The organism is Pinisolibacter sp. DMC100 (assembly GCF_056313705.1).
This window is the reverse complement of record NZ_JBQUZT010000010.1, coordinates 1-56,219: the sequence shown is the minus strand read 5'-3', so window position 1 is coordinate 56,219 and position 56,219 is coordinate 1. Positions and strand designations below refer to the sequence as shown.

50 protein-coding genes (1 of these 50 running past the window's edge) are annotated in these 56,219 nt (G+C 70.1%); 20 read left to right on the top strand and 30 right to left on the bottom strand.

The features are described 5' to 3' along the window. The 8 genes from ACT541_RS19705 to ACT541_RS19670 all read right to left on the bottom strand — a co-directional run. Positions 1-966 carry the 5' portion of a TolC family protein gene (locus ACT541_RS19705; RefSeq protein ID WP_476138944.1) on the bottom strand. The gene continues 393 nt to the left of window position 1, outside the view, so 966 of the gene's 1,359 nt are visible here — the first part of the coding sequence; the start codon lies at positions 964-966; its stop codon lies beyond the left edge, outside the window. A gap of 160 nt (positions 967-1,126) precedes the next feature. Further along, the gene (locus ACT541_RS19700; protein ID WP_476138942.1) at positions 1,127-1,810 is read right to left on the bottom strand and encodes a Crp/Fnr family transcriptional regulator; all 684 of its coding nucleotides are present in this window, start codon (positions 1,808-1,810) and stop codon (positions 1,127-1,129) included. 252 nt (positions 1,811-2,062) lie between these two features. Then, positions 2,063-2,512, bottom strand: coding sequence for a hypothetical protein (locus ACT541_RS19695; RefSeq protein WP_476138940.1), 450 nt, complete (start codon positions 2,510-2,512; stop codon positions 2,063-2,065). A 133-nt stretch (positions 2,513-2,645) separates the two neighbouring features. After that, positions 2,646-4,304 (bottom strand): thiol reductant ABC exporter subunit CydC, encoded by a 1,659-nt coding sequence (gene cydC, locus ACT541_RS19690; protein WP_476138938.1) that lies wholly within the window; start codon positions 4,302-4,304, stop codon positions 2,646-2,648. After that, complete coding sequence (cydD, locus tag ACT541_RS19685; RefSeq protein ID WP_476138936.1) at positions 4,297-6,030, bottom strand: thiol reductant ABC exporter subunit CydD; 1,734 nt, start codon at positions 6,028-6,030, stop codon at positions 4,297-4,299. The genes cydC and cydD overlap by 8 nt, the downstream gene beginning before the upstream one ends. A gap of 58 nt (positions 6,031-6,088) precedes the next feature. Further along, complete coding sequence (gene cydX, locus ACT541_RS19680) at positions 6,089-6,190, bottom strand: cytochrome bd-I oxidase subunit CydX (protein WP_476138934.1); 102 nt, start codon at positions 6,188-6,190, stop codon at positions 6,089-6,091. Positions 6,191-6,206: 16 nt separating this feature from the next. Further along, the gene (gene cydB / locus ACT541_RS19675; RefSeq protein ID WP_476138933.1) at positions 6,207-7,358 is read right to left on the bottom strand and encodes a cytochrome d ubiquinol oxidase subunit II; all 1,152 of its coding nucleotides are present in this window, start codon (positions 7,356-7,358) and stop codon (positions 6,207-6,209) included. A gap of 16 nt (positions 7,359-7,374) precedes the next feature. Then, positions 7,375-8,949: a cytochrome ubiquinol oxidase subunit I gene (locus ACT541_RS19670; RefSeq protein ID WP_476138931.1), complete on the bottom strand. Its 1,575-nt coding sequence runs from the start codon at positions 8,947-8,949 to the stop codon at positions 7,375-7,377. A gap of 775 nt (positions 8,950-9,724) precedes the next feature. Between ACT541_RS19670 and ACT541_RS19665 the strand changes: the two genes are divergently transcribed. Then, a complete protein-coding gene (locus tag ACT541_RS19665; protein WP_476138929.1) occupies positions 9,725-11,254 on the top strand; it encodes a methyl-accepting chemotaxis protein in 1,530 nt (509 codons plus the stop codon). An 82-nt stretch (positions 11,255-11,336) separates the two neighbouring features. Here ACT541_RS19665 and ACT541_RS19660 read toward each other — a convergent pair whose 3' ends face one another. The 6 genes from ACT541_RS19660 to ACT541_RS19635 all read right to left on the bottom strand — a co-directional run bounded on the left by ACT541_RS19660 (position 11,337) and on the right by ACT541_RS19635 (position 16,691). After that, positions 11,337-12,494 (bottom strand): rhodanese-like domain-containing protein, encoded by a 1,158-nt coding sequence (locus tag ACT541_RS19660; RefSeq protein WP_476138927.1) that lies wholly within the window; start codon positions 12,492-12,494, stop codon positions 11,337-11,339. Between the two features lie 22 nt (positions 12,495-12,516). Then, positions 12,517-13,758, bottom strand: coding sequence for a YeeE/YedE thiosulfate transporter family protein (locus tag ACT541_RS19655; protein WP_476138925.1), 1,242 nt, complete (start codon positions 13,756-13,758; stop codon positions 12,517-12,519). A 78-nt stretch (positions 13,759-13,836) separates the two neighbouring features. Then, positions 13,837-14,226 carry a hypothetical protein gene (locus ACT541_RS19650; protein WP_476138923.1) on the bottom strand — a complete coding sequence of 130 codons (390 nt, stop codon included), beginning with the start codon at positions 14,224-14,226 and terminating at the stop codon, positions 13,837-13,839. A gap of 389 nt (positions 14,227-14,615) precedes the next feature. Beyond that, positions 14,616-15,023 carry a DUF2177 family protein gene (locus ACT541_RS19645; RefSeq protein ID WP_476138921.1) on the bottom strand — a complete coding sequence of 136 codons (408 nt, stop codon included), beginning with the start codon at positions 15,021-15,023 and terminating at the stop codon, positions 14,616-14,618. A 20-nt stretch (positions 15,024-15,043) separates the two neighbouring features. After that, positions 15,044-15,439 carry a DUF2147 domain-containing protein gene (locus tag ACT541_RS19640; protein WP_476138919.1) on the bottom strand — a complete coding sequence of 132 codons (396 nt, stop codon included), beginning with the start codon at positions 15,437-15,439 and terminating at the stop codon, positions 15,044-15,046. 16 nt (positions 15,440-15,455) lie between these two features. Further along, positions 15,456-16,691: a class I SAM-dependent methyltransferase gene (locus ACT541_RS19635; RefSeq protein WP_476138917.1), complete on the bottom strand. Its 1,236-nt coding sequence runs from the start codon at positions 16,689-16,691 to the stop codon at positions 15,456-15,458. 185 nt (positions 16,692-16,876) lie between these two features. Here ACT541_RS19635 and ACT541_RS19630 point away from each other — a divergent pair, with 185 nt between their 5' ends. Continuing rightward, positions 16,877-17,677 carry a DUF1295 domain-containing protein gene (locus tag ACT541_RS19630; RefSeq protein ID WP_476138915.1) on the top strand — a complete coding sequence of 267 codons (801 nt, stop codon included), beginning with the start codon at positions 16,877-16,879 and terminating at the stop codon, positions 17,675-17,677. Next, complete coding sequence (locus ACT541_RS19625) at positions 17,674-18,186, top strand: hypothetical protein (RefSeq protein ID WP_476138913.1); 513 nt, start codon at positions 17,674-17,676, stop codon at positions 18,184-18,186. The genes ACT541_RS19630 and ACT541_RS19625 overlap by 4 nt, the downstream gene beginning before the upstream one ends. 13 nt (positions 18,187-18,199) lie before the next feature. On the opposite strand, the gene ACT541_RS19620 is transcribed toward ACT541_RS19625, so the two are convergent. The 8 genes from ACT541_RS19620 to ACT541_RS19585 all read right to left on the bottom strand — a co-directional run bounded on the left by ACT541_RS19620 (position 18,200) and on the right by ACT541_RS19585 (position 30,285). Beyond that, positions 18,200-19,378 (bottom strand): CmpA/NrtA family ABC transporter substrate-binding protein, encoded by a 1,179-nt coding sequence (locus ACT541_RS19620; RefSeq protein ID WP_476138911.1) that lies wholly within the window; start codon positions 19,376-19,378, stop codon positions 18,200-18,202. A 16-nt stretch (positions 19,379-19,394) separates the two neighbouring features. Further along, positions 19,395-19,982 (bottom strand): ANTAR domain-containing response regulator, encoded by a 588-nt coding sequence (locus tag ACT541_RS19615; protein WP_476138909.1) that lies wholly within the window; start codon positions 19,980-19,982, stop codon positions 19,395-19,397. Between the two features lie 79 nt (positions 19,983-20,061). After that, complete coding sequence (locus ACT541_RS19610; RefSeq protein ID WP_476138907.1) at positions 20,062-22,740, bottom strand: nitrate reductase; 2,679 nt, start codon at positions 22,738-22,740, stop codon at positions 20,062-20,064. Positions 22,741-23,016: 276 nt separating this feature from the next. Beyond that, positions 23,017-23,349, bottom strand: coding sequence for a nitrite reductase small subunit NirD (gene nirD, locus ACT541_RS19605; RefSeq protein WP_476138905.1), 333 nt, complete (start codon positions 23,347-23,349; stop codon positions 23,017-23,019). An 11-nt stretch (positions 23,350-23,360) separates the two neighbouring features. Next, a complete protein-coding gene (gene nirB / locus ACT541_RS19600) occupies positions 23,361-25,814 on the bottom strand; it encodes a nitrite reductase large subunit NirB (protein WP_476138903.1) in 2,454 nt (817 codons plus the stop codon). An 11-nt stretch (positions 25,815-25,825) separates the two neighbouring features. After that, positions 25,826-27,640, bottom strand: coding sequence for an ABC transporter ATP-binding protein (locus tag ACT541_RS19595; protein WP_476138901.1), 1,815 nt, complete (start codon positions 27,638-27,640; stop codon positions 25,826-25,828). Positions 27,641-27,651: 11 nt separating this feature from the next. Beyond that, positions 27,652-28,746 carry an ABC transporter permease gene (locus tag ACT541_RS19590; protein WP_476138899.1) on the bottom strand — a complete coding sequence of 365 codons (1,095 nt, stop codon included), beginning with the start codon at positions 28,744-28,746 and terminating at the stop codon, positions 27,652-27,654. 123 nt (positions 28,747-28,869) lie between these two features. Then, a complete protein-coding gene (locus ACT541_RS19585; protein ID WP_476138897.1) occupies positions 28,870-30,285 on the bottom strand; it encodes a CmpA/NrtA family ABC transporter substrate-binding protein in 1,416 nt (471 codons plus the stop codon). Positions 30,286-30,943: 658 nt separating this feature from the next. Between ACT541_RS19585 and ACT541_RS19580 the strand changes: the two genes are divergently transcribed. From ACT541_RS19580 to ACT541_RS19570, 3 genes are all read left to right on the top strand, one after another. Continuing rightward, positions 30,944-31,897 (top strand): acetyl-CoA carboxylase carboxyltransferase subunit alpha, encoded by a 954-nt coding sequence (locus ACT541_RS19580; RefSeq protein ID WP_476138895.1) that lies wholly within the window; start codon positions 30,944-30,946, stop codon positions 31,895-31,897. A 255-nt stretch (positions 31,898-32,152) separates the two neighbouring features. Then, positions 32,153-33,400 carry a L,D-transpeptidase family protein gene (locus ACT541_RS19575; RefSeq protein WP_476138893.1) on the top strand — a complete coding sequence of 416 codons (1,248 nt, stop codon included), beginning with the start codon at positions 32,153-32,155 and terminating at the stop codon, positions 33,398-33,400. A gap of 187 nt (positions 33,401-33,587) precedes the next feature. After that, the gene (locus tag ACT541_RS19570) at positions 33,588-34,064 is read left to right on the top strand and encodes a 2TM domain-containing protein (protein ID WP_476138891.1); all 477 of its coding nucleotides are present in this window, start codon (positions 33,588-33,590) and stop codon (positions 34,062-34,064) included. Between the two features lie 56 nt (positions 34,065-34,120). On the opposite strand, the gene ACT541_RS19565 is transcribed toward ACT541_RS19570, so the two are convergent. Together ACT541_RS19565 and secA are read right to left on the bottom strand one after the other, a co-directional pair. After that, positions 34,121-34,978: a GNAT family N-acetyltransferase gene (locus ACT541_RS19565; RefSeq protein ID WP_476138889.1), complete on the bottom strand. Its 858-nt coding sequence runs from the start codon at positions 34,976-34,978 to the stop codon at positions 34,121-34,123. A gap of 160 nt (positions 34,979-35,138) precedes the next feature. Next, on the bottom strand, positions 35,139-37,889 hold the full coding sequence (secA, locus tag ACT541_RS19560) for a preprotein translocase subunit SecA (RefSeq protein ID WP_476138887.1): 2,751 nt from the start codon (positions 37,887-37,889) through the stop codon (positions 35,139-35,141). A 422-nt stretch (positions 37,890-38,311) separates the two neighbouring features. Between secA and ACT541_RS19555 the strand changes: the two genes are divergently transcribed. Continuing rightward, complete coding sequence (locus tag ACT541_RS19555; protein ID WP_476138885.1) at positions 38,312-39,184, top strand: peptidylprolyl isomerase; 873 nt, start codon at positions 38,312-38,314, stop codon at positions 39,182-39,184. Positions 39,185-39,466: 282 nt separating this feature from the next. Here the strand turns inward: ACT541_RS19555 and ACT541_RS19550 are convergent, their stop codons facing one another. Next, positions 39,467-40,078 (bottom strand): TetR/AcrR family transcriptional regulator, encoded by a 612-nt coding sequence (locus tag ACT541_RS19550; RefSeq protein WP_476138883.1) that lies wholly within the window; start codon positions 40,076-40,078, stop codon positions 39,467-39,469. Between the two features lie 389 nt (positions 40,079-40,467). Here ACT541_RS19550 and ACT541_RS19545 point away from each other — a divergent pair, with 389 nt between their 5' ends. From ACT541_RS19545 to ACT541_RS19530, 4 genes are read left to right on the top strand one after another with little or no spacing between them, the layout of a single operon-like run. Further along, positions 40,468-40,728, top strand: coding sequence for a putative antibiotic biosynthesis monooxygenase (locus ACT541_RS19545; protein WP_476138881.1), 261 nt, complete (start codon positions 40,468-40,470; stop codon positions 40,726-40,728). Between the two features lie 60 nt (positions 40,729-40,788). Next, entirely contained in the window at positions 40,789-42,030 is a 1,242-nt protein-coding gene (gene argJ, locus ACT541_RS19540; protein ID WP_476138879.1) for a bifunctional glutamate N-acetyltransferase/amino-acid acetyltransferase ArgJ, read from the top strand. Between the two features lie 5 nt (positions 42,031-42,035). Then, positions 42,036-42,440: an 8-oxo-dGTP diphosphatase MutT gene (gene mutT, locus ACT541_RS19535; RefSeq protein WP_476138877.1), complete on the top strand. Its 405-nt coding sequence runs from the start codon at positions 42,036-42,038 to the stop codon at positions 42,438-42,440. A 19-nt stretch (positions 42,441-42,459) separates the two neighbouring features. Then, positions 42,460-42,678 (top strand): Flp family type IVb pilin, encoded by a 219-nt coding sequence (locus ACT541_RS19530; RefSeq protein WP_476138875.1) that lies wholly within the window; start codon positions 42,460-42,462, stop codon positions 42,676-42,678. 23 nt (positions 42,679-42,701) lie between these two features. On the opposite strand, the gene ACT541_RS19525 is transcribed toward ACT541_RS19530, so the two are convergent. Continuing rightward, the gene (locus tag ACT541_RS19525) at positions 42,702-43,598 is read right to left on the bottom strand and encodes a methyltransferase domain-containing protein (RefSeq protein ID WP_476138873.1); all 897 of its coding nucleotides are present in this window, start codon (positions 43,596-43,598) and stop codon (positions 42,702-42,704) included. Positions 43,599-43,708: 110 nt separating this feature from the next. Between ACT541_RS19525 and ACT541_RS19520 the strand changes: the two genes are divergently transcribed. Genes ACT541_RS19520 through queG form a run of 5 tightly spaced genes read left to right on the top strand, consistent with a single transcriptional unit; the run spans position 43,709 to position 47,312 of the window. Next, entirely contained in the window at positions 43,709-44,530 is an 822-nt protein-coding gene (locus tag ACT541_RS19520) for a ComF family protein (protein WP_476138871.1), read from the top strand. Between the two features lie 36 nt (positions 44,531-44,566). Then, positions 44,567-44,830 (top strand): glutaredoxin 3, encoded by a 264-nt coding sequence (grxC, locus tag ACT541_RS19515; protein WP_476138869.1) that lies wholly within the window; start codon positions 44,567-44,569, stop codon positions 44,828-44,830. 12 nt (positions 44,831-44,842) lie between these two features. Next, on the top strand, positions 44,843-45,694 hold the full coding sequence (locus ACT541_RS19510) for a carbon-nitrogen hydrolase family protein (RefSeq protein ID WP_476138867.1): 852 nt from the start codon (positions 44,843-44,845) through the stop codon (positions 45,692-45,694). After that, complete coding sequence (locus ACT541_RS19505) at positions 45,691-46,140, top strand: DUF1178 family protein (protein WP_476138865.1); 450 nt, start codon at positions 45,691-45,693, stop codon at positions 46,138-46,140. Before ACT541_RS19510 ends, ACT541_RS19505 begins: the two co-directional genes overlap by 4 nt. Next, positions 46,137-47,312, top strand: a complete 1,176-nt coding sequence (queG, locus tag ACT541_RS19500; RefSeq protein WP_476138863.1) for a tRNA epoxyqueuosine(34) reductase QueG — start codon at positions 46,137-46,139, stop codon at positions 47,310-47,312. Before ACT541_RS19505 ends, queG begins: the two co-directional genes overlap by 4 nt. Here queG and ACT541_RS19495 read toward each other — a convergent pair. The 3 genes from ACT541_RS19495 to ACT541_RS19485 form a co-directional block, all read right to left on the bottom strand. After that, positions 47,300-47,902, bottom strand: a complete 603-nt coding sequence (locus ACT541_RS19495) for a DsbA family protein (protein ID WP_476138861.1) — start codon at positions 47,900-47,902, stop codon at positions 47,300-47,302. The two genes, queG and ACT541_RS19495, sit on opposite strands and share 13 nt — an antisense overlap. Before the next feature lie 124 nt (positions 47,903-48,026). After that, entirely contained in the window at positions 48,027-49,508 is a 1,482-nt protein-coding gene (locus ACT541_RS19490; protein WP_476138859.1) for a methyl-accepting chemotaxis protein, read from the bottom strand. A gap of 190 nt (positions 49,509-49,698) precedes the next feature. Next, positions 49,699-51,075, bottom strand: coding sequence for an MATE family efflux transporter (locus ACT541_RS19485; protein ID WP_476138857.1), 1,377 nt, complete (start codon positions 51,073-51,075; stop codon positions 49,699-49,701). Between the two features lie 152 nt (positions 51,076-51,227). Between ACT541_RS19485 and ACT541_RS19480 the strand changes: the two genes are divergently transcribed. The 4 genes from ACT541_RS19480 (at position 51,228) to ACT541_RS19465 (ending at position 55,138) form a co-directional block, all read left to right on the top strand. Beyond that, a complete protein-coding gene (locus tag ACT541_RS19480) occupies positions 51,228-52,439 on the top strand; it encodes a lytic murein transglycosylase (protein WP_476138855.1) in 1,212 nt (403 codons plus the stop codon). Between the two features lie 61 nt (positions 52,440-52,500). Continuing rightward, positions 52,501-53,337 (top strand): 3'(2'),5'-bisphosphate nucleotidase CysQ, encoded by an 837-nt coding sequence (gene cysQ, locus ACT541_RS19475; protein WP_476138853.1) that lies wholly within the window; start codon positions 52,501-52,503, stop codon positions 53,335-53,337. A gap of 56 nt (positions 53,338-53,393) precedes the next feature. Continuing rightward, complete coding sequence (locus tag ACT541_RS19470) at positions 53,394-53,936, top strand: D-glycero-alpha-D-manno-heptose-1,7-bisphosphate 7-phosphatase (protein WP_476138851.1); 543 nt, start codon at positions 53,394-53,396, stop codon at positions 53,934-53,936. Further along, positions 53,933-55,138 (top strand): AGE family epimerase/isomerase, encoded by a 1,206-nt coding sequence (locus ACT541_RS19465; RefSeq protein ID WP_476138849.1) that lies wholly within the window; start codon positions 53,933-53,935, stop codon positions 55,136-55,138. Before ACT541_RS19470 ends, ACT541_RS19465 begins: the two co-directional genes overlap by 4 nt. Before the next feature lie 4 nt (positions 55,139-55,142). Here the strand turns inward: ACT541_RS19465 and ACT541_RS19460 are convergent, their stop codons facing one another. Further along, positions 55,143-55,919, bottom strand: coding sequence for a bestrophin-like domain (locus tag ACT541_RS19460; protein ID WP_476138847.1), 777 nt, complete (start codon positions 55,917-55,919; stop codon positions 55,143-55,145). Positions 55,920-56,219: the final 300 nt, after the last annotated feature.

Below are 56,219 nucleotides of genomic sequence, written 5' to 3'. Positions count from 1 at the left end.
GGCGACCAGCTTCAGCGTGGTGTCGGAGGTCTTGTCGTAGGCCTCGGTGACGTGGCTCTGCAGGGCACGGGTGAACTGGAGATCGACGCGCGGGGCGAGCTCGGCCATGGCCGAGCGGGCGGCGTATTTCGACGCCTCGACGTCGGCGCGGGCGGCGGCGAGCCGCGGGCTCGCGTCGACGAACTCGCGCCTGAGCGCCTCGACGTCGCGCGGCAGGAAGATGTCGGGGGCGGGCGGGACGGCCATGCCGGCGACGGGTTTCGAACCGACGACGCGGGCGAATTCGATCTCGGAGGCCTGCAGCGCCGCCTTCGCCCGGTCGTGGGCGGCGCGGGCCGCCTCGACGCGCGAGCGGGCGGTGGCGACTTCCGACAGCGTCGCGTCCTGGGTCGAGAACACTGTCTCGGTATGGGCGGCGACGGCGGACACGGCGGCGATCTGTCGGGCGCGGGCGGCGACGATGCCGCGATCGCGGATCACCGCGAGATAGGCGTCGATCGCCTCGAGCAGCACCTGCTGACGCGCCTCGACCGATTGGTGGCGACCGGAGTCGAGTTTCTTCATCGCCGCCTGCAGGTCGTTCCAGCGGCGGAAGCCGTCGAAGATCGGCAGCGTCGCCTGGAAGGCGGTCAGATGCGGCTCGTTGCGCGTCGTGCTGTCGGGCGCGGTGCGGGCGACGCCGGGGCTGTAGTCGATGCGACTGTCGAGGACCTGCTCGTGGACGATGCCGATGGTCGGCATGAAGGCGTCGCGCATCGCCCAGACCCGCGCCTTGTTCGCCAACTGGCGTTCGGCGTCGGCGGCGAGCGTCGGGCTCTCGGTGACGGAGCCGCGCAGCGAGGCGGCGAGGTCGAGTTCGGCGGCCTGCACGGGTGCGGCGAGGCCCGGTCCGACGGCGATCGCGACCAGCAGCAGGCGCATCGTGCGCTTCGTCCGTGCCGGGATCACGTCTGCCGAGCGCCCCACGATCCACCCTCGCCTCGTCTGCCGAACCGCCGCGCCCCGTGCGGCGTGCGCGGTCGGCATCGAACGACGATGCGCGATCATGGTTGATTTCGACTTAACGCAGCGACGACGCGACCCGCGAGGCCGGCGGAGGGCCGGCCTCGCGGGGGCATCGGGCGGTTCAGCGCGCGAGGCCGGTCAGGGCGACGAGACGGGCGGGATCGAGCACGAAGACGCGGCTGCCGCTGTCGTTCTCGACGATGCCCTCGCGCCTCAGCCAGGAGATCTGACGGCTGACCGTCTCGATCGTCAGGCCGAGGTGGTCGGCGATCTCGCTGCGGTTCAGCGGCAGGTCGATCTCGATCGTCCCGCCGCGGCCGTCGACCATCGACGCGAAGAAGCCCGCCACCCGTTCGAGCGCGCCGGCGCGTCCGAGCAGGAGGGCGAGTTCGCGCATGCGGTCGATCTCGCCGAGCATCTCCCGCTCCAGCCTCTCGGCGACGCGCGGGTTGCGCTGGGCGAGCGCGAGGTCGAGACCGCACACCAGCGACGACGATGCCGCTACGGCCGAACAGCGGTGGCGATCGCTGGCGGTGAAGCCGAAGAGCCGGCCGGGACCGACGACGTCGACGATCTGGCGGCGCCCGTCGCGCAAGGAGCGGATCAGCAGCACCGCCCCCTGCACCAGTTCGTAGACCTCGCGGGCCGGGTCGCCCTCGCGGAAGACGTGTTCGCGCGCCGCCACCCGGCGCATCTGTACGCTGGGGCGATCGGGCAGGGTGCCGCGTCCGCGCGGCACGGCGCGGCGACGGGGCCCTGAGAGATCGGGTTCGAATTCCGGAAGAAGAAGGAAATTGGCGTCCATCGCGCGCTCCTTCGCTCTCGTCGATCGACGAGCTTCGTTCGGGACACGGCGCGGCGATCCGGCGTCGCGCGACCGGGGTCGCCGACGGCGGGACGCGCGCCTTCCTCGCGTCGGACGCGATGCGGACGGGGGCGTTTTCGAAGATCACTTCGGCCGAGGAACGACGCGGCGACCCGCCCGACCGGAGGTCGTGCGAGCCGTGGGGTCTCCTTCGGCGCCCGATCCGCGGACGGTCGAGACGCGGGCGCGAGATCAGGCGACGGGCGGTCCGCGCGGCGAGGTCGCGCCGGCGACGCGGACCGGAGCGACGAAGGCGGTCGCGGTCTCTGTACCCGGCAGGGCGGGTTCGACGATCGCGGGTGCGTCGAGGAGGGCGACGGGGGGCGGGGCGTCGGCGATGCCGCCGACCATCGGCAGGCAGAAGGCGCAGACCGCGTCGACGCCGTCGTCGCGACGGATCGGATTGCCCTCGGCGTCGAGCACGATCATGCCGGCGCCGGTGCAGATGACGATGCGGTCGCCGAAGCTCTCTTCGAGGTAGGGGGCGAGGCCGGCGGCCGACGACGAGGCGACCAGATGACCTGCGAAGAGGTTGAACGCGACGACCAGTACGCCGAGTGCCGACACGACGTCGCGGCGGATCTGCCCGAGGGCGCGATCCGTCGAGAGATCGTAGATCCGGCGTCCCGGCGATGCGGACATGCGTGCTCGGCCCATGCGCTCGGCGATCGGGCGAAGGTGCCCTCTTCGGTGATAGGCGCGCAGTTCGCCGCCGACAATGGGAGATCTACGGCGCGACCCGACGGATTGCTTGATCCGGATCAAGCCGCCCTCGTCAATAGGTCGAGGGCGGTGTGGTCTCGGGCGCTCCGACCGTCCACGGCCGGTGCGAGAAGACGAGGAGGCTGCGGCCCGACGCGGTCGCGGTGGCGGTGACGCGGGCGGCGAGCGCACGGGCGGCGCCGTCGTCGAGCCCCTCGCTCGGCTCGTCGAGGACGAGGACGCGGGCGTCCGGGCGCAGCAACACGCGGGCGAGCGCGAGGCGGCGGATCTCGCCGCCCGAGAGCCGAGCGCCGCCGGCGCCGACGCGGGTGGCGAGGCCGGCGGGCATGGCGGCGATCGTCTCGGCGAGACCGGCCATGGCGAGGGCCTCCATGAGGTCTTCGTCGCGCGCGGCGGGGGCGAAGGCGCGCAGATTCTCGGCGATGGTGGCGTCGAAGACGTGCGGCCGCTGCGGCGCCACCGCGATCACCCGGCGGAGGTCGGCGAGCGCGAGGTCGGCGATCGGCACGCCGCCGAGGCGGATGGCGCCCGAGGCGGGGTCGTGGACGCGGACCAGGAGATCGGCGAGCGTCGACTTGCCCCAGCCGCTCGGCCGGGCGACGACGGCGACGCCGCCCTGCGGGAGGGTGAGGTCGAGATCTTCGAAGACGGGCAGCACACGGCCGGGACGGCCGAAGTCGACGTGATCGCAGACGATGTCGAAGCGATCCGGCAAGGGCAGCGGATCGGCCGGATCGGTCACCGTCGGCGGGCGGTCGAGGAGCGCGAAGAGGCGGGAAAGAGCCGCCCGCATCGTGGCGAGGCCGGCGGCGGCGACGGCGACCGGGGCGACGCTCTCGAAGGCCGCGAGGACCAGCAGGACCGCGGCGGTGAGATCCGGTCCCGTGACCGATCCCGCGGCGAGCAGCCCGGCGCCGAAGGCGAGGAGCGTCGCGACAGTGCCGTCGCGGGCGAGACCCTGAGCGGCGCGGGCGAGGCTCTCCGACCCGGCGACGCGGGCCTCGTCGGCGATCCGCGTCGCGAGACGGGCGGCGAGATCGCGCGCGCGGGCGGTTTCGTCGCCGGTGACGAGCAGGGTGTCGATGCCTTCGAGATGGTCGTGGACGCGGCGGCGCAGCGCGCTCGCGGCCTCCGCCTCGCGTCGGCCGGCGGCGCGGGCCACGCGGGCGGCGAGGAAGGGCAGGACCATGCCGCCGACGAAGAAGGCGGCGGCGAAGGCGAGCGCGGCGGCGTTGCCGACGAACCGGGCGACGATCGCCGTCACCGCGACGCCGACGGTCGCGGCGACCACGAGCGGCGCGACGAGACGGAGGAAGACCAGTTCCAGCCGGTCGACGTCGAGCTTCAGCCGGGCGGCGATCTCGGCCGAGCGGAGGTCCTCGAGGCCGCCGGGGGCGATGCGTTCGAGGCCGCGGAAGAGGTCGACGCGGGTGGCGGCGAGGAGGCGGAAGGTCGCCTCGTGGCCGGCGACGCGGTCGAGCCAACGCCCGCCGGTGCGCACGATCGCGGTGAAGCGGATGAGCGCCGAGGGCGTGAAGTAGTTCATCGACACCCCGGCGAGGCCGGCGGCGGCCATGGCGGCGACGAACCAGCCGGCAGTCGCCATCAGCGCGAGGTCGGCGGCGGTGGTGACGAGCGAGACGCCGAGCGCCGCGGCGAGCCAGAGCCACGACCCGCGCCACAGCCGGACGAGGCGGAGGAGATCACGCATCGCGTGGCCCTCCTTCGACGGCGTCGAGCTCCCCGAGCACCGCGGTGGGCGGGCCGCTCTCGACGACTCGGCCGGCTTCGATCCGGACGACGCGGTCGACGTGCGCGAGCGTCTCGCGACGGTGGGCGATCAGGATCGCGGTGCGACCGGCGCGCAGGCGCTCGATCGCCGCGGTCACGTGGCCTTGCGTCGCGCGGTCGAGATGGGCGGTCGGCTCGTCGAAGAGGAGGAGCGATCCGTCGGCGAAGAAGGCGCGGGCGAGCGACAGCCGCTGCGCCTCACCGCCGGAGATCGAACGTCCGCCCTCGCCGAGGGCCGTCGCGGCGCCCTCGGGCAAGCGGGCGACGAGATCTGTCGCGCCGGCTTCCGCGAGGGCGCGTTCGAGGGCTCCGTCGCCGCCCGTCCGACCCATCGCGACGTTGTCGGCGATCGAGCCTTCGAAGAAGGCGGGCGCCTGGGGCACGTGGACGAGGGTCCGGCGCCAACCCGCGAGGTCGCGTGCGTCGAGCGGTTCGCCGTCGATCAGGATGCGGCCGGCCGTCGGGGCGAGGAAGCCGCAGAGGAGCGCCAGAACCGTGCTCTTGCCGGCACCCGACGGGCCGACCAGGGCGACGGTCTCGCCCGCCGCGACGTCGAGATCGAGGCCGTCGAGCGCCACCCGCCCGTCGGCATGGACGACGCGGACGCCCTCGAAACGGATCGCCGGCGGCGTGTGGAGCGGTGCTGCCGGGGTGGCGTCGATCGCAGGGGCCTCGGCGTCGCCGAGCACCGCGGCGATCTCGTCGAGCGCCGCCGCCGCCTCGATGCGGGCGTGGCGGCGAACGCCCATCTCGCGCAAGGGGGCGAAGAACTCCGGGGCGAGCAGCAGCACGAAGAAGCCGGTCGAAAAGTCGATGCTCCCCCACAGCAGGCGGAAGCCGACGGCGATCGCCACGCCGGCGATGGCACCCGTGGTGACGAATTCGAGCACCAGCGCCGAGAGGAAGGCGATGCGCAGCACCGCCATGGTCTCGCGGCCGTAGGCCTCGGCGCTCGCCGCGACCCGCTCGATCGCCCGACCCGACGTGCCGGCGAGTTTCAACTCGCCGAGGCCGCGGATCTGATCGAGGAGGTGGCCGCCGAGCCGGGCGAGGCTCTCCCATTGGCGTCCGCTCGCCTCCTCGGCGCCGCGACCGGCGAGGATCGACAGCCAGACGAGGAGCGGCAGGGCGACGAGCAGGATGACGGCCGCGAGCGGATCGGCCGGAAAGACCGCGGCCAGCACCGCGAGCGGCACCACGGCGGCGCGGGCGACCGCCGGCTTCCACGAGCGCCAGAGGGGCGCGAGGGCATCGACCGCTTCGGTCGCCGCGGCGGCGAGTTCGCCGATCGGCCGCTCGGCGAGGTGGACCGGGCCGAGGGCGGCGAAGCGGGCGAGGAGACGGTCGAAGGCGTGGCGACGCACCCGCGCGGCGGCGGCGAAGGCGGTGCGGTCGAGGGCGAAGGTCGAGAGCGCCCGCAGCGCCGCGATCGCCGCCAGTGCCGCGAAGGCGGGCGCGAGGGCGGCGGCACCTTCGCCGGCCAAGACGATGCGGTCGACGAGATGGGCCAGAACCCAGGCGAAGGCGACGGCGGCGAGCCCGTTGAGGCCGGCGAAGACCTGCGCGAGCCGGGCGGGGAGGCCGGCGACGCGATCGAGTTCGACGAGGAGCGGGCGGGAGCCGGCGGCAGGGCTGGTCTTCGACACGTCGCGTTCCGGTGGCGGTCGGGACAAGGGGAGGGGCGCCGCGGCGCCCCTCCGAGGTTCAGTCGTCGCCGAGTTCGCCGCGGAACTCGTACCACATGGTGTTGATGACCCCGATCGCCGCAGCGGCGGTGACCCCGAGGATCCAGGCGAAGTACCACATGTGCCGAACTCCTCGTTCAGTAGGCCGAATGGGCGCGGGCGTCGATTTCTTCGGCCGTCACCCGGCCCCACATGTTGGCGTAGCACCACACGGTGTAGGCCAGCACGATGGGCAGGAAGACGACCACGGCCCAGAACATCACCGTCAACGTCAGATGGCTCGACGAGGCGTCCCAGACGGTCAGGCTCGACTTCGGATCGATGCTGGAGGGCATGACGAAGGGGAACATCGACAGGCCTGCGGTGCCGATCACGCCGACCATGCCGAGCGCGCTCGTGACGAAGGCGAGGCCGGGACGGGCGAGCCTGGCGAGAAGCGAGGTCAGGAGCGGTCCGACGAGACCGATCGCCGGCACGATCATGGCGCTCGGCAGGGTGCGGTAGATGTCGAACCAGGCGCCGTGGGCGCGCACGACCTCCTTGGCGAGCGGGTTCGGCAGCGCGCCGTGCGCCGGTTCGGAGACGATGCGATAGCCGTCGATGCCGTACCACAGCCAGACACCGGCGAGCGCGAAGGTGAGCGTGACCGCCGGTGCGGCGATCACCACGAAGCGCCGGGCGCGATCGGCCACCGCACCGCTGGCGCGCAGCTGCAGCCAGACGCCGCCGTGGACGGTCAACATGACGAGGCTGACGACACCGGCGAGCAGGGCGAAGGGGTTGAGGAGCGGCAGGAGCGCGGTCAGCAACGAACCCTGGTAGTGGGCGCGCAACAACTCGTCGAGATGGAAGGGGACGCCCTGGAGCAGGTTGCCGAAGGCGACGCCGAAGATCAGCGACGGCACGAAGCCGCCGGCGAACAGGCCCCAGTCCCAGGTCTTGCGCCAGGTCGGATCGTCGATCTTCGAGCGGTAGTCGAAGCCGACCGGGCGGAAGAACAGGGCGAAGAGCACCAGCAGCATCGCCATGTAGAAGCCCGAGAAGGCCGCGGCATAGACCGCCGGCCAGGCGGCGAAGATGGCGCCGCCGGCGGTGATGAACCACACTTGGTTGCCGTCCCAGTGGGGGCCGACGGTGTTGATGGCGATGCGGCGTTCGACATCTTGCCTACCGACGAAGGGCAGCAGCGTGCCGACGCCCATGTCCATGCCGTCGGTGATCGCGAAGCCCATCAGCAGGGCGCCGACGAGGATCCACCAGACGAATTTCAGGGTTTCGTAGTCGAGCATGACGGTCTCCTCCGGTTCATTCGGCCGGGGCGGCGGCGGGGGCGCCGCGCTCGAAGTGATAGCGACCGAGGCCGAGCGAACTCGGACCGAGACGCGCGAACTTCACCATCAGGAAGATCTCGGCGACGAGCAGGATGGTGTAGAAGGTGAGGAAGCCGGCGAGCGAGAAGATCAGGTCTCCCGTCGTCAGGCTCGAGGTGGCGAGGAAGGTCGGCAGCACTTCGCCGATCGCCCAGGGCTGGCGTCCGAATTCGGCGACGAACCAGCCGAGTTCGCAGGCGAGCCAGGGCAGCGGCAGCGTCCACAGCGCTGTCCTCAAGAACCAGCGGTTCTTCTCCAGCGTGCCGCGAGCGTTGAGCAGGAAGCCCGTCACGAAGACGAAGAGCATGAAGAAGCCGAAGGCGACCATGATGCGGAACGACCAGAACAGCGGCCAGACCGTCGGGATGGTCGAGACGGCGGCCGCCTTGATGTCGGCTTCGCTCGCCTTGGCCGGGTCCTCGACATATTGCTTCAGCAACAGGCCGAAGCCGATGTCGCGGGCATGGGCATCGAAGGTGGCCCGCGTCTCGGCCGACTTGTCGCCGGCGCGGATCTTCGAGAGCGCGCCGTAGGCGATCTGGCCGGAACGGATGCGCGCCTCGTGCTCGTTCTGCAGGTCTTCGAGGCCGCGGACCGGCTTGTCGAGCGAGCGCGTGGCGATCAGGCCGAGGGCGCCGGGAATCCGGATCGCGCTCGCCGTGTCGCGGCCGTCCTGGCTCGGGAAGCCGAAGACGGTGAAGGCGGCTGGCGGGGCTTCGGTCTTCCATTCGCCCTCGATGGCGGCGAGCTTGACCTTCTGGACGTCGCCGAGCTCGTAGCCGCTCTCGTCGCCCAGCACGATCACCGACAGCGCCGAGGCGAGGCCGAAGCCGACGGCGACGGCGAAGGAACGCCGGGCGAAGCCGAGGTCGCGGCCCTTCAGCAGATACCAGGACGAGATCGCCATGACGAAGACGGAGGCCGTCACGTAGCCGGCGGAGACGGTGTGGACGAACTTCACCTGGGCGACGGGGTTGAACAGCACCTCGGCGAAGGAGGTCATCTCCATGCGCATGGTCTCGGGCGAGAAGATCGAGCCGACCGGGTTCTGCATCCAGCCGTTGGCGACCAGGATCCACAGCGCCGAGAGGTTCGAACCGAGCGCGGTGAGGAAGGTCACCGCCAGATGCTTGCGCTTCGACAGCTTGTCCCAGCCCAGGAAGAACAGGCCGATGAAGGTCGATTCGAGGAAGAAGGCCATCAGGCCCTCGATCGCCAGCGGGGCGCCGAAGACGTCGCCGACGTAGTGCGAATAATACGACCAGTTCGTGCCGAATTCGAATTCCATCGTCAGGCCGGTGGTGACACCGAGAGCGAAGTTGATGCCGAACAACTTGCCCCAGAATTTGGTCATGTCCCTGTAGATTTCCTTGCCCGTCAGGACATAGACGGTCTCCATGATGACCAGCAGCCAGGACATGCCGAGGGTCAGGGGGACGAACAGGAAATGGTAGAGCGCCGTCGCGGCGAACTGCCAACGCGACAGCTCCACGAATGTCGGATCGATCATGATGTCGACGTCCTCTTGTGGGGGGCGGGCCGGTCGAGAGGCGCAAGCGCGGCGAGAGGCCTTCAAATATTGATTACAAGTACAAGATTAAACCTGCATTTTTTGTGAAGGAATGACCTCGACCTGCGACCTTCGTCACGATTGCGTGTCGGAGCGCGCGCATCGACGGCGCACATCGAGCCAACGTCATACGTCGACTGATGTTTTCGCGATGGCCGACCACCGGCGAGGCAGAAGGTCGCATGCAGACGCCTGCAATACAATTTCCCAAAAGGCAGCGCGACGCTTGGGCTCATGTCGCGAGTACTGTGTTGATTTCGATCAATCGACGCCAATGCGTCCATCATCGTGACAGCGAGTGGCGACGACTTGAGTTTTGCATGGTCGACTGCTGGTCGAAATGCTCCGAGCACAATCTCCGCGAGGTTGCGAAGACCGACGTCGGGCGACTTGAATCAAGCTCGGTGGGACGAAGGACGCTCGGTACGCCGCCGTTGCTTCGTTCTTCTCGGCCGCCGCTTGATCTGGCGCAGCCGGGTTGCCGCAGCGCAGGAAGGGCCGCCGGCCGATCTGCCGTCACCGACGACGTGCCGCGAAGGGCCGCCCCTGCGCCCGTGGCCGTTCGCTCGGCCGCGGGCGATTGCGCCTCGAACCGGTGATGAAATTATACAACTCATATACCTTTTAACCCGGCCGCAAGGTGTGTGTGCGATGATCGTGTCGTGAAAAGGAGTGTAGAATCATGAGCATGCTCGCCCGCGCAACGAATGGACCGGTGGCTGAAACGACGGGTTTCAGGGGGTGTGCGAACGGCGGGCCGAGCGACGGAGCGGCGGAACTGGCGGCACGCCTCTTCGAACCGGCGGTGCCGGAGAGCGAAGCCGAGCAGGCGATCGTACGGGGCGACGTCGCGGCGGACGTGCTGTCGACGGCGCTCGACGACGAGCTCGGCCGCCGCCTGCGTCGCGTCGTCGGCCGTTGGCTACCGGGCAGCGCGCAGTCCGCCGACCACCTCTGCCGGCTCTACGGGCGTCTCAAGGCGATCGTCGAACGGGCCGCCGGCGATGCCGCCCATCGCGCGGCGCTCGCGTCGAACGCGACCTGCGTGCAGGTTCGCGGCATGCGCACGCTGGCGGAGACCGTGTCCGACGTGAACGCCGTCGCGGTCGAGCTCGCGGGTCTGTCCAACAACGTCGAGGCCGCCGTCGCCAGCGCGCAGTCGATGGCGAGTGCGACCAACGAGATGGCCGCCTCGATCGGCGAGATCTCACGGGCGAGCCACGACGCGATGGGCGAAGCGCGGAACGCCTCGCAGGCCGCTTCGACCTCGGCGGAGAACGTCGGACGCCTGACGACGGCGATGGGCAACATCAGCGCCGTCACCGGCGAGACCCGCGACCGGTTGGCCGCGCTCGAGACCGCCTTCGACCAGATCGCCGGCGTGCTCGGGTCGATCGACGCCATCGCCAAACAGACCAATCTCCTCGCCCTCAACGCTACGATCGAGGCGGCCCGCGCCGGCGAGAGCGGCCGTGGCTTCGCCGTGGTGGCGGGCGAGGTCAAGCAACTGGCGGGTCAGACGGCCACGGCGACCGACAGCATCGGCCGTTCGATCGGCGACATGCGCAACGTCCTGACCGGCATGGCCGACGCCATGCGGCGCGCCGAGGGCGCGGCCTCGACCGGCGAGGGGGCGATCGACGAGGTCTCCGACGCGATGAACCGGATCGCGTCGCTGGTCTCCAACGTCGATGCCCGGATCGGCTCGATCGCCGCAGTGCTCGAACAGCAGCAGGCGGCCAGCGCCGAGATCGCCCTCACGGTGGAGACCGGCGCGAAGCTCGCGGCCGACAACGTCGTCCTGCTCGATCGCATGACCAAGAAACTCGAGCATTCCAACGATCGCAACGAGGCGCAGGCCGGCAAGCTCTTCTCGGGCGAGTCGCAGAGCGAGGCGATCCTCGAGATGACCCAGATCGACCACGTCATCTTCAAGAAGAAGGTGGTCGACGCGATCCTCGGACACCGCAGGTTCGCCTCGACCGAGGTGCCGGATCATCACTGCTGCCGGCTCGGCAAGTGGTACGACGGCGTGCGCGATCCGGCGGTGCGGGAGCGCCCCGAGTTCGCCTGCATCGCCGAGCCGCATGCCCGCGTCCATCGCGAGGCGGTCCAGGCGCTCGCCGCGCAGGAGCGCCACGCCAAGAGCGAGGCGATCGCCCATCTCGTCGCCATGAACGACGCCGGCGACGAGGTCTTCCAGGGTCTCGGACGGCTGAGCCGCGCCCTGATGCGGTGCGCATGACGCACGATCGGGACGCGCATGCGCGTCCCGGCCGGCGGATGTCGGCGCGACGGTTCGGACCGCCGCGCCGGTCTTCGTGCGATCACTTCTTCTCGGCGATGGTCGCGGTGCCGTCGCCGGCGAACTTGATGGTCGCGTCGAGGAAGGACGTCTGCAGATCGGCGGCGAACATCTTGGCGGTGTCGTAGGCCTCGCCCGAGCGAGCTCCGGTGCCGCAGATGAAGACGATCGGCTTGTCCTTCGGGAAGGTCGCGAGCTTCTTCTCGAGCTCGCCCATCGGCACGTTGATCGCGCCCTTGATGGTGCCGGCGGCATACTCGCTGGCGTTGCGGACGTCGACGAGGACGATCGAGGCCGGATCGGCCTTCCACGCCGCCTCGAAGGAGGCGACCGTCACCGAGCCCTTCTCCTTGCCGGCGACGAGCGCCGCCTTGGCCGGCGCCGCGGTCGGAGCGGCGGCGGGGGCAGCGGCGGCCGTGGCGGGGCCGGCGCCGTAGAGCTTCTCCCATTCGGGATAGCCTTCGGGGTAGGTCACGACGTTGGTGTATCCGAGCTTGCGCGCCTTGTCGGCCGACTGGTCGGAGAGCACGCATTCGAGGCCGCCGCAGTAGTAGACGACGAGCGACGCCTTGTCGGCGGGCAGCTTGTCGACGTTTTTCTCGAACTCGGTGTCGGAGATCGCCAGCGCGCCGGGGATGACGCCCTTGTCGGTGACGCGCTTCGGACGGGCGTCGATCAGCGTGAAGGACTGCTTCTCGTCCATCAGCTTCTTGATGTGGGCGGCGGAGACAGCGACCGGTCCGCCCTTGGCCTTCCAGTCCGGCATGCCCTCGGCATAGACCTCGATCGCGGTGTAGCCGAGCGCCTTGGCCTTGCGGGCGCTGTCGTGGGAGAGCATGCAGTCGACGCCGCCGCAGTAGAAGACGAGGCGGGTGGCCTTGTCGGCGGGCAGCCTGTCGACCGCCTTGTCGAAGGCGCTGTCGGGGATCGAGATCGCGCCGGGGATGTGACCGGGGTCGTACTGGCGCGCCGCCGGCCGGCTGTCGATGACGACGAGGCCCTTCTTCGGCGGGATGGTGACGTCGGGGCGCAGCTTCTCGAAGGTGGTCAGCGTCTGGAACCAGCCTTCCTTCGGCTGCAGCGCGGTCTGGGCCGACGCGGGCGCGACGGGCACGACGAGGACGGCGCTCGCGGTGGCGATGGCGAAGGCGGCGGCGAGGACATGAAGTCTCGGTTTCATCGGTCTTCTCCCTGAGGATCCGTCACAGGACGGTGAGTTTCTCGGTGGTCTCGTTCCAGCGGACGATCGCGTACCAGAGCGCGAGCAGCCCGAAGCCGACGAGGAGGGCGAGGCCCCAGCCGCCGAGCATGTCGGGCAGGAAGGCCTGGCGGCCGATCCCGGTGATTTCCCAGGTCTCGACGTTGGTCTCGTCGATGGCGGAGAGGCCGGTCTTCTTGAAGATCGCGGCGGCGATCGAGCCGACCCAGGCGAAGAAGGCCATGGCGACCCAGAGCTTGAGGTGGCCTTCGCCCATCCGCCACAGCGCGCCGGAGGCGCAACCGCCCGCGAAGACCATGCCGAAGCCGAAGATCACGCCGCCGGCGAGCGAGCCGAGCCAGAAGGTGGCGGGGATGGCGACGTAGGGGTCGATCACCTTGGCGCGGAAGAGCAGGGCGGCGATCGGCATGCCCACGGCCATGGCGAGGATGACGGCCTTGGTCATGGTGCCCTCGGCGGTCATGAAGGGCTCGCGGATCGAGCGGGCGAAGCACAGGCGCGAGCGGTGCATGACGAAGCCGATGGCGAAGCCGACGGCGACGATGATGGCGCGGGTGGCGATCTGCTTGTCGGGCGAGGCCCACCACGACGCGGACCACAGGACGACGCCGACGATCGCGGCGAGGCCGACGACCGGATAGAGCCGCTTCACGGCCGGCGGCACCTGCCAGGGCATCGGCGCGGCGGTGCCCCATTCGACGTTGTCGAGCGTCCACAGGAGCGCCTTGAGGCCGATCCAGGCGCCGGCGAGCAGGCCAGCCCACATCGCCCAGCCGGCGGGCGAGGAATGGACGACCGGGTTGAAGAAGCCGCCGGTGGTGCAGCCGCCGGCGAGCGCGGCGCCGATCCCCATCATGGAGCCGCCGAGGGCTGCCCAGACATATTCGATCTTGGGCGGGCGGTTGACGGCGAACTGGCCGGAGAGCAGCGCGGCGGTGGCGGCGCCGGCGACGAGCAGGATGTTCATCAGGCTCATGCGGTGGCCGAGGAGGCCCTCCTTCGGCTCGGCGATGCCGAGCAGGCCGCCGAGCCCGATCGCCGAGTTCAGCCGATCGCCCCAGTATTTGACGCCGCCGAAGACGCCCCAGAAGAGGCCGGTGGTCATCAGGGCGACGACGAGGAGGACGAGCAGGATCGCCCCGAGATAGGGCGACCATTCCTCGACGAAGAGCTTGTTCCAGTCCTCCCTCAGGCCCGGAAAGCGGGGTTTGGCGTCTGCGCTCATGCTGGTTCTCCCATGACGGGACGATGCGCGCCGAGGGTTCGGCGTCGCGCGCGTCCCGCTGCGGACGGGGGCGGTCGATCAGTTGCAGGAGGCGGGTTCGTCGCCGTCCTTGGCTCCGCGGGCGAGGAAGGCGGCGATGTCGGCGGCGAGCTCCTCGTCGGCGACCTCGGCGAACTTCTCCGCCGCCTTGTTGGCGCCCTTGATGGCGGCGCGATGGGCCTTCGACACGTAGGTCGAGACCTTGTCCTTGCCCTTGGCGTGGCTGTCGGCCTTCAGATAGTCGGCCCATTCCGCCTTGGTGCGGGTCGAGGGCGCGATCGAGCCGATCGGCTCGGCGACGTGGCAGGCGGTGCAGACGCTGCGATAGTAGATGCGCCCCCGCTTCCAGTCGGCGTCGTAGGCGAGGGCCTGGGTGGCGACGAGGACGCCGGCGGCGGCGATGAGGGTGGCGGCGAAGAGACGACGCATCGTCCGGCTCCACGTTGGTCGGCCCGCCGGACGCGACGGCGCTCCTCCCGGTGATCCGATGCTCCGCCGACCGATCGTGCCTGCCCCTCTCTCCCGAGCGGCACGAACCGCGCCTCGTCGGTGGATGCGAACATCCGAATATTCGCAATTATGATTTCCACCTCGCGGCGCGCCGAGGTGACGGGATGCCTCGCGCATTGCTCCCGATCGGAGGACTACGGCATGCGACGAAATGGCCTTCGCGGCCGTCGGGCGGCCGCGGTAAGCGTCTGTGACACCGGAGAAATGTCGACGTCGTCTGCCGTCCGTCCGGTGGCCCGGGCGCCGTCGCGCGAGACGATCGCATGGTCAATCGTCTGCCACGTGATCGCGGATTGACCGCTCGTCGATCAGGCGGTCGGGGCGACCCACAGGGCGGCGGTGCGGCCGGCGAGGGCGGCGAGCGTCGAGGCGACCGTGCCCCAGGCGATGTCGGCGACGGTGAGAACCGTCGACCAGTGCTTCAGCGTCGCCTGATTGGTGAGATCGTAGGTGGCGTAGGCGACGAGACCGAAGAGGGCGGCATTGCCGACCGTCGCCGCCATGCCGCCGGCGAGCCCCGGCTTCACGCCGAAATGGACGAGGCCGACGACATAGACGAGGTAGAAGACGATCGCGGGCAAGAGGCGGAAGCCGTCGAGCACCATGTCGCCCATCGCCGGTCGATAGATCCGGTCGGCCATCAGCGTCAGCCAGACGGCGTCGAGGGCGAGGAAGGCCGTCGCGGTGGCGACATGGGCGACGAGGAGCGTCTTCATCGGGGCGTCCTTTCGGGCGATCAGTCGCGGGGGAGGCGGGTCCAGCCCATGTCCTTGCAGACGAGGCCGGCGAGGACGCAGCCGCGCGTCGTCATCCGCTCCTCGCCGACCGTCATGGTGAGGCGATAGTCGAGGTCGCGCTGCGGATCGAAGGCGGTGCCCGCCCAGCGGCCGGCGCCCGAGGGGGCGACCGACATGACGAGGCGGTCGCCCGCCTTCTCGCCGGACGTCCCCTCGCGGATCCAGGTGTTGATGGCGCAGATGTCGCCGCCGCAGCGTTCGATGCGGACCTTGGCCTTGCCGTCGCCGCGCGCCCACAGGCCGAAGGGCGAAGGCTCGGCGGCGGCGTGGCCGGGGAACGGCACGAGGAGTGCGGCTGCGACGACGGCGGGGGAGGACCATGCGGCACGGGTCATGGCGGATCTCCTCGTCTCAGGCGTGAACCAGGGTGTAGAGGCCGACGTCGATCGCCTCCTCGCGGAACCCGGCCTCGCAATAGGCGAGGTAGTAGTCCCAGAGCCGACGGAAGCGATCGTCGAAGCCGCCGACGGCGATCTCCGGCCAGCGGTCGTGGAAGCGGCGGCGCCATTCGGCGAGCGTCTCGGCATAGGAGAGGCCGAAGTGCTCGGCCGACTCGATGCGCAGGCCGGCGGCGGCGACCGCTTGCGCGAAGGCCGTGCGCGACGGCAGGAAGCCGCCGGGGAAGACGTGCTTCTGGATGAAGTCGGCGTCGCGGCGATAGTCGTCCCAGCGGTCCTCGGCGATCGAGATCACCTGGAGGACGGCGCGGCCGCCGGGCTTCAGGGCGCGGGCGACGGTGGCGAAATAGGTCGGCCACCAGGCCTCGCCGACCGCCTCGAACATCTCGATCGAGACGACGCGGTCGAAACGCTCGGCGACGTCGCGATAGTCCTGAAGCCGCAGGTCGACGGAGCCCTCGAGCCCGCGCTCGGCGATCGTGTCGCGCGCCCATGCGAGCTGCGACGGCGAGAGCGTGATGCCGGTGACGCTCGCCCCCGCTTCGCCGAGCCGGGCGGCCAGCGCGCCCCAGCCGCAGCCGATCTCGAGCACGTGGTCGCCGCCGGAGAGGTCGAGCAGCTCGACGATGCGGTCGAGCTTCCTCTGTTGCGCCGCCTCGAGCGTCGGCGTCGTCGCGTCGAAGATCGCCGAGGAATAGAGCATCGAGGGGTCGAGCCAGAGGCGATAGAAGTCGTTGCCGAGGTCGTAGTGGGCCTCGATGTTGCGCCGGCTGCCGCGCTTCGTGTTGCCGCGCGCGAGGTGGCACAGGCGCTCGAGACCGCGGAAGAGGGGATTGCCGCGCACGGCGCGGCGCAGCTCGGCGGTGTTGAGGGCCGCGAGGCGGATCAGCGCGACGAGATCGGGGCTCGTCCAGTCGCCGGCGATGTGGCCTTCGGCGAAACCGATGTCGCCGCGCGTCAGGATGCGGCCGAGGGCGCGCCAGTTGCGCAGGCGAATGGTGGCGTCGGGTCCCGGCGCGCGGCCGGTGCGGGCGAAGCTCGCGCCCGAGGGCAGGATCACTCTGAGCCGACCATGGGCGAGGCCGGCGAGCAGGCGGTCGAAGAGGCGCGCGCGGATGCCGCGGATGCGGTCGCCGGCGAAGGTCGCGACGTCGGCGGCGCCGATCGAATTGTCCTCGGTATGGCTCATGTCGACCTCTCTCGCGTCGGTTCCGGGATCGGTTTGTCCGAGGGGATACGCAGCGACGGCGGGCGACGGTTCATCGCCGCGGCAAATTTCTCGGGAAACGCGTGACGGGGCGGGCCGAGCGATCCGTCGGCGGGGTTGCGACGTAGAGGAGAGAGGACGCCGAGGCGATCCGCCGGAGACACCCCATGTCGCTCATGCTTCTCGCCGCCGTCGCGCTCCTCCCCCTCGCCATGACCGCCGCCTGGGTGGTCCGGCTGGCGACGGGGAAGAGCGGCTGGATCGACGCGATCTGGTCGGCATCGGTCGGCGTCGGCGGGCTCCTCGCGGTCGTGGCCTCGGGTGGCGGCGGGCGGGCCTGGCTCGTCGGGGGGCTCGTCGCGCTGTGGTCGGGGCGGCTGGCCGGTCACATCGCGGCGCGGACGCGCGGCGCCGGCGACGACCCGCGCTATGCCGAACTCGCGCGCCAATGGGGCGAGGCCTTCCCGCGGCGGCTCCTCGTCTTCCTGCAGATCCAGGCGGTGGCCGGCATCGTGCTGGTCGGGGCGATCCATCTGGCGAGCGCCAATCCGGCGCCGTTCCCGACCGTCGTCGACGGGTCGGCGACGGTCCTCCTCGTCGTCGCGATCGTCGGGGCGGCGGTGGCCGATGCGCAGCTCGCGCGATTTCGCCGGGCAAGTGGGCCGGGCGGGGTCTGCGACGTCGGGCTGTGGGGCTGGTCGCGCCATCCCAACTATTTCTTCGAATGGCTGGGCTGGTGCGCCTTGGCGCTCTTCGCCCTGTCGGCGCCGGTCCTCTGGCCGATCGGCCTTCTCGCATTCGCCGCGCCGGCGATGATGGGCTGGCTGCTCACGCAAGTCTCCGGCATCCCGCCGCTCGAGGCGCACATGGCTTCGAGCCGCGGCGCGGCCTTCGCCGCCTATCGGGAGCGCGTGCCGGCCTTCTTCCCCCGCCCACCGCGCGGGATCGCGCCGGAGGCGGGGCGATGACGGCGGCGGTGGAAGACGACGCACGCGCCGCGACGACGGCCGCGACCGCCTGGCTGATCGTCGCCAACAAGCCGTTCTATCCACTGTGGGTCGGCTGGGTGGCGGGCGACGGGCTCGCCGCCTGGCCGACGGTCGCGACGATGCCGGCCTATGCGGCGATCGCGCTCCTCGCGCGGCGGCATTCGCTCGCTGCCCGGCTCGCCCTGCCGGTCGTCGGGGCGATCGACACGCTTCTCGCCACCAGGCTCTTCGGCGCCGCGAGCGGGGCGGAACTCTTCCTCGTGCCCTGCCTGATGCTCGCCGTCCTCGCCTTCCGCGCCGACGAGGCGCGGTGGTCGCGGGCATTGCTGGTCGGGCTCGGCGCCGTCTTCGTGGTCGCCCGGTTCGGTCTCGGCGCGGCGCTGGGCCCATGGAGCGGCGAAGCGGCGGGCGCACTCCTCGGCCTCAACGCCTTTTCGGTCGCAGGGCTCTCGTTCTTCCTCGGCTGGCGCTTCGCCGGCATCAAGTGAGGTCGAGATCCGTTCAGATCGCCTCGAGCCAGGCGTCGGGGCGGTCGCCGGAGAAGACCGGGCCGGCGAAGGTCGTCACCGTCTCGCCACCGGCGAGCGCGGGGCGGCCGAGGACGGCGTCGCGGATCGCCGGGGAGAAGGTGGCACGCGCCGCTTCGAAGGCGGCGGCGCGATCGGCGAACTGGCCGCGGCGCAGCATCTGGGCGGCGAACCACAGGCCGTCGGCCTCGCGCGGGCGGTTGACCGGGCCGGTCGGTCCGTCGCCGTGGAAGCGCAGGAAGCCCGGAACCCGCATCGGCGGGCTGCCCGTCTCGACCGGCAGGAGGCCGGCGAGTGCGCGCTCGACCACGGCGGCCTCGACGCCGACGACGTCGGGGCGGGCGAGGAGAGCGGCGAGATCGGCGCGGTTGGCCGGGTCGTCGCACCATTGCGAGGCGCGGTCGAGGGCGCGGATCAGCGCCGCAGTCTCCTCGGTCCGTTCCGCCGCCACGCTCTCGCGCAGCGCCACGACCTTTTCCGGCACCGCCGGCCACAGGGCGGAGGCGGGCATCAGCAGGCGGCCGACGCCGGCCTCGACGGCACGGCTGGTCCAGGGTGCGCCGACGCAGACGACGTCGACGCTGCCGGACGCCATCGCCTCGACCATGTGCGGCGGCGGCACCACCACCATGCGCACGTCGCGTTCCGGCACGAGGCCGGCGGCCTCGAGCCAGTGGCAGAGCTGGTAGTGGTGGCAGGAGAAGGGATAGACGGCGGCGAGCGTCAGGGGTTCGGCACCGCGGGCGGCACGGGCCGCGACGACGCGGGCGAGCGCGCGGCCGGAGGCGACGGGATCGCCCGGCGCGCCCCAGTCGCCGCCCTCGGCGTGGAGGGCGGGCGTGACGGCGATCGAATTGCCGCCGTGGTCGATCACCCAGGGGGCGACGACGGGCGTGGGGACGCGGCCGATGCCGAGGCGGGTGGCGAGCGCCATCGGCGCCAGCATGTGGGCGGCGTCGAAATGGCCGAGGAAGACGCGGTCGCGGATGTTCGCCCACGAGGTCTCGCGATGGAGCTCCAGCGTCAGGCCCTCGTCGGCGGCGAAGCCGAGGTCGCGGGCGACGACGATCGGCGCGGCGTCGAGCAGCGGCATGAAGCCGATCCTCAGCGTCGCCGCCGTCGCGGAGCCCTTCGGCCGATCCGGTTCCGTCATCGCGCGCCTTCCCCCGTCACGTCAGAAGCTCCGCCGCCGTCACGATCGATCGGGCGACGTCGGAGAGCTTCATCTTTCCGTTCATGGCCGCGTTGCGCATCAGCCGATAGGCCTCCGCCTCGTCGAGACCCTTCTGTTTCATCAGGATGCCCTTGGCGCGCTCGATGGTCTTGCGGTCGGCGAGTTCGTCGCGGGCGCGTTGCAGTTCCTGGCGCAGGTGGTCGAAGGCGTTGAAGCGCGAGACCGTCATGTCGAGGATCGACTTGACCCGCTCCTTCTTCAGCCCGTCGACGATGTAGGCCGAGACGCCGGCATCGACCGAGGCCTCGATCGAGGCGGTGTCCGACTGGTCGACGAACATGGCGACCGGCCGCTTCACCGTGCGCGACACCTGGAACATCTGTTCGAGCACGTCGCGCGACGGGCTCTCGAGGTCGATCAGGATGACGTCCGGGTCGATCTCGAAGATGCGGCGCAGCAGCTCGTGCGTGGTGTCGAGGCGGACGACCGAGACATGACCAGCCTCGCGCAGCCCGTCCTCGAGGACGGCGGCACGCGCCGGATTCTCGTCGATCACCAGGATCGTCAGGGTCTTGTCGGCCAAGGACGAACTCACGCTTCGGATGCCGCATCTTCGTCTCGCCTCGCGGCCGGGGCAAGGCCCGCTCCGATGTCTCCCTGCCTCATTCCGCGGCTTCCGCCGTGACGGTCGACCGAGCGTCGGCGAGGATACGGGCGATTTCCGGGCGGCAGGAGCCGCAGTTGGTGCCGGCGCGGAGCTTCTCGCCGATCGCCGTCACGCTGGCGCAGCCCTCGGCGGCCGCGTCGCGGATCTGGTTGATGCCGGTGCCGAAACACGAGCAGACCCGACGGCCGGGATCGGCGCGGCGGCCCGCGGGGCGTCCGGCGAGGAGGGCGATCGCCTCGGCCTCATCGATGTCTTCGGCGAAGCGGCCGACCAGCCAGTCGCGCGACGCCTCGACCGGTTCGGCGGCGACGAAGAGCAGGCCGACGACCGCTCTGTCGGCGATCGCGGCGAGGCGCAGGCGGCCGCGGGCGCGGTCTTCCAGCACGATGGTCTCGACGTCGCCGAAGAGGGTGCGCGCCAGGGCGGCGGGGTCTTCGAGCGGGGTCGCCCCGGCGAGTTCGAGGCGATGGCCGCCGACGATCCGGGCGCGGGCCCAGTAGTCGGTCGTGGGTTTCGGATCGTCGTGCCGGGTGACGGCGAAGCCGTGCCAGCGGGCGGCGAACGGGGCGAGGGCCACGACGTCGGCCTTCGATTCCGGCTGGCCGGAGATCGGATCGGTCGCCGGTGCGATCAGGGCGTCGACGCGGGCCTTGGCCGCGAAGCGATCGGTCCAGTGCAGCGGCACGAAGACGCCGCCCGGCGGCTGGCGATCGGTGACGAGGGCGCGCACGACGATCTCGGCGCGGTCGGAGACGATGCGGACGAGGCTCGCGGGGGCGATGCCGAGGCGGGCGGCGTCGCTCGGCGCGATCTCGGCGAAGGGTTCGGCGACATGGGAGGAGAGCGTCGGGGCGACGCCGGTGCGCGTCATCGTGTGCCACTGGTCTCGGATGCGGCCGGTGTTGAGACGGAACGGACGCTGCGGCGTCGTCGCGGCGCGGGGCGCGCGATAGGGTGTCGGCACGAAGCGGCCACGCCCGTCGGGGGTGAAGAAGCGGCCGTCGGCGAAGAAGCGGCGGTCGCCGTTCGGCACCGCCTCGCCCTTGCGGCGCGGCCACTGGAAGGGGGCGAGCGCCTCGAAGCCGGCGTCGGAGAGGTCGTCGAAGGCGGAGATGTCGAAGTCGCGGGCGATCTCGGGGCGATGGCCCGAGAGGCCGGCATGTTCGCGGAAGATCGCCGCCGCGCCGGTGTAGTCGAAGGCGTCGACGAAGCCGAGGCGGCGAGCGACCTCTGCCAATGCCCACCAGTCGGGGCGTGCCTCGCCGGGGGCGGGGCGGAAGCGGCGCTGGCGCGAGATCCGGCGTTCGGAGTTGGTCACCGTGCCGTCCTTCTCGCCCCAGGCCTCGGCCGGCAGCAGGACATGGGCGAGGGCGGTGGTGTCGGTCGCTGCCATGACGTCGGAGACGACGACGAAGGGGCAGTTCGCGATGGCGCGCTTCACCCGATCGGCGTCGGGCAGGCTGTCGACCGGGTTGGTCGCCATGATCCACAACGCCTTGATCTCGCCCCGCTCGACCGCGTCGAAGAGATCGACCGCCTTGAGGCCGGGCGTCTCGGCGACGGTCGGGGCCTGCCAGAAGTCGCGGACGAGGTCGCGATGGGCGGGGTCGGCGAGTTCGAGATGGGCGGCGAGCTGGTTCGCCAGCCCTCCGACCTCGCGGCCGCCCATGGCGTTGGGCTGGCCGGTGACCGAGAAGGGGCCCGCGCCCTCGCGGCCGATGCGGCCGGTGAGCAGATGGCAGCCGATGATGGCGTTGACCTTGTCGGTGCCGGCGGCGGACTGGTTGACGCCCTGCGAATAGACCGTGACGACCTTCTCGGTCGCGGCGAAGAGGGCGAAGAAGGCCTCGACGTCCCTGGCCTCGAGGCCGGTGACGCGGGCGACTTCGGCGATGTCGGCGAAGGGGGCGGCGGCGTCGAGCGCCGCCTCGAGGCCGCTCGTGTGGTCGGCGACGAAGGCGGCGTCGCGCTTGCCCGCGCGCTCCAACGCTCGGAGGAGGCCGGCGAAGAGGGCGACGTCGGTGCCGGGTGCGATGCCCAGATGGAGATCGGCGATCTCGCTCGTCGCGGTGCGGCGCGGGTCGACGGTGACGACGCGCATGCGCGGGCGCGCCGCCTTGGCGGCGGCGAGGCGCTGGTAGAGCACCGGGTGGCACCAGGCGAGGTTCGAGCCGACGAGGACGACGAGATCGGCCTTCTCGAGGTCCTCGTAGGTCTGCGGCACGGTGTCGGTGCCGAAGGCGCGCTTGTGGCCGGCGACCGACGAGGCCATGCAGAGGCGCGAGTTGGTGTCGACGTTGGCGGAACCGACGAAGCCCTTCATCAGCTTGTTGGCGACGTAATAATCCTCGGTGAGGATCTGGCCGGAGAGATAGAGCGCGACCGAATCCGGCCCGTGTTCGTCGATCGCGGCGCGGAAGGTCGAGGCCACGCGGTCGAGCGCGTCGTCCCAGGTGGCGCGGGCGCCGTCGATCGCGGGGTGGGTGAGCCGACCCTCCCGGGTCAAGGTCTCGGCCAGCGCCGAGCCCTTGACGCAGAGGCGGCCGAAATTCGCCGGATGATCCGGATCGCCGGAAACCGTCACCCGACCGTCGGCATGGACGTCGGCCTTCACGCCGCAGCCGGTGCCGCAATAGGGGCAGGTGGTGAGGGTCGAACGGACGATGTCGGACATGCGGGTCTCCTTCGGCGACGGGTGTCGGCCGGGGATGGTCTGGGGAGGTGCCGGGAGCTCCGCTTTCGCTTCGCCCCCCCCTCTCCGTCTCTCCCCCTCGAGGGGGGAGAGGGCGGTGCGGCGAGGGCCTTCGAAAAGGAACCGCGCCGCGCGAGGGATGCGCTGTCACGAAGGCCGGTTCTGCCGGGTCCCCTCCCCCCTCGAGGGGGAGGGACAGGGAGGGGGGCGTTCGGTCTCGCGGTGCCAGGCACCATCGGCCGAACCACCTTCTCCGACTCACTCGGCGGCGAGCGCCTCGGGTGCGATGCCGAGGCGGAGGCGGCCGGCTTCGACCTCGACCGGGAAGGCCGCCGCGCAGCCCTCGTCGGCGCCGGTGGCGTCGCCCGAGGCGAGGTCGATCACCCAATTGTGCAGCGGGCAGGCGACCTTGCGGCCATGGACGATGCCGTCGGCGAGCGGGCCGCCACGGTGCGGGCAGCGGTTCTCCAGGGCGAAGGCATCGCCGTCGGCGGTGCGGAAGACCGCGATCTCGCGGCCGGCGATGCGGACGGTGCGGGCGGAGAGCGGCGGGATCTCGTCGATCGGTCCGAGGTCGTACCATTGCGTCATGGCGGATCTCCTCATTCGGCGGCGAGCGCCGGGACGATGGTCAGGGGTTCGAACTCGTGGGCGTCGGTGCCGGCGACGCGCTCGGCCCAGGGGTCGATCTGCGCGAAGCTCTGCGAATGGAGGAAGCGCTCGTGGAAGGCCTTGCGCGAGGCGGCGTCCTCGACGATCGCCGCCTTGATCGTGTCGAGGCCGACGCGGTCCTGCCACTTGTAGATCCGCTCGAGATAGAGCCCGCCCTCGCGGTACATCTGCAGCAGCGCGGCCGAGTACTCGAGCACCTCCTCCTCGGTCTCGACGTGGCAGAGGAGGTCGGTCGGGCGCACATGGAGGCCGGCGGCGCCCGAGATGTGGATGTCGTAGCCACTGTCGACGCAGACGACGCCGATGTCCTTGATCGTCGCCTCCGAGCAGTTGCGCGGGCAGCCGGAGACGCCGAGCTTGACCTTGGCCGGTGTCCACGAGCCCCACATCAGCTTCTCGAGCCTGACGCCGAGGCCCATGCTGTCCTGCGTGCCGAAGCGGCACCAGGTCTTGCCGACGCAGGTCTTCACCGTCCTGAGGCCCTTGGAATAGGCGTGGCCGGAGACCATGCCGGCGTCGTTGAGGTCCTTCCAGATCGCGGTGAGGTTTTCCTTCGGCACGCCGAGGAGGTCGATGCGCTGGCCGCCGGTCATCTTGACGAGCGGCACGGCGTGCTTCTCGGCGATGTCGGCGATGGCGCGCAGTTCCGCCGCCGTCGTCAGGCCGCCCCACATGCGCGGGACGACCGAGAAGGTGCCGTCCTTCTGGATGTTGGCGTGGAGGCGTTCGTTGACGAAGCGCGAGCGGCCGTCGTCGACGTATTCGCCGGGGAAGTCGCAGACGAGGTAGTAGTTGAGCGCCGGGCGGCAGGTCGAACAGCCGTTCGGCGTCTTCCAGCCGAGTTCCTGCATCACCGCCGGGATCGACTTCAGACCCTTGGAGCGGATCAGTTCGCGGACCTCGCCATGTGTATGCTCAGTGCATTTGCACATGGTCTTGCGGGTGGGGCCGGCGAAGGCGGCGCCCAGCGTGGCGGCGATCACATGCTCGACCTTCGGCGTGCACTGGCCGCAGGAGCCCGAGGCCTTGGTGACGGCCCGGACCTCGTCGAGCGAGGTCAGGCCCCCGTCCTTGATCGCGCGGACGATCGTTCCCTTGCAGACGCCGTTGCAGCCGCAGATTTCCGCCTCATCCGGCAAGGCTGCAACGGCCGCCGTAGGGTCCAGCGGGGCGCTCCCCTGATGGGCGGCGCCGAAGATCAGGGTGTCGCGCATGGCGGCGACGTCGGTCTTGTCGCGGATCAGGTCGAAGAACCACGCGCCCTCGGCGGTGTCGCCGTACATCACGGCGCCGACGAGACGATCGCCCTCGAGCACGAGGCGGCGATACTGACCACGTGCCGGATCGCGCAGCACGATGTCCTCGCGGCCCTCGGCGGAGGTGAAGTCGCCGGCCGAGAAGAGATCGCAGCCGGTGACCTTGAGCTTGGTCGAGAGTTCCTTCGGCGCGAAGGCGGCGTCCCGGCCGAGCAGCGTCGCGGCGAGGACCTTGGCCTGATCGAAGAGGGGGGCGACGAGGCCGAAGAGCTGGCCTTCGAACTCGACGCATTCGCCGAGCGCCAGCACGTCCGGGTCGGAGGTCACCATCTGCTGCGAGACGAGGACGCCGCGGTTGACCATGAGGCCGGCGGCGCGGGCGACGGTCGTCTCCGGACGGATGCCGACGGCCATGACGACGAGATCGGCGGGGATCAGCGTGCCGTCGGCGAGTTCGACGCCTTCGACGCGAGTCTCGCCGAGGATCGCCTTGGTCGAGGCATTGAGCAGCACCGTGATGCCGCGCTTCTCGAGGTCGCGCTTCAGGAGCCAGCCGGCGGATTCGTCGAGCTGACGCTCCATCAGGTGGCCCATCAGGTGGACGACCGTCACCTCCATGCCGCGGAGCCTGAGACCCGCCGCCGCCTCGAGACCGAGGAGGCCGCCGCCGATGACGACGGCACGGGTGTCGGGCTTCGCCGCGGCGATCATCGCGCTGGTGTCGTCGAGGTCGCGATAGGCGACGACGCCGGGGAGGTCCTTGCCGGGAACCGGGATGATGAAGGGGGCGGAGCCGGTGGCGATGACGAGCTTGTCGTAGGAGACCGTGCCCTTCTCGCCGGTGACCGTCCTGGCCTTGGTGTCGATCGCCACGACGCGCTCGCCGAAGCGGCAGGCGACGCCGTTTGCGGCGTACCAGGCGTCGTCGTGGGTGACGATCTCCTCGTAGGTCTTCTCGCCGGAGAGGACCGGCGACAGCATGATGCGGTTGTAGTTGCCGCGCGGTTCGGCGTTGAACAGCGTCACGTCATAGGCGGAGCGGTCTGCCTCGAAGAGGTATTCGAGGGCACGGCCGGAGGCCATGCCGGCGCCGACGACGACGAGTTTCTGGGGGGCGGGTGCGGTCATGGGAACCTCGCTCACGAATGCTGGGCGGCGACCGCGCGGGCCGGACGACCGGCGCCGGCGTCGGCGGTTGCGCGGGGTTTGGCGGGCGTGGCGCCGTGCTCGTATTCGGCGAGGAAGGAGTGGATCTCCTCGCGGTACTCCCAGTAGCGGGGGTGTTCGAGCAGGGCGCGACGGGTGCGCGGGCGCGGCATGTCGATCTCGACGATCTTGCCGATCTTGGCGTTCGGGCCGTTGGTCATCATCACCACGCGGTCGGCGAGCAGGATCGCCTCGTCGACGTCGTGGGTGACGCAGATCGCGGTGACGCGGGTGCGGGTCCACACCTCCATCAGCACTTCCTGCAGCTGCCAGCGCGTCAGGCTGTCGAGCATGCCGAAGGGCTCGTCGAGCAGCAGCAGCTTCGGCGACAGCGCGAAGGCGCGGGCGATGCCGACCCGCTGGCGCATGCCGTTCGACATGTCGGAGGCGGGCTTGTCGAGACTGTCGGCGAGGCCGACGCGGGCGAGGTAGTAGTCGGCGATCTCGGCCTTCTCGGCCCTGGTCGCGGTCGGATAGACCTCGTCGCAGCCGAGAAGAACGTTCTCGCGGGCCGAGAGCCAGGGGAAGAGGCTCGGCGCCTGGAACACCACGGCGCGGTCGGGGCCGGCCTGATCGACCTCGCGACCGTCGAGCACGATGCCGCCCAGCGACACGTCGGTGAGGCCGGCGACCATGGTCAGAACCGTCGACTTGCCGCAGCCGGAATGGCCGATCAGCGAGACGAACTCGCCGCGCCTCATGTTGAGATCGAAGCCGTCGACGACGGTCAGCGGGCCCTTGGGCGTCGGGTAGATCTTCTTCACCTCGTCGAACTCGACGAAGCGCTCGACGATGCCGGTCTTCGGCCGGGCGGCCTCGGCCCAGGCCTTCGGCAGGGGGGAGCCGTTCTTCATCGCGGCGCGGGCCTCGCGGGCGGCGGCCTTCACGCGTGCCACGTCCTCGCGGAAGTGGACGGGAATGACGTTGGGCAGCGTGCGGCCGTCGTCGGCGTCGCCGCCTTCGGCGATGCCCATGTCCATCAGGCACTGGGTGATCTCGGCGCGCAGGCGCTTGAAGGCGGGATCGTGGCTCGACGCCGTGCGGTCGCGCGGGCGCGGCAGGTCGACGACGAACTCCTTGGCCAGCGTCGCGCCGGGGCCGACGGTCAGCGGGATGATGCGATCGGCGAGGAGGAGCGCCTCGTCGACGTCGTTGGTGACGAGGACGACGGTCTTCTTGTCCTGCTCCCAGATGCGCTCGATCTCGTCGCCGAGCTTGGCGCGGGTCAGCGCGTCGAGCGCCGAGAGCGGCTCGTCGAGGAGCAGCACCTCCGGGCTCATGGCGAGCGCCCGGGCGATGCCGACGCGCTGGCGCATGCCGCCGGAGAGCTCGGCCGGGCGACGGTCGCGGGCATGCGTCAGTCCGACCATGTCGATGTATTTGGCGACGCGCGCCTCGCGCTCGGCGGCGGTCTCGTGCGGGAACACGGTCTCGACCGCCAGCATGATGTTGCCGTGGACGGTGAGCCAGGGCATCAGCGAATAGGACTGGAAGACGATGCCGCGTTCCGGTCCCGGCGCGCGGATCGGCTCGCCCTTCATCAGTGCCTCGCCGCTGTCGGGCATCACGAGGCCGGCGATGGTCGAGATCAGCGTCGTCTTGCCGGAGCCCGAGAAGCCGAGGATGGCGACGAACTCGCCGTCGCGGATCGAGAGGTTGACGTCGGCGAGCACGTGGGTGACGCCGTCGCCGGAGCCGTAGGACTTCGAGACGTGCTTCAGTTCGATGATCGGGGTCGGATCGCTCATGGCTTCCTCCCTCAGCGCTTGGCGGAGAAGGTGAAGGCGGCCTGCAGCGCGTACATCACGCGGTCGAGCAGGAAGCCGATGATGCCGATGGTGAAGACGGCGACCATGATGCGGGCGAGCGAGGCGGCCGAGCCGTTCTGGAACTCGTCCCACACGAACTTGCCGAGGCCGGGGTTCTGGGCGAGCATTTCGGCGGCGATCAGCACCATCCAGCCCACGCCCAGCGACAGGCGCATGCCGGTGAAGATCAGCGGCAGCGACGACGGGATGACGAGCTTGAAGACCTTCTTCGCCCAGCCGAGGCGCAGCACCTTGGCGACGTTCATCAGGTCCTTGTCGATCGAGGCGACGCCGAGCGAGGTGTTGATCAGCGTCGGCCACAGCGAGCACAGCGTCACGGTGATCGCCGAGACCAGGAAGGACTTCTCGAACATCGGGTCGTTCGAGGTGTAGAGCGCCGAGACGACCATGGTGACGAGCGGCAGCCAGGCGAGCGGGCTCACCGGCTTGAAGATCTGCACGAAGGGATTGATCGCGGCGTTCACCGTCGGCGACAGGCCGGCGAGGATGCCGAGCGGCACGGCGACCAGCGTGCCGATGAGGAAGCCGGTGAAGACGGTCTTCAGCGAGGTCAGGATCTTGTCGACGTAGGTCGGCTTGCCGACATAGGACTTCGCCTTGATCTCGACCGGCGGGTTGGCGGCGCGCGCCTCGGCGATCCGCTTGTCCTGCCGCTCGTAGAACGCCGCCTCCTTGGCGCGCTCGGCGGCATGGTCGGCGATCAGCACGCCGAACTGCTCCCATACGGCCGCCGGGCCGGGAATGGCGCCGAGCGAGGTCTGGATGCGGGGGGCGAGCGTGCCCCACAGCGCGAGGAAGATCACGATCGCCAGGACCGGCACGCCGGCCAGCCGCCACAGTTCGCGGCCTTGCGCCTTCGGGCTGTCGCCGCCGACGATCCTCAGGATCGGCACGACGAAGCCGAGGCCGAAGACCGAGAGCCAGCCCTCGATCCGGGTGATGCGCGCGAACCAGCGCTGGCGGCGGGCTTCGCGTTCGGCCGTCGTGGCGGCATCGGCGAGGAGCGGGTCGGTGGCGACGGTCATGGGTCGATCCATCTTCGCTGGAGCCGCGGCGACATCCACCGGGCTCGGTCACGGGTCGTTCGGGGAAGGGACGGGGCCGAGGCCCCGCCCGAGGCCCGGAGCCGTGGCTCCGGGCGCGGGGTCTCAGCCCTGGACGGCGTTGCCGACGATCTTCTCGCGGCCCTTGAGGCCGATCGCGAGGGCGTCGATGTAGGCGTTGGGCTTCTTGCCGTCGAAGGGGACCTTGTCCATGAAGCCGGCGTCGACCGCCTTGTAGCCGTCGGAGCCGAAGGGGAAGTCTTCCCGTTTCGCCTTGCCTTCGGCGATCAGCGCCGCGGCCGCCTTCAGGTAGATGTCCGGGCGATAGACCTTCTTCGCGGTCTCGGCGTACCAGTCGTCCGACTTCGCCTCCGGGATCTGGCCCCAGCGGCGCATCTGGGTCAGGTACCAGACGGCGTCGGAGAGATAGGGGTAGGTGGCGAAGTACCTGAAGAAGACGTTGAAGTCCGGGACCGGACGCTTGTCGCCCTTCTCGTATTCGAAGGTGCCGGTCATCGAGTTGGCGATGACCTTCTCGTCGGCGCCGACATAGTCGGGCTTCGCCAGGATCTTCACGGCTTCCGCGCGGTTCTTGCCGTTGCCCTCGTCGAGCCACTGGCAGGCGCGGATCATCGCCTTGGTGATGGCGAGCAGCGTGTTGGGGTTCTCCTCGGCCCACTTCTTCGTGACGCCGAAGACCTTCTCCGGGTTGTTCTTCCAGATCTCGTCGTCGGTGATCACCGGCACGCCGATGCCCTTGAACACGGCGGCCTGGTTCCACGGCTCGCCGACGCAGTAGCCCATGATGGTGCCGGCCTCCATGGTGGCCGGCATCTGCGGTGGGGGCGTCACCGAAAGCAGCGCCTCGGCGAGGATCTGGCCGGAGACGTTCTCGGGCGAATAGAAGCCCGGATGGATGCCGCCGGCGGCGAGCCAGTAGCGCAGTTCGTAGTTGTGGGTGGAGACCGGGAAGACCATGCCCATGTTGAAGGCCTTGCCCTCGGCCTTCAGCTTGTCGATCACCGGCTTCAGGCTCGAGGCCGAGATCGGATGGACCGGCTTGCCGTCGGGGCCGGCCGGGACGTGCTTCTTCATCTCCGCCCACACGGCGTTGGAGACGGTGATGGCGTTGCCGTTGAGGTCCATCGACAGCGGCGTGATCACTTCGGCCTTGGTGCCGAAGCCGATGGTGGCGCCGATCGGCTGGCCGGCCAGCATGTGGGCACCGTCGAGCTCGCCGGTGATGACGCGGTCGAGGTTGACCTTCCAGTTGGCTTGCGCCTCGAGTTGGACCTGCAGGCCCTCGTCCTCGAAGAAGCCCTTCTCCTGGGCGATCGCCAGCGGCGCCATGTCGGTCAGCTTGATGAAGCCGAGCTTGACGACGTCCTTCTCCAGCGCGAGCGGTGCGGCGAGCGCGCGGGTCACGACCGAGGTCGAAACCAGCGTCGCGGCACCGAGCGCGGCGGTGGAGAGCAGGAAGCGGCGGCGCGACGGCCCGGCATTGAACGGCGTGTTCGACATGGAACCCCCTCGGTTGATCGTGTCGAGTGCGAACGGCGAGGGAGTGGTCACGGCGCGGCCCGAGACGGGCGCGAGAACGTACGACCCGGTTCATCGATGTGACGGCGAAAGGACCGGAAAGGTCGTGCCGCGGGTTCGAGAACCGCCCCTACCGCTCGATCCCGTCGATGGGTCGAATTGGTGGACGTTGGGTCGTCGTTGACCGGGATCTCCTTTGCAGGTGCCGTGCCAATCGTGCCGCAGTGCAGCGGATTGAAATAAATCAACGAGTTGCGCCATTCGTGCGTCGGCGGCGCACGGCCGTTCGCCGTCGACGCACGCTCGAGATGCGAGCGATTGGTCAATTCTCGAGCAACAATTGCGACTGCATCATGAGCATGCACGTATCTTCGACGGCCGGTCGGAGACCGTTTCGGGGGCGGGGCGAGATCGCGATTCCACCCGGCTCGGCTGCCGTTGCGGCATCGGGGGATGCCGAGGGCGAGGCGTCGCGGGCGCAAACTTGACATTCGTGTCGGGTCATGGCGATTTGCCGCCGCCAAGCCTCGCCGGACACGTCCGGCGCGACGGTCGTCGCGACCGGTCGAGCGAGGCGAGGAAGAGGGGACGGCGGCACCCGCCGACGCGCCCGCTTCCGCCGAGAACGGACGATCCGGACATGCGCAGCTATCTCGAATTCGAAAAGCCGATCGCCGACCTCGAAGGGCAGATCCAGGAACTGCGCACGCTCGCCGAGAAGGGCTCGGCGGTCGACGTCAAGGACGAGATCGCCAAGCTCGAGGCGAAGGCGTCGCAGGCGCTCGCCGAGATCTACCAGAAGCTCAGCCCCTGGCAGAAGACGCTGGTGGCGCGCCATCCCGACCGGCCGCATTTCGTCGACTACGTCGGCGCGCTGGTCGAGGACTTCACGCCGATGGCCGGCGACCGCGCCTTCGGCGAGGACGCGGCGATCGTCGGCGGCTTCGGCCGTTTCCGCGGTCAGCCGGTGTGCATCATGGGCCACGAGAAGGGCTCGGACACCGCGACCCGCATCAAGCACAATTTCGGCATGGCCAAGCCCGAGGGCTATCGCAAGGCGGTGCGCCTGATGGAGACGGCGGAGCGCTTCGGCCTGCCGGTCGTCAGCCTCGTCGACACCGCCGGCGCCTATCCCGGCATCGGCGCCGAGGAGCGCGGTCAGGCGGAAGCCATCGCGCGCTCGACCGACGCCTGCCTCGGCCTCGGCGTGCCGAACGTCTCGGTGATCATCGGCGAGGGCGGTTCGGGCGGCGCCATCGCCATCGCCGCGACCAACCGGGTCTACATGCTGGAGCATGCGATCTATTCGGTGATCTCGCCGGAGGGTGCGGCCTCGATCCTGTGGCGCGACAGCGCCCGGGCGCAGGACGCGGCGACCGGCATGAAGATCACGGCGCAGGACCTCTTCGGCTTCAAGGTCGTCGACGGCGTCGTCGCCGAGCCGCTGGGCGGCGCGCACCGCGCTCCGGAAAAAGTGATCGGCGCGGTCGGCGACGCGATCGAGAAGGCGCTGGCCGATCTCTCGGCGCTGACCCCCGACCAGCTGCGCGACGCCCGCCACGAGAAGTTCCTGGCGATCGGCCGTTCGCTCTGAGGGATCCGCAGCAACGCGGTTTTGCCGCAATGGGTGGTTATCTGCTAGACTGGGTCGACGTTCTGGGGGAATCTCCGGATCGCTCGGGGACCGGTTGGCAAATCGGTAACCAAGTCGCAAGGTCGGGGACCTAAGCTGACGTCTGCAGGCCGCCGCGGCGATCGAGGGATCGGCGCGATGTGGCAAACGGATTCGAACGGTCGCGTGTCGTCGAGGCGCGGGACCTATGCGGATCGCGTCGCGTTCGGGTGGAAGATGGCGATCAAGACGATGCTGCGGCTCTTCACGGCCGTGTCGATCGGGCTCCTCGTGGCCTCCTGTCAGGACGACATGCAGTCGTCCCTCGGTGGGTCTACCAAGCACCTCAAGCCGTTGAAGCCCGAGGTGCTCGCCCTGATGGAGACCAAGGGCATGCGCAAGGAGGATCCGATCCTCGTGCGCGTCTACAAGCAGGAGTCGACTCTCGAAGTGTGGAAGCGCGACCGCACCGGCCGCTATGCCATGCTCAAGAGCTATCCGCTGTGCACCTGGGGCGGCACGATCGGTCCGAAGATCCGCGAAGGCGACAAGCAGTCGCCCGAGGGCTTCTACACCGTCACGCCGGGGCGGATGAACCCCAACTCGCAGTTCCACCTCGCCTATGACGTCGGCTATCCCAACGCCTTCGACCGCGCCTGGAACCGCACCGGTTCGGCCGTCATGGTGCACGGCAGCTGCGTCAACTCGGCCGGCTGCTTCATCGTCACCGACGAGCAGGTCGAAGAGCTCTACGCGCTGGCGCGCGAGGCCTTCAACGGCGGCCAGAAGGGCTTCCAGCTCCAGGCCTTCCCGTTCAAGATGACGGCGGAGAACTTCGCCAAGTATCGCAAGAACCCGAACATGGCCTTCTGGAAGAACCTGAAGGAAGGCGCCGACCAGTTCGAGGTGACCAAGCTCGAGCCCAAGGTCGACGTCTGCGAGAAGCGCTACGTCTTCGGCGCCCAGACGACCGACCCCAATTCGACGATGTTCAATCCGACCGGCGCCTGCCCGAGCTACGAGGTCCCGGGCGATCTCAAGCAGGCGGTCGCGGCCAAGGAAGCCGCCGACGAGAAGGCCTTCAAGGTCGCCGTCGCCGAACTCGACGAACACGCCAAGGCCGAGGAAGAGAAGGCGCGCAAGATCGAACAGCGCGCCATCGCCGAGGCCGAGGAGAAGGCCAAGCCCAAGCCCGGCACCAAGATCGCCTCGTGGCTCGGCGCCAAGCCGGAGGTCGACGAGGTCGGCGACACCTCGATGGCCGGCACGCCCTTCGCGGTGCCGCTGCCCAAGCCCTCGCCGCGCGGCCTGCCGACCCAGGTCGCCGCCGCGCCGACGGTGCCCGCCGAGGCGCCTACGGCCAGCTTCTCCGAGCGCTTCCTGTCCTTCGGCCAGCCCTCGAAGCCGGCCGACCCGGCCGCCGCCGCGGTCAACGGCGGCGAGGAGAAGCCGCTGTGGAAGAAGATCAATCCCTTCGGCGGCTGATCGGTCGCAGAAGGGTCTCGCATTCACCGAAGAGCCGCGCGGGGCACCGTCGCGGCTCTTCGTCTTTTCGGGACCTGCGTCGCGGCGGGTCCGTGGCGGGCCGCTGTCGGGCCGGCGTCGTGATCGTGTCGTGGCGAGACGCGACGGTCCGAGGCCACTCTCCGGGTGGCAGACGGAGGGCGTTTCGATGTCGGTACAGATCGAGAGACTGAAGAAGGGGTGGACGCAGGAACAGCTGGCGCTCGTCAGCGGTCTCAGCGTCCGCACCATCCAACGCATCGAACGGGGCGAGACGGCGAGCGTCGAGTCCCTGAAGTCCCTGGCCGCTGCCTTCGACGTCGACTTCTCGACCCTGAGGGAACCCGCCATGACAGACATCACCGCACCCGTCACCTCGTCGCTCGACGCCGAGCTTCTGCTCGCCGTCGACCACATCCGGCAGAAGCGCCGCCTCCAGATCGGGCTCGTCGCCTATGCGGTGGTGATCCCCGCACTCGCGGCGCTCAATTTCGTCGTCGCGCCACAGCATCCCTGGGCTGTCTATCCGGCACTGTTCTGGGGGCTGGGGCTCGCCTTCAGGGCGCTGCGCCTCTCCGGCTTCTCGGTCTGGGGGCCGGCCTGGGAACGGCGCGAGCTGGAGAAGCGGCTCGGCCGGCCGCTGTGACGCAACCGACGGGGGGGCTGCGGCCGTCGCGGCCTCCCCGCCCGTCGGGCCGTTCCTCAGACGTGCATCGGCGACAGGATGGCCGGGGTTCCCGGCGCGAGCCAGGGCCCGCGTACCATCAGGCCGGTCTCGTCGGCGACGGGCCGCGCCGCGCGCCAGTCGAGGCGATCGGGGGTGACGTGGACCCTGGCGAACGCGGCGGTGGTCCCCAACGCCGCGGCGATCGCCGTGAGCGGCGGGATCTCGGGCGCGACGACGTCGAGGAGCTCGAGGACGGTCTCGTCCTCCTCGATCGCCACGACGGCGTCGAGATCGGGGAGATGAAAGAGGGTGATCTCCGGGCTCTCCACCGCCTCGAGGAGGAAGAGTGCCGGATGATCGACCCCCGCACAGACGCGGGAGACCGGGGTCCGGCGGGCGAAGAGTGCGTGGACGAGGGCGAGATCGGCGTCGTCGCCGAGCGACAGGCGGCGGCGGTTCGTGGCGGCGCCCGTCGCGGCGATCGGGCCTTCGAAGACGGTCTCGCCGATCGGGCGAAAGCCGAAGGGGCGGTAGAGCGACGGGGTTCCGGTGTAGAGGACGAGGCGATCGCTCCGCGTCTCGGCATGGGTGAGCGCCCTCGTCATCAGATCGCGGAAGAGACCGCGGCCGCGCCAATCGGGCCGCACCGCCACCGACTGCACCCCGAGGGCCTCGACGCGGCACCCGTCGAGCCACAGGGTCATGTCGAAGAGGCTCACGTTGGCGACCAACGCGTCGCCGTGCCACCAGCCGAAGGCGAAGACGCTCGGATCGTGGCCGAGCCGATCGAGGGGCGAGACGTCGAGTGCGAAGACGTCGCGGATCAGCCGCGCCAGTTCGCCCCGTCCGCAGGGCGTGCCGGCGTAGTCGCAACGGTAGACGAGATCCGACATCGGAGGTGGTCTCCCTCGGGAGGAGCGGGCAGTCCACGGCATGGGACCCGTGATGCCCGTCGTGTCGTAGCACGTCTCCACGACGTCGCGCCCCCGAGTCCCCCCGAAACGACGAAGGCCGCCCGGAGGCGGCCTTCGCGAAGGTGGTGGCGTCGCCCGGTCAGGCGAAGGCGCCGTGGCAGTGCTTGTACTTCTTGCCCGAGCCGCAGGGGCAGGGCGCGTTGCGCGCGACCTGGCCCCAGGTGGTCGGATCGGCCGGATCGACGGCGCGGCCGAGCGGCGCGTCGCCAGTGATCTGGTCGCGACCGGTCGAGGCGTCGAGATGGCTCGCCGCGACGCCTTCGATCGGCTGCGGCTCGGCCGGGGCCAGTTCGACGCGCATCATCTGGGCGGTGACGGCGCGGCGCAGGCCGGTCAGCAGGGCCTCGAACAGGGTGAAGGCCTCGGTCTTGTACTCGTTCAGCGGATCGCGCTGGGCGTAGCCGCGGAAGCCGATGACCTGACGCAGGTGGTCGAGGGTGACGAGATGCTCGCGCCACAGGTGGTCGAGGGTCTGCAGCAGCACGGCCTTCTCGACGTAGCGCATGGTCTCGGGACCGAAGCGCTCGGTCTTGTCGTCCATGATGGCGTCGGCGGCGGCGGTGACGCGGTGGATCACCTCGTCCTCGGCGATGCCCTCTTCCTTGGCCCAGTCGGAGATCGCCAGTTCCATGCCGAGCATGTCGGCGATCTCGTCGTGCAGGCCGGGCACGTCCCACTGTTCGGGATAGGCGTGCTCGGGGATGTGCTTCTTGACGAGGTCGTGGATGGCGTCGTGACGCATCGACGTCACGGTCTCCTCGACGTCCTCGCCGGTCATCAGCTCGACGCGCTGCTCGAAGACCACCTTGCGCTGGTCGTTCATGACGTTGTCGAACTTGAGGATGTTCTTGCGGATGTCGAAGTTGCGGGCCTCGACCTTCTGCTGCGCCTTCTCCAGAGCCTTGTTGATCCAGGGATGGACGATCGCCTCGTCCTCCTTGAGACCGAGCTTCTGCAGCATGCCGTCCATGCGGTCGGTGCCGAAGATGCGCATCAGATCGTCCTGCAGCGACAGGAAGAACTTGGAGTGGCCGGGGTCGCCCTGACGGCCGGAGCGGCCGCGCAGCTGGTTGTCGATGCGGCGGCTCTCGTGGCGCTCGGTGCCGAGCACGTAGAGACCGCCGGCCTTCAGCGCCTTCTCCTTGAGCAAGGCGACGGAGGCACGGATCGCGCTGGCGGCCTCGTCGCGGCCGGGGCCTTCCGGCACCTCGGCGAGCTCGTAGCGGATGCGCATGTCGGCGTTGCCGCCGAGCTGGATGTCGGTGCCGCGGCCGGCCATGTTGGTGGCGATGGTGATGGCACCGGGCAGACCCGCCTGCGCCACGATCACGGCTTCCTGCTCGTGATAGCGGGCGTTCAGGACGGTGAAGACCTTCTCGCCGTCGGCGCCCTTGTAGATCATGGCGATCGCCGAAGGATCGGTCAGGTCGACCTGGCGGTAACCCTCCTTCTTCAGCTCCTCGGCCAGATGCTCGGACTTCTCGATCGACGTCGTACCGACGAGGATCGGCTGGCCGGCCTCGTGGCATTCGGTGATCAGACGGATCACCGCGCGCAGCTTCTCGGCCTCGGTGCGATAGACCTCGTCGTCCTCGTCGACGCGGGAAATCGGCAGATTGGTCGGGATCTCGAGCACTTCGAGCCCGTAGATGTCGAGGAACTCGTCCGCTTCGGTCAGCGCCGTACCGGTCATGCCGGCGAGCTTCTCGTACATGCGGAAGTAGTTCTGGAAGGTGATCGAGGCGAGGGTCTGGTTCTCGGGCTGGATCTGGACGCGTTCCTTGGCCTCGAGCGCCTGGTGCAGGCCTTCCGAATAGCGACGACCGGGCATCATGCGGCCGGTGAACTCGTCGATGATGATGACCTCGCCGCCCTTGACGATGTAGTCCTTGTCGCGCTGGAACAGCGTGTAGGCACGCAGCGCCTGATTGACGTGGTGGACGACGGTGACGTTCTCGACGTCGTAGAGATTGTCGCCCTTGAGGAGGCCGGCGGCGGCGAGCTGCTGCTCGATCTTGACCATGCCGGCTTCGGTGAAGGACGAGGAGCGCTGCTTCTCGTCGACCTCGTAGTCCTCCTTGGCCTTGAGGCCCGGGATGAAGCGGTCGATGGTGTTGTAGAGGTCGGAGCGGTCGTCGAGCGGGCCGGAGATGATCAGCGGCGTGCGCGCCTCGTCGATCAGGATGCTGTCCACCTCGTCGACGATGGCGTAGGCGTGACCGCGCTGCACCATCTGCTCGAACTCGTACTTCATGTTGTCGCGCAGATAGTCGAAGCCGAGCTCGTTGTTGGTGCCGTAGGTGACGTCGCAGGCGTAGGCGGCCTTGCGCTCCTCGTCGGACATGCCGTGGACGATGACGCCCGTGGTCAGCCCGAGGAAGCCGTAGATCTGCGCCATCCACTCGGCGTCGCGCTTGGCGAGGTAGTCGTTGACGGTGACGACGTGGACGCCCTTGGCCGGCAGCGCGTTGAGATAGACCGCGAGGGTGGCGACCAGCGTCTTGCCTTCGCCGGTCTTCATCTCCGAGATCTTGCCCTCGTGGAGGACCATGCCGCCGATCATCTGCACGTCGTAGTGACGCTGGCCGATGACGCGCTTGGCCGCTTCGCGCACGGTGGCGAAGGCGGGGACGAGGAGATCGTCGAGATCGGTTCCGGCGGCGAGCTGTTCGCGGAACTGCCGCGTGCGATCGCGCAGTTCGTCGTCCGTCAGCTTGACGAGCTCGGGCTCGAGGGCGGCGATGGCATCGACCCGCGGACGATACATCTTGATCTTGCGGTCGTTGGCGGTGCCGAAGAGCTTCTTGGCGAGCGTTCCGAGGCCGATCATCTTGGCCCTTCCTCGAGGTCGTGGCTTCTGTGGCGGGCGGCGTCGAAAGACGCAACCCGATCCCGCGGGCGTATCCCGCGGTCGCCGGCGCGGCGCTCCTCCCATTGCCGACCGAATGCGACGAGGGTGCGACGCGGGGCGGGTGGCTCGAGGTTCGAACACGGCCGAACGACGCCCGCACCCGAGGGGCGCGGGCGGCACGTCCGAGATAAGAGTGGGGTCCGCGGTTGTCAACGGCGCGGCGACGCGCCAATCTCGCGTCGAATCGACCTTCGTCAAGTCCGACGGAGGGTCGGCGTCATATGTTCGCCACATCGGCCGTCCCCTCTCGTCGCGAGGCCGGGGCCGTCCAGGCGCCGGCGAACCGGACCCTCCCGCCCTTCCGCGGCCCTGCCCGCACCGTCTTCAGGAACGCTTCCTCCATGAACCGCACCCGCAGCTTCCGCACTCTCGCGCTCGCTCTTCTCGCCGGCATCGCCCTCGGCGGCGCGGCCATGGCCGAGGACAAGGTCTTCGCCCGGGTCGACGGCCAGGCGATCACCCAGGCCGACGTCTCCGCGATGATGGCCTCGCTCGGGCCGCAGCTCGCCCAGCTGCCGGAGGCCGAGCGGCTGAAGACCGTGGTCGACCGTCTGGTCGACATGCGCGTCATCGCCGCGGCCGCCGCCAAGGACGGTCTCGAGGACAGCCCGAACTACAAGGCGCGCATCGCCCAGGTCCGCACCCAGCTGCTGGTCGCCGAGTACGTGAAGTCGAAGGTCGAGGGCTCGGTGACGCCGGAGATGGTCAAGGCGCGCTACGACAAGGACGCCGCCGGCTTCAACCCGCCGGAAGAGTTCCACGCCCGCCACGTGCTGGTGAAGACCGAGGACGAGGCCAAGGCCATCCTCGCCGATCTCGCCAAGGGCGGCGACTTCGCCAAGATCGCCGAGGAGAAGTCGCAGGATCCGGGCTCGGCCAAGCAAGGCGGCGACCTCGGCTGGTTCGCCGCCGGCGACATGGTGCCGGACTTCGAGAAGGCCGTCGCGGAGCTGAAGCCGGGCGAGACCGCCAAGGCGCCGGTCAAGACGCAGTTCGGCTTCCACGTCATCAAGCTCGAGGAGAAGCGCAAGCAGCCGGTCCCGAGCCTCGACGACGTCAAGGATCAGGTGCGTCAGGCGGTGATCGGCGACGTCTTCACCCAGAAGCTCGACGCGCTGAAGAAGGCCGCCAAGATCGAGGTCGACGACGCGGCGATCAAGGCGGCGACGCCGACCCCCGCGGCCCCGGCTGCGCCGGCCGCTCCGGCGAAGTGATCGAACGCCGTCGTTCGACGACGCGATGCGAAGAGCCCCGGTCCGCAAGGCCCGGGGCTCTTCTTTTTGCGAGGCGCCTCAGGTCGGACGTAGGACGTTTCGGTTCTCTCGTTTCTGTTCGGCTTCACCCTGAGGTGCCCGGCAAAGCCGGGCCTCGAAGGGCGAAGTCGTCGACGGGGCGTGCCCCACGGTCCTTCGCGCTTCGAGGCTCGCTTGCGCTCGCACCTCAGCATGAAGGGCCTTCGCGACGGCGATAAAGGTCGTAGCTTCGAGTCTTCGGTGTCACCCCTTGTGCGGCAGGGTGCCGACCAGGCCGGCGACGAGGGCGGGGATGTCGGCCTCGTCGAGGCGGCCGGTGAGCAGGCGGAACCAGTTCAGCGCGGCGACGTATTCGCGCAGCACCGCGGCGGTGGCGGCGTCGGCGATCTCGCCGCGGGCGACGGCGCGGGCGAAGATCGGCGTCAGCGGGAAGTCGGGATCGGCCAGAACCGCGGCGAAGGCGGCCTGGGCGGCGGCGTCGTTCTGGGCGTCGGCGATGATCGCGGCATAGGCCCGTCCCGCCGGGCCCTCGCGCCAGAAACGCCACAGCTCGCCGAGAAGAATGGTCAGGTCGCCGGCGAGGCTGCCGGTGTCGGGCCGCGACAGGGCGTCGACCTTGCGGCGGTCGTAGACCTCGAGCATCAGCGCCGTGCGGGTCGGCCACCAGCGATAGATCGTCGGCTTGCCGGCGCCGGCGAGACGGGCGACCGCCTCGAAGGTGAGGCCGGCCGGTCCCTTCTCGGCCAGCAGCCGTTCGGCGGCGTCGAGGATGGCCCGATGCGAGGCATCGCTGCGGCGCGGGCCGGCGGAGCGGCGGTGCGGCGCCCGATCGGTCTCGGCAGGGGTTTCGGACATCGACGGTCTCCTCGGCACGGGCAGCGCGACGCGCGGACGCCGCGGCGGTCGGCCGCGACGGCGGTTTCGCGGCGGACGTCGCTGCGTGCACGGCGATGCTAACACCCCTCTTGACGAAACGAAACGGGTCGTTCAGTTTATAGAAACGAAACGAGCCGTTTCGATTATCGTTCCGTCCGGGAGGTGCCGTCATGGGCCAGGATCGTTCTTCGCCACATCCGTCTTCTTCGCCGCATCCGCATCCGCATCCGCATTCGTCTTCGTCTTCGTCTTCGTCGCCGCTGCGGTCGGCGTCGGCGCCGTCGTGCTCGCGGGCGCAGCCGCCGGCCCGATCGGCGCATCCCTCGCCGGCGCAGCCCGCGTCGCCGCGCCCGTCGGTCCGGCGCTCCGTGGCGTCGCGTCTGTCGCCGAGGCGCCTCACGCCGCCGCGCGTCCGTTTCGCGCTCTGCGTCATGCTCGGGGCGTGGCCGTTGATCACGGTGCTGCTCGAGCTCTTCTCGCCGTGGACGGCGGCCTGGCCGCTGCCGCTTCGCACCCTCGTCATCGTTCCGTTGATGGTCTCGGGCATGGTCTTCGCGATCATCCCGCTGGTGCAGCGCCTCGCCGGGAGCTGGATCGCCGCAGGGGCAACCTGTGACGAGAGTCCTTGACGGCGGGCGAGGGGCGGATAAACCGGGCGGCGACCGTCCTTTCTCGAGGTGACCGATCCGATGTCTCACGCCGTCTCGCCGCTCGCGCCCAAGTCGAACCCGACCCTTCCGGCGATCGAAGGCGTCCGCTTCGCCACCGCCGAAGCCGGGATCAAGTACAAGAACCGCACCGACGTGCTCTTGGCGATCTTCGATCCCGGCACGACGGTCGCGGGCGTCTTCACCACCTCGAAGTGCCCGTCGGCGCCGGTCGACTGGTGCCGGAAGAACCTCACCGGCGGCACCGCCCGCGCGCTGGTGGTCAATTCCGGCAATGCCAACGCCTTCACCGGTCGCAAGGGCGTCGAGACGGTGACGATCACCGCCGACATCGCCGCCCGTGCCGTCGGCTGCGCCCCGTCGGAGGTCTTCCTCGCCTCGACCGGCGTGATCGGCGAACCGCTCGATCCGACGAAGTTCGAGGGCGTGCTCGCCGAGACCGCGACGCGGGTGGCCGACGGCCCCTACATCGCGGCGGCCGAGGCGATCATGACCACCGACACCTTCCCGAAGGTCGCGACCCGCACGGTCGACCTCGGCGGTGTCGCGGTCTCGATCAACGGCATCGCCAAGGGCGCCGGCATGATCGCCCCCGACATGGCGACGATGCTCTCCTTCGTCTTCACCGACGTCGCGATCGATCCGGCGGTGCTGCAGGGTCTGGTCTCGGCCGGCGTCGTCGACAGCTACAACGCGCTGACCATCGACGGCGACACCTCGACCTCCGACACGGTCATCGCCTTCGCCACGGGCAAGGCCGCCGCGCGTGGCCAGGCGCCGATCGGCTCGGCCGACGATCCGCGTCTGCCGGCCTTCAAGGCGGCGCTCGAGGGCGTGATGCTCGATCTCGCCCGGCTCGTCGCCCGCGACGGCGAGGGCGCGCGCAAGTTCGTCACCGTCACCGTCGAGGGCGCGGTCTCCAAGGCGTCGGCGCGGCGGATCGCCATGTCGATCGCCAACTCGCCGCTGGTGAAGACGGCGATCGCCGGCGAGGACGCCAACTGGGGTCGCGTCGTCATGGCGGTGGGCAAGGCCGGCGAGCCGGCCGACCGCGACCGGCTGGCGATCTGGTTCGGCGACGTCCGCGTGGCGGTCGAGGGCGAGCGCGATCCGGCCTATTCGGAGGCCGCCGCTTCGGCCCACATGAAGCAGGACGAGATCGACATTCGCGTCGAGATCGGTCTCGGCGACGCGTCGGACCGGGTCTACACCTGCGATCTCACCAAGGAATACGTCGCCATCAACGGCGACTATCGGAGCTGAGGCGCATGGCGCGAATCGTCCTCGTCGCCGCGGTGGCGCTCGTCGATGCCGACGGGCGCGTGCTGCTCGCTCGGCGCCCCGAAGGCAAGTCCATGGCGGGCCTGTGGGAATTCCCCGGCGGCAAGGTCGAGCCGGGCGAGCGGCCGGAAGAGACGCTGATCCGCGAGCTCCACGAGGAGCTCGGGATCGAGGTCAAGGAGGCCTGTCTCGCACCCCTGACATTCGCCAGCCACGGTTATGAGAATTTTCATCTGCTCATGCCACTCTGGGTATGCCGTCGATGGACGGGGACCGTCGTCGGGCGCGAGGGGCAGGAACTCAGCTGGGTTCGTCCACAACGTCTGCGCGAGTTCCCGATGCCGCCGGCGGACGAGCCGATCATCCCCCACCTCCTGGAACTCCTGAGGTGAGGCAGCCGAATGCGAAGCGATGTGTGACCACGACGAGACACCGGGAAGCTCCGCCCAGCGCCTGATCGCCGCGCTTGCCCGGGACGAGCGAGGCGCGACGGCCGTCGAGTACGGGCTGATCGCCGCGCTGATCATTCTGGTGATCGTCGCCGGGGTCGGTTCGACCGGCGGCGGCGTCGGCGACGCCTGGACGAGCATGTCGGGCAAGGCGGTCAACGCCATGCAGAACGCCAACTGAGAGACATCGATCCGTCGGTCGGATCACCTCTCGCCTTCGGTGTCCTCACCGAGGGTGATTTCGCGCGTCTGGAGCGCGTCGGCCAGTCGCATGGCGGCACTGCCGGGGCGCAGCGGCTTCTGCTGGCTCTCGTGCGGCACCCAGCCCGAGGCCGAGACGATCTCGAAGGTGGCGCGGATGCGCCCGTCGGGATCGGCGTGGCGTTCGGCATAGATCTCGGCGGCGCGCAGGAAGAACGCCCGCGAGGTCGGCCGGCGCGAACGCTCGACCAACGGATTGGTCGCCCCCATCGCCCGGAGATCGGCCATCAGATCGAACAGGCTGGCGTAGCGCACGGTGACGCGGTCGGTGTCGGTCACCGGCAGGGCGAAGCCGGCGCGCTGCAGGAGGCCGCCGAGATCGCGCATGTCGAGGAAGGGCACGACGCGCGGCGAGAGGCCGCCGGTCAGCTCGATCTCGGCGGCGGCGAGGCTGTCGCGCAACTCGTGCAGCGTCTGGCCGCCGAGCAGGCTCGCCAGGAACAGACCGTCCGGCACCAGGGCGCGGCGGATCTGCACCAGCGTGCCGGGCAGGTCGTCGACGAGATGCAGCGACAGGAGCGAGACGACGAGATCGAGGCTCGCGGGCGCGAAGGGCAGGGCCTCTTCGTCGGCCACGAGATCGACCGATCCGGCGTCGGGGCCGGCGGTGACGACGTGACCGACCTTGCCCGAGGCGGCGAGCCGGGCGGCGCCGGCACCGGCGAAGGCGCCGAGATCGACGGCGCGCTCGAAGCGGCGCAGCACCGTCGCCAGCCGATCGTCGAGGTCTTCGGCGACGCGGGCGAGGAGGAAATCGGCGCCGGGACGCGGCCGGGCACGGGCACGGGCTCGGCGGGCGGCGAGGAGGGCGCGATCGAACAGGCGGGGCGGCATCGACATGGCTCCTGCTTCGCACGGCCCGACGGGCCGCGTCAAAGGGGGCTGCCGCATGGGAAGGCGCTCGCGTGGCCACGCGAACCGGCCTAGTCTTCGTGCGGGAGGCGTCGACCATGGGGCGCAAGGGGGACGAGGAAGCCGAGGAAGATCTGCGCGAGCCGATCGCCGCCCGCATTCTCGCCCGGCTGATGGACGAGGCGCGGCGGGTCGGCAGCGGGCTCTTCGATCTCGTGCTGCCGCCGGTCTGCACCGCCTGCCGCAAGCCGGTCGAGCGGGCGCACGCGCTGTGCGGCGACTGCTGGTCGGGGCTGCGCCAGATCGAACGGCCCTATTGCGAACGGCTCGGCATTCCCTTCGGCTACGACATCGGCCCCGGCGCGCTGTCGGCCTCGGCCATCGCCGATCCGCCGGTCTTCGACCGGGCGCGGGCGGCGGTGCTCTACGAGGGGGCGGCCTGCGAACTCGTGCGGGCGCTGAAGTATCGCGACCGCACGGAAGCGGCGCGGCTGGTCGGCCGGATGACGGCGCGGGCGGGGCGCGAGATCCTCGGCGATGCCGATCTCCTGGTGCCGATGCCGCTCCATCGCAATCGACTGTGGGTCAGGACCTTCAATCAGGCGGCGCTGATGGCCTTCGAGATCGGTCGGGCGACCGGGGTGCCGGTCGACACCGCCGCCCTGATGCGCATCCGCGCGACGCGGCCGCAGGTCGGCCTCGCCGAGGCCGAACGGCAGGCGAACGTGCGCGGTGCCTTCCGCGTGCCGGCCTCGCGCAAGGCCTCGGTCGCCGGGCGGCGGGTGGTGCTCGTCGACGACGTCCTGACCACCGGAGCGACGGCGAGTGCGGCGACGCGGGCGCTCAAGCGGGCGGGGGCGATCCGGGTCGACGTGCTGACCTTCGCGCGGGTTGCTCCCGGCGGTCCGCTCGCGATATGAGGTGAGGGAGAGAAACCGCGTTCGAAGCAGGAATCGATGACCACGCCGCACGTTCTCGTCTACACCCGCGACGGTTGCCCCTATTGCACGATGGCCAAGGCGCTGCTGACCTCCAAGGGCGTCGCCTTCGAGGAGAAGAACGCCAGCCGCGATCCGGCGGTGCGCGGCGAGATGGTCGCGGCGTCGGGGCGCAATACATTCCCTCAGATCTTCGTCGGCGCGACCCATGTCGGCGGCTGCGACGATCTCCATGCGCTCGACGCGCGCGGCGGGCTCGACCCGCTGCTCGCCGGGGCCTGAAGGACACCCGTGATGACCGCATTCCGCGTTGCTCTCGTCCAGATGACCTCGTCGCGTTCGGTCGACGGCAACATCGCGGCGATGGACGCACTGGTGCGCGAGGCGGCGGCCGGCGGGGCGGTCTATGTCCAGACGCCGGAGACCACCGGCATCATGGACGAGGACCCCAAGCGCCTGTTCGAGACGCTGGCCTTCGAGGACGGCGATCGCACGCTCGCCCATGCCCGCGGGCTGGCGAAGGAGCTGGGCATCCACCTCCACCTCGGTTCGCTGGCGATCAAGGTCGGCGACGGCACCAAGGCGGCGAACCGCGCCTTCGTCATCGCGCCGACCGGTGAGATCCTGGCGCGCTACGACAAGATCCATCTCTTCGACGTGCAGCTCGCCGACGGGCAGGTCTATCGCGAGAGCGCGCGCTACGTCGCCGGCGATCGTGCCGTCACCGTCGATCTGCCCTTCGGCCGGCTCGGCCTCACGGTCTGCTACGACCTGCGCTTCCCGCATCTCTACCGAACGCTCTGCCGCGACGGCGGGGCGACGATGCTGGCGATCCCGGCCGCCTTCACGCGGCCGACCGGGGAGGCGCACTGGCACGTGCTGATGCGCGCCCGGGCGATCGAGAACGGCGCCTGGGTGATCGCGGCGGCGCAGGCCGGCGTCCACGAGAACGGGCGGGAGACCTTCGGCCACTCGCTGATCGTCGACCCCTGGGGGCGGGTCGTCGCCGAAGCCGGGATCGAGCCCGGTGTGATCTTCGCCGACGTCGATCCGGAACTGTCGGCGACGATGCGCGGCCGCGTTCCGGCGCTGGTGCACGATCGGCCGTTCGAACTCGCGTCGGCGGCCGGGGAGGGCACGCCATGATCCACTACACGCTGGTGTGCGATCGCGATCATTCCTTCGAGGGCTGGTTCCGTTCGTCCGACGATTTCGACGCGCAGGTCGCGGACGGTCTGGTGAGCTGCCCGATCTGCGGATCGGTGGCGATCTCGCGCGGGCTGATGGCGCCGTCGGTGCAGTCCGGCCGCGCCCGTGACGAGCGCGAGGACGCGGCACGGCGACAGACCGTGATGATGCCCGACCGGGCTCAGAAGATGATGCTCGACGCCATCCGCGAGATCCGCAAGAAGGTGACCGAGAACGCCACCTACGTCGGCGATCGTTTCGCCGAGGAAGCCCGCAAGATGCACTACGGCGAGGTCGAGCATCAGGGCATCTGGGGCGAGGCGACCACCGAGGAAGCCTCCTCGCTCTCCGAAGAGGGCATCGAGGTCCAGCCGCTGCCGGGACTGCCGGAAGAGCGCAATTGACCGTCGCGCCCGAACGATCGGGCGAGAGGGCCCCGCGGTTGCGCCGACTGGTGGCGCGCGAGGCCGAACGGCTCGGCTTCTCCGCCTTCGGCATCGCCGATCCGGCCGCGTTGGGCGACGCCGCGCGCGATCTCGCCGGCTTCCTCGAGGCGGGGCACCACGGTTCCATGGGCTGGATGGCGGAGACGGCCGAGCGACGCGCCGATCCGCGCGTGCTGTGGCCCGAGGTCCGCTCGATCCTGGTCTTCGCCTTCGACTACGGTCCCGAGACCAACCCGCTCGAGGGGCCGCGCGACGACGGGCGCGGCGAGATCTCGGCCTATGCCCGCCATCGCGACTATCACGAACTGATCAAGGGTCGGCTCAAGGAGATCGCCGGCAAACTCGCCGCCGCGGCGCGGGCGGAAGGGCCCGCTTGCGACCTCAAGGTCTTCGTCGACACCGCGCCGGTGATGGAGAAGCCGCTGGCGCAGGCGGCCGGTCTCGCCTGGGTGGCGAAGTCGACGCTGGCGATCTCGCGCAGGATCGGCGGCTGGTTCTTCATCGGCTCGATCTTCACGACGCTGGAGCTGCCGTTCGACGTGCCCGAGGAGCAACACTGCGGCTCGTGCCGGCGCTGCCTCGACGTCTGCCCGACGGGGGCGCTGCCGGAGCCCTTCCGCATCGATGCGCGGGCCTGCATCTCCTATCTGACGATCGAACACGCCGGGCCGATCCCGCGCGAGCATCGCGTCGCGATCGGCGACCGGATCTACGGCTGCGACGACTGTCTCGCCGTCTGCCCGTGGAACCGCTTCGCCGAGGCCGCGCGCGAAGCGAAGCTGATCGCGCGGCCCGAACTGGTGCGACCGCGGCTCGGCGATCTCGTCGGGCTCGACGATGCGGCGTTCCGGGCGCTCTTCGTCGGTTCGCCGGTCAAGCGGATCGGCCGCGACCGTTTCCTGCGCAACGTGCTCGTCGCCATCGGCAACACGGGGGACCCGGCCTTCGTGCCGGCGGTCGTCGAACGGCTCGACGATGCGGCCCCGGTGGTGCGCGGTGCGGCGGTCTGGGCGCTCGGGCGGCTCGATCCGGCGGGCTTCGCGGCGGAGCGAGCTCGCCGGGCGGCGGACGAGACGGATCCGGACGTCGCCGCGGAATGGGCGGCGGGCGCGGAGCGTCAGGCCGGGTGAGCCGATGTCCAGGCGATCGCCTGTTCGAGCCGATCGTCGCCCCAGAAGAGTTCGCCGTCGGGGGTGAAGAGGCTCGGTGCGCCGAAGATGCCGCGGGCCGTCGCCTCCTCGGTGCGGGCGACGAGCGCCGCCTTGGTCTCCGCCGATCCGGCCGCCTCCAGCATCGCCTCGGCATCGAGGCCGAGCGACGTCACGATCTCGGCGAGGAGGATGCGATCGGAAATGTCGCGGCCCTCTTGGAACTCCGCGGCGAAGACGGCGCGGCTGAAGGCGGCGACGAAGCCGTGCCTCTCGCCGACCAGCGCCAGGCGGGCGGCGAGGAGGCCGTTCGCCGGAAAGACCGCCGGCCAGACCAGCGGCAGGCCGCGAGCCTGCGCGATGCGCTCCATGTCGCGGCGCATGTGGCGGCCCTTGGCGGGGAAGAGATTGAAGGGCGAGGAGTTCCACCCCTGCGCCCGGAAGATCGGGCCGAGCAGGAAGGGCCGCCAGACCACCTCGTGGCCGGCGTCCCGCGCCAGATCCTCGATCCGCACCGCGGCGAGCCAGGAATAGTTCGACGCGAATTCGTACCAGAACTCGATCCGGGCCATCGGCGCTCCCCCGTCTTCCTTTCCCGCGAGGCTCGCCGATCGCGCCGCGGTCGTCGAGGGAAAAAGCGAAACGCCGCCCGGGGTGCGGGCGGTGTTCGAAGACGTGTCGGATCGAGCCGGTCGATCAGGCGATGGCGCGCGAGGCGTCCTTGACCTTGCGGGTGGCGTCGTCGATCTCGCGGGTGGCCGAGGCGATCGCCTGCATGCCCTGGTCGATCACCTCGACGCCGCGGGCGGCGGTCTGCATGTTCTCCGACATGTCGCGGGTCACCGCTTCCTGTTCCTCGACGGCGGAGGCGATGGCGGTGGAGATCTCGTTGATCTTGGCGATGGTCGCCGAGATGCCGGAGATGGCGTCGACCGCCTGACGGGTGTTGTTCTGCACCTCGGCGATCTGGGCGCCGATCTCGTCGGTCGCCTTGGACGTCTGGGTCGCGAGGTTCTTGACCTCGGAGGCGACGACGGCGAAGCCGCGGCCCGCCTCGCCGGCGCGCGCCGCTTCGATCGTGGCGTTGAGCGCGAGCAGGTTGGTCTGGGCGGCGATCGAGTTGATCAGGTCGACGACCTCGCCGATCTTCTGCGTGGCCGAGACCAGCGTGGTGATCGTGGCATTGGTCGTGTCGGCCTGGGTCACGGCCTCGCCGGTGATCTCCAGCGCATGCGAGAGCTGACGGCTGATCTCGGACACCGAATGGGCGAGTTCCTCGGCGCCGGCCGCGACGGCCTGGACGTTGGACGAGGTCTGGGTCGAGGCGGCGACGGCGGTGGCCGCCTGGGTGTTGGTGCGCGAGACGGCGTCGGTGATGGCACCGAGGTCCTCGTCGATCACCTTCTGCACGTCGTTGCGGCGCATGCGCTCGCGCACCATGTCGGTGATGTCGGTGGCGATCTTCACCACCTTGACGATCTTGCCGGAGAGATCGGCGACCGGTCCGTAGGTCGCCTGGATCCACACCTCGCGGCCGCCCTTGCCGATGCGCTTGAACTCGCCCTGCTGGGCGCGACCCTGACGCAGCGCTTCCCAGAAGGCGCGATAGTCGGCGCTCTCGCGATACTTGGTGTCGACGAACATCGAGTGATGCTTGCCGCGCACCTCTCCCGCGCCGTAGCCGAGCGTCGAGAGGAAATTGGTGTTGGCGTCGATGATGGTGCCGTCGATTTCGAAGGAGATCACCGCCTGGGTGCGGTCGATCATCGCCATCAGGGCGCGTTCCTCGGCGACCTTGGTCCTCTCCTCGGTGACGTCGATGGCGTATTTGACGACGCTCGTCGGCTTGCCCGTACGGTCGAGGATCGGGTTGTAGGTCGCCTGGATCCAGACCACGCGGCCGCCCTTGCCGACACGGGCGAATTCGCCACGCTGGAAGCGGCCGGCACGCAGGTCGTTCCAGAAGCGGCGGTAGTCCTCGCTCTCGCGGGTCGCCTGATCGACGAACATCGAGTGATTTCGGCCCTTGATCTCACCGATCGCGTAGCCGAGCGTCGCGAGGAAGTTCGCGTTGGCATCGATGATCGTTCCGTCCAGCGCGAACTCGATCACGGCCTGCGACCGGTCGAGGGCTTCGAGGCGGGCGTCGGCTTTGCGGTTGGTCGAGAAGAGAGCCATGGAGGGATTGTTTCCTCGTGTTCGCGTCGTTGCCCGGTGGTCCGCAGGGGGCGGAATCCGGCGCTTTCGAGCGAAAGTGACGTAGGGGCGTTAATTTAACCTGAAGGAATGCCGGATGTTTCTCGGCAACATCGAGAAATATGAGTCGAATGCGCGGCGATTTCTGCGGATCTGCGGCGATGTGTCCGCTTCAGGCGATGCGGGGGCGGCCCGTCAGGCGGATCCAGCGCAGCGTCAGGGCGACGGCGACGGAGCCGAGGCCGAGGGCGAGGCCCATCCAGATGCCGCGACCGGCGAGGCCGGCGGGCAGCGACAGCAGCACCGAGGCGGTCAGGCCGAGGCCCCAATAGCCGACGGCGGCGAGCATCATCGGCACGCGGGTGTCGTGCAGTCCGCGCAGCATGCCGGCGGTGACGACCTGGATGCCGTCGACCAGTTGGAACAGGGCGGCGAGCGCCAGGAAGCCGCGGGCGAGCGCGAAGGTCGCGGCGGCGCTCGGGTCGGCGGCATCGAGGAAGGCGCCGATCAGCCGGTTCGGCAGGGTGACCATGATGGTCGCGGTCGCCGCCATGCAGGCGACGACGACGCCGAACGCGGTCCAGCCGGCGACGAAGACGCCGCGTCGGTCGTCGCGGCCGAAGGCGGTGCCGACACGGACGGTCGAGGCCTGCGACACGCCGAGCGGCACCATGAAGGCGACCGAGGCGATCTGCAGCGTCACCGCGTGGGCGGCGAGCGTCGCCGTGCCGAAGAGGCCGGCGAGGAAGGCGGCGGCGTTGAAGATCGTCGTCTCGAAGGCGACCATCAGGCCGATCGGCAGGCCGAGGCGGAGGAATTCGCGCCAGCGCGCCGCGTCGAAGCGCCAGACGCGGCCGAAGAGATGGTAGCGGGCGAAGCGTCGGTCGGCGGCGATCACGAGGGCGAGCGTGCCGAACATGAAGCTGGTCGCGGCGAGCGTCGCCCAGCCGGCGCCGACCACGCCGAGCCGCGGCGCGCCCCAGTTGCCGAAGATCAGCGCCCAGCCGACGGCGGCGTCGACCGGCACCGCGAGAAGGCCGATCACCAGCGTCCACAGCGGCCGCTCCATCGCCGCCATGAAGCCGCGCAGGCCGACGAAGGCGAAGAAGGGCAGCAGCGACCACATCAGGACCCGGAGGATCGACGCCGCCTGACGCGCCAGCGCCGGGTCCTGGCCGAGCAGGGCGAGGATCGCCTCGGCCTGCCACAACACGCACCAGATCGGCAGCGCGAGGGTGGCGGCGACCCAGAGCGTCTGATGGAAGGTGCGGCGGATCTCGCGCACCGAATGGGCCATGCGGCCGCGCTCGCGCGCCACCATCGCCATGGTCGCCGTCATCACGCCGACGCCGAAGAGCATGAAGGCGTTGTAGAGATTGACCGCCAGCGCGCCCGAGGCGAGCGCCTCCGGGCCGAGCCGGCCGAGCAGCAGCACGTCGACCGTCGACAGCGCGATCTGCGCCAGCTGCGTCAGAACGAGCGGCCAGGCGAGCGACAGGGTGGCGCGGGTTTCGCGCATCCAGTCGGCAAGGGAGGGGCGGTCGGTCATGGCTTGCTGGTCGATCGTTCGAGGGCGACGTTCCTAGCACGGCGACGCGACGGCGGCACCCCCGCACCGCGCATGCCGCACGATTTCCGTCTTCGTGTGGCCACGTCGGACCGTTAAACTCGCGAATCACGAGCCGCAAGGAACCGCCTTCGATGTTCAGCCCAGCGAAATTCGCCGCCTCCGCCGTGTTCTGCCTCTCCGCCTTCGTGGCGGTGCCGGCGCAGGCGGAGGTGCCCTGCCGCACCAGCGGGTCGTTCGAGAGCTGGCTCGAGGGCTTCAAGCGCGAGGCGGCGGCCGAAGGGATCTCGCGATCGGCGATCGAGCGCGGCCTCGCCGGCGTCACCTACGATCCGGCGATCATCAAGCGCGATCACGGCCAGGCCGTCTTCCAGCAGAGCTTCCTGCAGTTCTCCGACCGGATGATCTCGTCGGATCGTCTCGCCCGCGGGCCGCGGCTCGTCTCTCAGCACGGTGATCTCTTCCGTCGGGTCGAGGCGAAATACGGCGTGCCCGGCGCGGTGCTCGTCGCCTTCTGGGGGCTCGAGACCGATTTCGGCTCCGATCTCGGCAAGTACAGGGCGCCGACCTCGGTGGCGACGCTCGCCTACGACTGCCGCCGCGCCGAGATGTTCCGCACCGAACTCAAGGGGCTGCTGCGCGTGGTCGAGCGCGGCGATCTGGCGCCGGAGGAGATGGTCGGCGACTGGGCCGGTGAACTCGGGCACCTGATGTTCTCGCCGCACGACTATGCCCGCTACGGCACCGACTTCGACGGCGACGGCAAGGCCAACGTCATCCGCTCGATCCCCGACGCGATGGCCTCGGGCGCCGCCTTCCTCCAGGCGCTGGGCTGGCATCGCGGCGAGCCGTGGATCGAGAGCGTCCAGGTGCCGGCCGAGATGGACTGGTCGAACGCCTCGCCGGAGGTGCACGCCACCCGCGCCGAATGGGCGCGCGCCGGGGTGCGTCGCGGTGACGGCGGCGCGCTCGCCGCGGGCGGGCCCGAGGCCTGGCTGTGGCTGCCGATGGGACGCAACGGCCCGGCCTTCCTCGCCTATCCCAACTTCGACGTCTACCTCGGCTGGAACAAGGCGATGGTCTATGCCACGACCGCCGCGGTCTATGCCGCGCGGATCAACGGCGCTCCGCCGATCAACCGTGGCCGCGGTCAGGTGACGATGCTGTCGACCGAGGACGTCCGGAAGCTCCAGACCCTGCTGCGGCGCCACGGCTATTCGAACGAAGAGGTCGACGGGCGCGTCGGTCAGGCGACCCGGACGGCGGTGCGCAAGGCGCAGGTCGCGCTGGGGCTTCCCGCCGACGCCTTCCCCGATCAGGCGCTGATCGCGGCGCTGTCGCGCTGAACCGCGGGATGCGACGACACGGCGTGCGGCTCGTTCGGGCCGCGACGCGAGGGGGGATGACTTGCCGGATCCGTTGATCGACGCCGTGCTCGCCGCCGGGCGCGCCATTCTCGACGTCGCGAAGGGCGACATCGGGCTCTCCGCCAAGGCCGACGCCAGCCCGGTGACGATCGCCGACGGCAAGGCCGAGGCGATCCTGCTCGAGGCGCTTTCCCGCATTCATCCCGACGTGCCGGTGGTGGCGGAGGAGAGCGTTTCCGCCGGCATCGTGCCGGGGGCGCTCGGCGACCGCTTCTTTCTGGTCGATCCGCTCGACGGCACGCGCGAGTTCGTTTCCGGCAACGGCGAATACACCGTCAACGTCGCGCTGGTGGAGGCGGGGCGGCCGACCTTCGGCATCGTCCATGCCCCGGCGCTCGGCGAGATCTTCGCCGGCCGGGTCGGCGAGGGTGCCTGGGCGGGGAAGGTCTCGCCCGACGGCACGATCGAACGGCGGCCGATCGCCGTGCGTTCGGTCGCCGCCGTTCCGCCGGTGGTGCTCGCCAGCCGCAGCCATCGCGGGGCCGAGACCGACGCCTTCCTCGAAGCCCTCGGCGATCACGCCTGTGTCTCGGCCGGGTCGTCGTTGAAGTTCTGTCGACTGGCGGAAGGGGCGGCCGATCTCTATCCCCGCCTCGGGCGGACGATGGAATGGGACACGGCGGCCGGCGAAGCGGTGCTCGCGGCTGCGGGCGGCGCGGTGGTCGGGCTCACCGGACGGCCGCTTTCCTGCGGCGACCGGACCGGCGGCTTCGCCAACCCGTGGTTCCTCGCCTTCGCCGATCCGGCACTCGGCGCCCGCGCCGTGGCGATCGCGGCGGAGGTGGCGCGTCGTGTCGCCGCGTCGGACGGCGTTTGACGGACCCGACGGGCGTGCTATCCCGCGACCCCGAGCAACAGGAGACGAGGACGGCGATGCAGGACGAGACGAGCCCGAGGGACCTTCGCCCCGCCGTCTTCTTCGATCGTGACGGCGTCCTCAACGTCGACCACGGCTACATCGGCTCGATCGATCGCTTCGAGTGGATCGTGGGCGCGCGCGAGGCGGTCCGGGCGGCGAACGAGGCGGGCTATCTCGTCTTCGTCGTCACCAACCAGTCGGGCATCGCCCGCGGCTACTATTCCGAGGACGATCATCATGCCGTTCAGGCGCATCTGCGCGACGGGCTCGCGCGGATCGGCGCGCGGATCGACGACGAGCGTTTCTGCCCCTATCTGCCGGACGCCGCCGTCGACGCCTATCGCCGCGACAGCGACTGGCGCAAGCCGGGACCGGGCATGTTGCTCGACCTGATGGCGCATTGGCCGGTCGACCGGGCGACGAGTTTCCTGATCGGCGACAAAGAGAGCGATCTCGAGGCGGCGGCCGCCGCCGGCATCGCCGGGCACTTCTTCGCAGGCGGCGATCTCGCCGCCTTCGTCGCGCCGCTCCTCGCCGCGCGGAGGATCGAGGCATGAGCGTCGCCGTCCCGTCTTCCGCCGCCCGTCTCGCCGCCGCGCGCGCCGAGGCCTTCGCCGCCTTCGAGGCGCAGCGAGCGTGGTTCGTCGACGAGGTCCTGCCGCTGTGGGCGACGACCGGCGTCGATTTCCGGAACGGCGGCTTCTTCGAGAAGATCGGCCGCGATCGCGCGGCGATCGAGGAGCCGCGGCGCACCCGGGTGGTCGGGCGCCAGCTCTTCGTCTTCGCCAATGCGGCGCGGCTCGGCTGGCAGGGACCCTCGCGGGCGCTGGTCTTCCACGGGCTCGAATGGTTCCGCCACGCCTGCCTCGGCCCCGACGGCACGGCGATCCGCACCGCCCTTTGCGGCGGCGCGCCGGACGACGTTGACTTCGAACTCTACGATCAGGCCTTCGCCCTCTTCGGCCTCGCCGCCGCCTTCGGCGAGACCGGGTCGGAGGATCTGCCGGCCCTGGCGCGTGGTATCCGCGACGGCGCCAAGGCGGGATGGGGGCACCCGGTCGCCGGCTTCGAGGTGGCGCGGCCACGACGTCTGCCGCTCGAGGCCAATCCGCACATGCACATGTTCGAGGCCGCCGTCGCCTGGGAGAAGGTGGCGCCGGCCGAGGATCGCGCCGACTGGGCGCGGCTCGCCGACGAGATCGGCGATCTGGCGCTCTCCCGCTTCATCGACCCGGCGACGGGTGCGCTGCGCGAATTCTACGACGGCGACTGGCGACCGATCGCCGGCGAACAGGGCCGCATCGTCGAGCCCGGTCACCAGTTCGAATGGGGCTGGCTGCTCGACGGTTGGGCGCGGTCGCGCGGTCGCGCCGATGCGATCGCCGCCGCCCGCCGGCTGATCGCGGTCGGCGAGGATCACGGTGTCGATCCGGCACGCGGCGTCGCCATCGCCGAACTCTTCGACGACTTCACGGTGCGCGACGCGGCGACGCGGGTGTGGCCGCAGACCGAGCGGATGAAGGCCTGGGCCGCGGTCGCGGCATCGGCCGGCGACGCGGACGAACGCGCCGACGCGCTCGAACGGCTCGCGGCGGCGACGCGGTCGTTGGCGCTCTTCGTCGATGGCGACCATGCCGGGCTGTGGTTCGAGCGCATGCGCGCCGACGGCACCTTCCGCGACGAGCCGCCGCCGGCCTCGACGCTCTACCATGTCGCCTGCGCACTGGTGGAAGTCGACGCGCTGTTCCGCCGGATCTGACGGATCAGCCGCCGCGCGCCAGCGCCGCGAGCGGGGCGACCGACACGGTGGTCGGTTGCTGGAACGGATTTCCCTGGATCAACACGATCGCCGCGGTGGGTGCCGCGGCTGCGGCGAAGAGCACGATCGCCACCAGCGCCGCGCGCGGATTGTCGACGTGGACGGCGGCGACCGACAGCATGGTGACGAAGCCGAGGAAGGCCATGCCCAGCCACTTCAGCGGATTGACGTGGGTCTGGCTGAGGGCGATCCGCCGGTCGCGGGCATCGCGCACGGCGATGACCTGTTCGAGCACCCGACCGTGGACGGCGGGGCCGAGCCTCTCACCGATGCCTCGATCGGCGACGAGGGCGAGCAGCCGATCGAGGGCCGCGGCGGCTTCGGGCGCGTGATCGCGCCGGGCGAGCAGGGGCCATTCGATCTCGGCAGCCGCGCGGGCATAGTCGCGCACGGCGGAAACGAGGGGTGCGCGGCGCTCGTCGTCGAGACCGCGGGTGAGCGCGACCAGCGACTGCAGACTGTCGGCCTCGCGGGTGACGGCATCGATCGCCCGATCGTGGGCCGACCAGGTGTCGTTGCCGAGGAAGGCGAGCGTCAGCGCGAAGAGCACGCCGATGATGTTGATGAAGGGCGGGGCGACGCCGGCGAGCGTGGCGAGACGCGGCGCGTGACGCTCCGACTTGAGGATCGTCATCAGGAGGGCGGAGGCGATCGCCGTGCCCACGAGCGCGATGCCGGCATAGCCCCAGTGATCCCAGGCACCCCAGTGGACCGCATCCATCGCGCATTCTCCCCCTTGGACGGGGCGATCTTGCGCCCGCGGGCGGGGGAGCGTCGATACGGGGAGAAACGCAGCGAAGGGCGGAACGACGATTTTCGAAGGCCGAGACGTTAATATCCACAGGCCCGAGCCGCGGAATCCGTCGCTTCGCCGTTAAGGGCGCGAATTTTCCTCCATGGGCGGCGAAGTTTTTGTGACGGGGGTGTTGACGCCTCCGAGCGTGGGGCCTATAACCCGGTCCAACGACGGCGGCCAACGCTGCTGACGACGAAATCCTTCGCTCTGGCGAACGGCTTCGGG

Bases quoted from the DNA above. Each gene is read 5' to 3' on its own strand.
- cydC (WP_476138938.1), bottom strand. From the start codon at position 4,304: ATGCGTGATCTCCTCCGCCTCGTCCGGCTGTGGCGCGGGTCGTGGCTC.
- mutT (WP_476138877.1), top strand. From the start codon at position 42,036: ATGGCGCGAATCGTCCTCGTCGCCGCGGTGGCGCTCGTCGATGCCGAC.
- ACT541_RS19470 (WP_476138851.1), top strand. From the start codon at position 53,394: ATGCAGGACGAGACGAGCCCGAGGGACCTTCGCCCCGCCGTCTTCTTC.
- ACT541_RS19520 (WP_476138871.1), top strand. From the start codon at position 43,709: ATGGGGCGCAAGGGGGACGAGGAAGCCGAGGAAGATCTGCGCGAGCCG.
- argJ (WP_476138879.1), top strand. From the start codon at position 40,789: ATGTCTCACGCCGTCTCGCCGCTCGCGCCCAAGTCGAACCCGACCCTT.
- ACT541_RS19590 (WP_476138899.1), bottom strand. From the start codon at position 28,746: ATGACCGTCGCCACCGACCCGCTCCTCGCCGATGCCGCCACGACGGCC.
- ACT541_RS19640 (WP_476138919.1), bottom strand. From the start codon at position 15,439: ATGACCCGTGCCGCATGGTCCTCCCCCGCCGTCGTCGCAGCCGCACTC.
- cydX (WP_476138934.1), bottom strand. From the start codon at position 6,190: ATGTGGTACTTCGCCTGGATCCTCGGGGTCACCGCCGCTGCGGCGATC.
- nirB (WP_476138903.1), bottom strand. From the start codon at position 25,814: ATGACCGCACCCGCCCCCCAGAAACTCGTCGTCGTCGGCGCCGGCATG.
- ACT541_RS19505 (WP_476138865.1), top strand. From the start codon at position 45,691: ATGATCCACTACACGCTGGTGTGCGATCGCGATCATTCCTTCGAGGGC.
- ACT541_RS19635 (WP_476138917.1), bottom strand. From the start codon at position 16,691: ATGAGCCATACCGAGGACAATTCGATCGGCGCCGCCGACGTCGCGACC.
- ACT541_RS19550 (WP_476138883.1), bottom strand. From the start codon at position 40,078: ATGTCCGAAACCCCTGCCGAGACCGATCGGGCGCCGCACCGCCGCTCC.
- ACT541_RS19565 (WP_476138889.1), bottom strand. From the start codon at position 34,978: ATGTCGGATCTCGTCTACCGTTGCGACTACGCCGGCACGCCCTGCGGA.
- ACT541_RS19580 (WP_476138895.1), top strand. From the start codon at position 30,944: ATGCGCAGCTATCTCGAATTCGAAAAGCCGATCGCCGACCTCGAAGGG.
- ACT541_RS19460 (WP_476138847.1), bottom strand. From the start codon at position 55,919: ATGGATGCGGTCCACTGGGGTGCCTGGGATCACTGGGGCTATGCCGGC.
- ACT541_RS19620 (WP_476138911.1), bottom strand. From the start codon at position 19,378: ATGACGGAACCGGATCGGCCGAAGGGCTCCGCGACGGCGGCGACGCTG.
- ACT541_RS19630 (WP_476138915.1), top strand. From the start codon at position 16,877: ATGTCGCTCATGCTTCTCGCCGCCGTCGCGCTCCTCCCCCTCGCCATG.
- ACT541_RS19490 (WP_476138859.1), bottom strand. From the start codon at position 49,508: ATGGCTCTCTTCTCGACCAACCGCAAAGCCGACGCCCGCCTCGAAGCC.
- ACT541_RS19555 (WP_476138885.1), top strand. From the start codon at position 38,312: ATGAACCGCACCCGCAGCTTCCGCACTCTCGCGCTCGCTCTTCTCGCC.
- ACT541_RS19575 (WP_476138893.1), top strand. From the start codon at position 32,153: ATGGCGATCAAGACGATGCTGCGGCTCTTCACGGCCGTGTCGATCGGG.
- ACT541_RS19570 (WP_476138891.1), top strand. From the start codon at position 33,588: ATGTCGGTACAGATCGAGAGACTGAAGAAGGGGTGGACGCAGGAACAG.
- ACT541_RS19645 (WP_476138921.1), bottom strand. From the start codon at position 15,023: ATGAAGACGCTCCTCGTCGCCCATGTCGCCACCGCGACGGCCTTCCTC.
- ACT541_RS19660 (WP_476138927.1), bottom strand. From the start codon at position 12,494: ATGAAACCGAGACTTCATGTCCTCGCCGCCGCCTTCGCCATCGCCACC.
- ACT541_RS19485 (WP_476138857.1), bottom strand. From the start codon at position 51,075: ATGACCGACCGCCCCTCCCTTGCCGACTGGATGCGCGAAACCCGCGCC.
- ACT541_RS19670 (WP_476138931.1), bottom strand. From the start codon at position 8,949: ATGATCGATCCGACATTCGTGGAGCTGTCGCGTTGGCAGTTCGCCGCG.
- secA (WP_476138887.1), bottom strand. From the start codon at position 37,889: ATGATCGGCCTCGGAACGCTCGCCAAGAAGCTCTTCGGCACCGCCAAC.
- grxC (WP_476138869.1), top strand. From the start codon at position 44,567: ATGACCACGCCGCACGTTCTCGTCTACACCCGCGACGGTTGCCCCTAT.
- ACT541_RS19655 (WP_476138925.1), bottom strand. From the start codon at position 13,758: ATGAGCGCAGACGCCAAACCCCGCTTTCCGGGCCTGAGGGAGGACTGG.
- nirD (WP_476138905.1), bottom strand. From the start codon at position 23,349: ATGACGCAATGGTACGACCTCGGACCGATCGACGAGATCCCGCCGCTC.
- ACT541_RS19495 (WP_476138861.1), bottom strand. From the start codon at position 47,902: ATGGCCCGGATCGAGTTCTGGTACGAATTCGCGTCGAACTATTCCTGG.
- ACT541_RS19530 (WP_476138875.1), top strand. From the start codon at position 42,460: ATGTGTGACCACGACGAGACACCGGGAAGCTCCGCCCAGCGCCTGATC.
- ACT541_RS19625 (WP_476138913.1), top strand. From the start codon at position 17,674: ATGACGGCGGCGGTGGAAGACGACGCACGCGCCGCGACGACGGCCGCG.
- ACT541_RS19695 (WP_476138940.1), bottom strand. From the start codon at position 2,512: ATGTCCGCATCGCCGGGACGCCGGATCTACGATCTCTCGACGGATCGC.
- ACT541_RS19480 (WP_476138855.1), top strand. From the start codon at position 51,228: ATGTTCAGCCCAGCGAAATTCGCCGCCTCCGCCGTGTTCTGCCTCTCC.
- cydB (WP_476138933.1), bottom strand. From the start codon at position 7,358: ATGCTCGACTACGAAACCCTGAAATTCGTCTGGTGGATCCTCGTCGGC.
- ACT541_RS19700 (WP_476138942.1), bottom strand. From the start codon at position 1,810: ATGGACGCCAATTTCCTTCTTCTTCCGGAATTCGAACCCGATCTCTCA.
- ACT541_RS19650 (WP_476138923.1), bottom strand. From the start codon at position 14,226: ATGCGTCGTCTCTTCGCCGCCACCCTCATCGCCGCCGCCGGCGTCCTC.
- ACT541_RS19610 (WP_476138907.1), bottom strand. From the start codon at position 22,740: ATGTCCGACATCGTCCGTTCGACCCTCACCACCTGCCCCTATTGCGGC.
- ACT541_RS19595 (WP_476138901.1), bottom strand. From the start codon at position 27,640: ATGAGCGATCCGACCCCGATCATCGAACTGAAGCACGTCTCGAAGTCC.
- ACT541_RS19465 (WP_476138849.1), top strand. From the start codon at position 53,933: ATGAGCGTCGCCGTCCCGTCTTCCGCCGCCCGTCTCGCCGCCGCGCGC.
- ACT541_RS19510 (WP_476138867.1), top strand. From the start codon at position 44,843: ATGACCGCATTCCGCGTTGCTCTCGTCCAGATGACCTCGTCGCGTTCG.
- ACT541_RS19525 (WP_476138873.1), bottom strand. From the start codon at position 43,598: ATGTCGATGCCGCCCCGCCTGTTCGATCGCGCCCTCCTCGCCGCCCGC.
- ACT541_RS19585 (WP_476138897.1), bottom strand. From the start codon at position 30,285: ATGTCGAACACGCCGTTCAATGCCGGGCCGTCGCGCCGCCGCTTCCTG.